This window comes from Desulfovibrio desulfuricans, assembly GCF_004801255.1.
GTDB lineage: Bacteria > Desulfobacterota > Desulfovibrionia > Desulfovibrionales > Desulfovibrionaceae > Desulfovibrio > Desulfovibrio desulfuricans_C.
Genome location: NZ_CP036295.1, coordinates 1,190,001 through 1,247,671 on the forward strand (window position 1 = coordinate 1,190,001; position 57,671 = coordinate 1,247,671).

A 57,671-nucleotide genomic window follows, 5' to 3' on the forward strand; every position below is an offset into this window, starting at 1 on the left:
TTCTAAGTTTAGGATGTGCAAACCGTACCGCAAACCAACTCAGGTGGGTGGGATGAATAATCCAAGGCGCTCGAGAGAACTCTGGCCAAGGAACTCGGCAAAATAACCCCGTACCTTCGGAAGAAGGGGTGCTCCTCCGGGTGAAGTTAATTCACTTAACGAGCCTGAGGGAGCCGCAGAGAAATGGTGGTGGCGACTGTTTACTAAAAACATAGGTCTGTGCGAAGTCCTAAAGACGACGTATACGGACTGACGCCTGCCCGGTGCCGGAAGGTTAAAAGGAGAGGTCAGCGCAAGCAAAGCTTCGAATTGAAGCCCCGGTAAACGGCGGCCGTAACTATAACGGTCCTAAGGTAGCGAAATTCCTTGTCGGGTAAGTTCCGACCTGCACGAATGGCGTAACGATCTCCACACTGTCTCGGCCAGAGACTCGGTGAAATTGAAGTCGCGGTGAAAATGCCGTGTACCCGCAGAAAGACGGAAAGACCCTGTGCACCTTTACTATAGCTTGACATTGGGATTTGGAACTGCATGTGTAGGATAGGTGGGAGACTGTGAACTCTGTACGCTAGTATGGGGGGAGTCATTGTTGAAATACCACCCTTGTTTTTTCAGGTCCCTAACCCTCTACCGTTATCCGGTGAGGGAACAGTGTCTGGTGGGTAGTTTGACTGGGGCGGTCGCCTCCTAAAGAGTAACGGAGGCATGCAAAGGTTCCCTCAGGCTGATTGGAAACCAGCCGTCGAGTGCAAACGCATAAGGGAGCTTGACTGCAAGAGAGACATCTCGAGCAGGTACGAAAGTAGGTGTTAGTGATCCGGTGGTCCCGAATGGAAGGGCCATCGCTCATTGGATAAAAGGTACGCCGGGGATAACAGGCTGATCGCATCCAAGAGTTCACATCGACGATGCGGTTTGGCACCTCGATGTCGGCTCATCACATCCTGGGGCTGAAGCAGGTCCCAAGGGTACGGCTGTTCGCCGTTTAAAGTGGTACGCGAGCTGGGTTTAAAACGTCGTGAGACAGTTTGGTCCCTATCTTCTGTGGGCGCTGGAGAATTGAAAGGGCCTGTCCCTAGTACGAGAGGACCGGGATGGACGCACCCCTGGTGGACCTGTTGTCGTGCCAACGGCACAGCAGGGTAGCTATGTGCGGAAGGGATAACCGCTGAAAGCATCTAAGCGGGAAGCCTGCCTTAAGATTAGTTCTCCCTGGAGCAATCCCTAAAGGGCCGAGGTAGACTACCTCGTTGATAGGCTGGAGGTGGAAGCGCCGCGAGGCGTGCAGCTGACCAGTACTAATAGCCCGTGAGGCTTGTTTTTGAAAAAAACTCCTTCCGTCCCTGTCAATTAATATTTTTGACAAATTTCGTTGATAGCCATGGAGGAGAGGGTACACCCGATCCCATTCCGAACTCGGAAGTTAAGCTCTCCATCGCCGATGATACTGCATAACGTCATGTGGGAAAGTAGGCCGCTGTCAACGATTGCTCCAAAGCCCCTTGCTGCTGCTAGCGCAAGGGGCTTTGTGTTTTGCTGCGCTTCCCCTTGCCCTGCTTCGCCTCCTCCGGCCCCCACATACGCCCCGCAGCCGCTGCCTGTAGTTTGACCAGGCCAGCAGTACCTGCAACGCCCTGCCGTGTTCCGTCGTCGCTTCCTTCCTGCATCCCTTCCTTCCCCATACCTTTGCACCACTTCCTTTTGCACCACTTCCTTCTTTTCTGAACCACCGCATCCCTTAGGCCTGCTCCCATTTGAAATCCCTTGCCTACAGTTTTGGGTGAGCCCGTCAGGCGCATTTACGCAAACCCGCCTTTTTTGGTCTGGCGGCGTCAAAAGCATTTTTTTAATGCTCACGTACTTGAGTACGCTGCGCTTAAAAAAATGCTTTTTCCTTGCCAGATCAGAAAAATACGTATTTTGCAAATTCACCTAACACCAACCATCGCCTCGCTCCGCTCCGGCGAGTCAAAGGAATTCTACCCCACAACCTGCTTCTGGTGTCGGGATGTAAAAGGCAAATGCAAGTATCATCATAGTTAATGCCGCTGACTTCGTGCACAGCTTAAGGGCAGTCTTGAGTGCCGCAAATGTTGTGCTCCGCGTAAGGCGTCCCAAATTCCGCCAACCGGCGAACGATCACGCCCGAAGGGCGGCAACCCGCCCAGCTCCGGCGAGTCAAAGGAAGGTTACCCCCCCCAAAACCTGCTTCTGGTGACGGGCTGCGAAAGGCAAATGGAAGTAACATCGTAGTCAGTTCTTCTGACTTCGTGCACAGCTCAAGGGCTGTCTTGAGTGCCGCAATGCCGTGCGCCGCGCAGGCGTCCCAAACTTCGCCAACCGGCGAACCATCACGCCCGAAGGGCGGCAACCCTCCGCTCCGGCGAGTCAAAGGAAAGCTACCCCCACAACCTGCTTCTGGTGCCCGGCGGCTAAAGGCAAATGCAAGTATCGTCGTAGTTAACTCTTCTGTGTACCTCAAAGGCAGACGAGAGCGCGGATACAATCTGCAAGTTTTATGGAACGCCAAGAAAAGACAGCTGATAAACAGCGCGAATTGTTTTTTGAACACTGTCGATCTGTCTGGTACCAAAGTTCAATAATTACTGCGGGCCGTGGCCGTTGGCTGAAGCGGAATAACATTCAAAGCGGCAGCGGACTTTGGCATTTACGCGGCGCGGAGGGAGATCACCTGAGCGAGCGCAGCGAGGGAAGGAAGCTCCCGCAGCTAAAGCCGCGTGCCCTCGCTAGCCCAAGGGAGCTGAAAACTTTTCCTGGGGGTGCTTCGGGGGGGGATGCAAGGGGGGCCGCGAAGGGGGCGAAGCCCCATAACCGGCCCCACCTTGCCGTGCGCCGCGCAGGCGTCCCAAACTTCGCCGACCGCCGAGCCATCACGTCCGGAGGGCGGTAATACTCCCAGTGCAGGCTGATCACTCGGGAGAAAAATTCTTCACCCTTGGTTTCTGGTGAACCCGTCAGGCGTATTTACGCAAACCCGCCTTTTTTGGTCTGGCGGCGTCAAAAGCATTTTTTTAATGCTCACGTACTTGAGTACGCTGCGCTTAAAAAAATGCTTTTTCCTTGCCAGACCAGAAAAATACGTATTTTGCAAATTCCCCTAACACCAACCATCGCCTCGCTCCGCTCCGGCGAGTCAAAGGAAGGCTACTCCCCAACCTGCTTCTGGTGCCGGGCTGCGAAACGCAAATGGAAGTAACATCGTAGTCAGTTCTTCTGACTTCGTGCACAGCTTAAGGGCAGTCTTGAGTGCCGCAATGTTGTGCTCCGCGTAAGGCGTCCCAAATTTCGCCAACCGGCGAACGGTCACGCCCGGAGGGCGGCAACCCGCTCCGCTCCGGCGAGTCAAAGGAAGGCTACCCCACAACCTGCTTCTGGTGTCGGGCGGTTAAAGGCAAATGCAAGTAACATCGTAGTCAGTTCATCTGACTTCGTGCACAGCTTAGGGGCCGTCTTGAGTGCCGCAATGCCGTGCGCCGCGCAGGCGTCCCAAACTTCGCCAACCGGCGAACGATCACGCCCGGAGGGCGGCAACCCTCCGCTCCGGCGAGTCAAAGGAAGTCTACCCCACAACCTGCTTCTGGTGCCGGGCTGCGAAAGGCAAATAAAAGTAACATCGTAGGCAGTTCATCTGACTTCGTGCACATCTTAAGGGCAGCCTTGAGTGCCGCAATGTTGTGCGCCGCGCAGGCCTCCCCAACTTTGCCGACCGGCGAGCCATCACGCCCGGAGGGCGGCAACCCGCCCAGCTTCTGCGAGTCAAAGGAAGGCTACTCAACACCTGCTTCTGGTGCCGGGCTGTTGAAGAAAAATGCAAGAATCGTCGTAGTTAACTCTTCTGTGCAACTCAAAGGCAAACGAGAGCGCGGATACAATCCGCAAGTTTTACGGAACGCCAAGAAAAGGCAGCTGATAAACAGCGCGAGTTGTTTTTGAACACGAGTGGAGCTGGTCTAGCTCCAGACTTTCAATCATTGCTGCGGACAGTGATTGTTGGCTGAAGCGGAATAACATTCAAAGCGGCAGCGGACTTTGGCATTTACGCGGCGCGGAGGGAGATCACCTGAGCGAGCGCAGCGAGGGAAGGAAGCTCCCGCAGCTAATGCCGCGTGCCCTCGCTAGCCATGGGAGCTGAAAACTTTTCCTGGGGGTGCTTCGGGGGGGATGCAAGGGGGGCCGCGAAGGGGGCGAAGCCCCATAACCGGCCCCACCTTGCCGTGCGCCGCGCAGGCGTCCCCAACTTCGCCAACCGGCGAACGATCACGCCCGAAGGGCGGCAACCCCCCCAGCTCCGGCGAGTCAAAGGAAGGTTACCCCCCCCCCAACCTGCTTCTGGTGACGGGCTGCGAAAGGCAAATGGAAGTAACAACGTAGTCAGTTCATCTGACTTCGTGCACAGCTCAAGGGCAGCCTTGAGTGCCGCAATGCCGTGCGCCGCGCAGGCGTACCAACTTCGCCAACCGGCGAGCCATCACGCCCGAAGGGCGGCAACCCGCTCCGCTCCGGCGAGTCAAAGGAAGGCTACTCCGCAACCTGCTTCTGGTGTCGGGATGTAAAAGGCAAATGCAAGTATCATCATAGTTGATGCCGCTGACTTCGTGCACAGATCAAGGGCAGCCTTGAGTGCCGCAATGCCGTGCGCCGCGCAGGCGTACCAACTTCGCCAACCGGCGAGCCATCACGCCCGGAGGGCGGCAACCCGCCCAGCTTCTGCGAGTCAGTTGTTCACCCGCCCTTAAATCGGTAAAGCTGGAGTTACCAGACAACAGCAAACCGAGTGAGGAAGCGGGTGAACAACCTATTGGAACACTGCAACCAGGCTTATGCTTTGAAAACATGATGGGGGTCATCCCATAGCAGTTCTGGGGCTTTTTGCACTCATGGTAATCTACTGTCGAAGGTCAGCGGGGCGTCTGGTCGGCAGCTCGCCCGTTAAAGCTGCGCACAAAGTCCAGGCAGTCCCTGCCCGGTAGAGGCTTGCTGAAGTAATAGCCTTGAAACGTCTGGTAGCCGATCTCGGTAAAAATGCGCAGCTGCCGCTCGTCTTCCACGCCCTCGACCACGGTTGTTATATGCAGGCTACGGCTCAGGTCGAGAATGCTGCGTACGATCTGCTCCTGCACATTGCTGTTGAGGCTCTCGGTCAGCGAGCGGTCCACCTTGACTGTGGTGACGGGGAACGCCCTGAGATAACGCAGCGACGTGTGCCCCATGCCAAAATCGTCAATGGCCAGACGCACGCCCAATACTCTCAGGCGGGTGAGCAGGTCCAGCGTATGGGTGTCGGGCTCAAGAATGGACGATTCCGTAATTTCAAGTTCGAGCTGGGTTGGCTTGAGCCCCTGGCTGTGCAGCGTCTCCAGCACCATTTTGGCAAATCCGGCGTTGCGCAGCTGGCGAGGGGTAATGTTGACGGCAATGACCAGGTCGTGGGGCACGGCGGCACTCCAGGCCGCCCTCTGCTTGCAGGCCTCGCTCAGAATAAACTGACCGAGCCTGTCAATGCGGTTCATATCCTCTGCAAGCGCAATGGTAATGGGCGGCGCTATGGGGCCGTACACGGGGTGGTCCCAGCGCAGCAGGGCTTCTACGCCAACAACTCGCCCGGAGGCATGGTTGCACTGGGGTTGAAACACCAGGTACATCTGGTTTTCTTTGGCATTGAGCGCGCGATCGAGGTCATGGGCCAGCGTGTGCGCCAGCCGTCCCACCTCGCCGGGCAGGGTAAGGCATTTGTGCGTGTCGGGCGAGCCAGATTCGCAGCGGCTGGCCACCTTCAGCAGGGTTTGCATCACCTGCTTGCCGTGTTTTTCACGTACCGCATCCGAGAGGGTGACAAAGGGCAGATAAATCAAAAAACCCAGCATGAGGTTGATGATCTGCACAACCGTGCCGCTGAGGCTGCCGACGGCCGCATATCCGCTGAACAGCGGGGGTGTTGTCCAGGCGACGCCGACGCTGGTATGCGGCAGAAAGCCCAGAACCGTTGCCGCATATGCCACAATGGTCTGCACTGCGGGCACCAGCAAAAAAGGGATGGCAAACGCGGGGTTGAGCACCAGCGGAATGCCAAAAATAAGCGGCTCGTTAACGTTGCACAGGGCGGGCACAAGGGCCAGAAGACAAAGTTTTTTTATGCCTCTGTCCCGGCAGCGCACAAAAACCGCAAGGCAAAGGGCCATGGTAGACCCTGACCCGCCCAGGCGTGTAAACGTATCAAAAAAAACTTTTGTGAAAATATACGGCGGCGGAGTGGCGAGCATGGTGGCCTTGGCATTGGCAAGGCCCGCCGGGGTGAGAATATTTACATCTACCGAGTTGAGTACATTGGGCCCGTGAGCGCCAAAAAACCAGAGCACCTGCGAGGCTGTGCTGTACAGCAGGCCAAATCCCAAGCCGTCCCCGCTGTGCAAAAAGGGCAGGGCCAGCAGTCTGCTTGTCACAAGCTGCAGGTCGGTTATGCCGTAGAACGTCAGGAGCAGTCGTATGAGCGCAAACAAAAGAATGGTGATCACGGCTGCAGGCATTATCATGACCACATCGCGTACCACGGGGTCGTAGCCCGCAACTTCTTCCGGCAGGTGAAATCTGCGGTAGCTGGCAAGCCGCACAAAAACCGAGCTGCTGGACATGGATACGACCATGGCCAGCAGCAGCCCCCGATCCATGGAAAAGCTGATAGCCCACGAGCCTGTTTGCTCCGGGGCAACGATGACAAAAAAGCACGACAGTACCACAATCGAACCCAACATGGGGCTGATGGCAGGGGCGGACGGGCTGATCATGCTGGCGCGCATGGCGTTTGCTCCGCCAAGGGCGCAGACCAGCGCGAGGGCAGCTATGTCAAATGTCGCGGATATCAGATTGTCGCAGGCGCGCACGCCCACTGGCCCAAGCAGGGCGTCAACGGCCCTTTGCGCTTCCTCGGAGGGCAGATTGCGCAGCAGTACGGTGAAAGAGCCGATCATGATGAGCGGCAAGACTATGAACAGCCCCCTCCGGATGGAGAGAAAAGCCGGGCGTCCGCTCAGATCGTCTAGCAGGCACAAAAGTGAATGAGCCAACGTGTTGCCGTTCATATGTTGTTTGCCGAGCGCGTCAGCTCCTGGGGGCGTTTGTCATGTACTGGCAGTTTGCGGCTGCGGCAATATTTGCTTCTGGTTTAGTCAAAAGTGCGCACAGACAATAATATATTGGCTGGGGAGTCGCGTCAGCCTGCCCATCTGGATGCAACATTGCTGTATTTTTTTAAATTCCACGTTTGCAGGACACATATTAGCGCCCTATGTAATATCAGGAGCTAAAACAATCAAGCTTTCAGGCAGGTATGACGCATAAATGTTAAGTTTTTTGCGATAGCGCCAACGATGTTTGCGGGTATTTACTGGATGTAAGGGGCAACGCGTCTGGTAATATGTTATTGCTGCAAGAGATTGCAGTTAATTTAGCAGTTGTTTATTAAAAATATTTAATTCAAAAATTAATTTTTGTGGTCATATTTAGCTATGTATATTTCAAAAAAATCTATATTCAAGATGATTTTGTTGTTTAGCTGTGTTATTTATTTTTTATAATTGGGTGTTTTATCGAGGATAAAGATGATGCTCACAAGAAAAACAGTGCCAAAAACCATGAATTGTGCGCCAAAAATCCAAAAGACTAAAGGCACGGTAAAGTAGAACGCCCTCATGCCCATGGAAAAATGGTTCGCCCCCATATTGAGGTACTTTTCTGCCATGTAACCAAGGTGGGCATTGTCCTCGTGCCCGGTCTCCGCGCCAAGCATAAAGCCGACATGCGTGTAGAGCCTGAGTGAAGAGGCAAAGCAAAAAAAAGCCAGAAAAAAATTCAGCAGCAGGGCCAGAACCTTAAAGGCAAACATGCTGGGCTCGACCGAGCCGAAAAAATTCAGGGAGTGCCATGTGTGACGGACGTTTTCGCCATTGCCGGTGAGCGAGAGCACCCCCACGGCCAGCAGAACGCTTGTGGACGCCATAAATGTCGAGGCCATGGTAGCGTTGCGCAAGGTCTGCACGGCGAGTATGCCGTTTTTGGTTTCAAGTACGGATGTTACCCATTGAACCCTTGCGGTGCGCGATATGCCGTGAATTGTATAGCCCGGGTCAATGCCCTCGCGCCAGTGTATATAAAGATTGTAGGCGGAATACAGCCCTACAGAGGTGCAAAAGCACAGCAGGTCAAACGTGTACATGGGCCTCCTTGCGCGCAGATGGTCAAGGCAGCTGCGGCTTATTGATATATACTCCTGCAAATGTCATGGAGGCAACCGTCTTGCATGCGGCAGCGCCGGCAGGCGGGATGCGTACTCTGCCGCCTTGCTGCCTGGCTGGTTTGTTCAGCCCGTGATTTCCTTAAGGTCGCGCCTGTCGACTGCAATGTGCTCATCCAGGGCGACGCGGCACCGGCAAAGCCCTGGTGTCCCTTGCCCTGCACCATCGAGCCCGCGCCGCAACCAGCCCTTTGTTACCTTCAACTGCGGCGGCTTTACTGAAGAGCTCATCAGCAGCGAACTTTTTGGCTACGAAAAAGGCGCGTTTACCGGCGCAACAACCGGCAAGGTGGGGCTGCTTGAGGCCGCCAACGGGGGCACGGTCTTTTTGGACGAAGTGGGCGAAATGCCGCCTGGCCATGCAGGTACGGCTGCTGCACGTGCTGCAGAAAAGACGCATCCTGTGGGTAGGCGGCACCCGCCCCGTGGATCTGGATATCCGCATTATCGCGGCCACAAACCGCGATCTGAAGTGCGAGGTGGAAAAGGGCAATTTTCGCGAAGACCTGTTTTTTCGGCTCAATGTGGTCAGCACCACCTTGCCGCGTCTGGCGGAGCGGCGAGAAGACATACCGCTGCTGGTGCGGCATTTTATCGAAAAATACCGGCTGGCTTTTCGCAAACAGGTCTTTGACGTGGATGATCAGGCCCTGGCGGCGATTATGGGGTACAGCTTTCCCGGCAATGTGCGCGAGCTAGAAAGTATCGTCGAGCGGGCCGTGGCGCTTACCGAGGGCCAAACCATAAGCCTTGCCGATCTGCCAGAAGACATCCGGCGGCTGGAATTCGACACCCTTGAGGGCGACGGATTGCCCACGCTGGCCGAGATGGAGCGCCGTTATGTGCTAAAATACTTTAAAAAACTGGCGACAACAAAAAACTTGCCGCAGAGGTTTTGGGCATGCCCCGCACAACCCTGTGGCGCAAACTCAAGGAATACGGCGTGGAGTAACGAGCCGTGCGCCGTTGCCCCCGCACGTTGGCCTGTGCGCGGCCTGGCCATAGTGAGGCACTGGCCGCGCACATGTGCAGGGTCTTGATTTAAAAGCTGAAAGACTCCGGTGGGTTGCCGCTAAAATCAAACATAAACGCCGTGCCGTGGTCAACGCTGAAAACGGTAAAGTCCGGGTTTTCAGCCGAGCCGTAGATGGAGCGTACAAGGCCGTTGTTTTCAATAATACGCTGCTTGACGTGCATATCGTCGTCCAGATTGGCCGTGCCCTTGACGCGCAGGGTCACCATCGTGGGCGATACGCACGAAAACTCCAGCCGGGGGTCTGCCTGCAGCTGGGCAAAAGTCTGTTTGCTGCGCGCGGTGCAGAACCACAGACGGCCTTTTTCCTCAAACTGAAACTGAAAGGGCCGCACTCGGGCCGCGCCAGCGTCAGAAGTGGCGATAAATACGGTGGTGTTGGCCGAGAGAAAGTCGATGACCTTTTTCATGGTGTCTCCTGTTTTTATTCTATGTCGAACTATTTAGGTGTAAAAACATGCGCACGACGCGCTGCCTCCCGTTTACTGCACGGCATCCATATGATGCCGTGGCAAAACAGAAAAAACAAACCTGAAGCCTTGTCAGGATATGGCCGTAAGGCTGATGTTGCGCAGCACTTTTTCCAGCCCGCGCACAAGCGTTTCTCTCTCGGCCTGCGGCATGTCGCCCCATACGGCGGCCAGCAGGGTTTGCGAAATGGCTTCAAAATCCGGCTGGGCGGCCTGAGCCTTGGCCGAAAGTGAAACCAGGGTCACCCGCGAATCGTGCGGCGAAGGGGTTTTGAACACGTAGCCTGCCTGTTCCAGCTTGTTGACCAGTGTGGTTACGGTGTTTTTTTGCTTGCCGATGGCCTCGGCCAGCGCGCTCATGTGCAAGGGGCCCCGAGCCGCCAGGGCATGCAGAATAGCCCCGTGCGACGGGGCCAGACCGCTGTGCCCGCGCTTTTCAAGCTCGGCGACGATCAGGCTGTTGGCCTGCGTGCGTAGGCGGCTGACAAGGGAGACAATGTGGTTTGTTTCCATGCGTGCAAATTACTTCGACGTAGAACTAATGTCAACAGCAAAACTGCCCCTCTGTCTGCCCAGGCCGCCAGTGTATGCCGCCAGTGTATGCCGTCTGGGCAGGCCGCCAGTGTATGCCGTCTGGGCCAGGCCGCTGCATAGCCCTTGAGCACCGGGCATCTGCGCGGCCCGTTACGCAGCCCGCACCACAGGCCGCGGACCAAACAGGATGGGCGGCTTTTTGCGGGTTGGCGCATGCAAAAACCCCGGCATTACTCAGGGCAATGCCGGGGCGTATCCATCAGTGTATCGCGGGCCGCGCTCGCAAGGCGCGTGGCGTTATTTGCCTGACTGGAGCTTGAGACCAGCTTCAAAATGGTTGAGTTTCATGGCGCGGCGAACCTTTTCGAGGGTTTTTGCGGCCTTGGCATAAGCCTTGTCCGTACCGGCCTTGAGCACGTCGATGACAAAGGGGATGTCCTGCTCGTACTGCTGGCGGCGGGTGCGGATGGGGGCAAGAATCTGCTGCATGATCTCGTTGAGAAACTTTTTGACCGGCACGTCGCCAAGACCGCCGCGCTGGTAATGGGCCTTCATTTCGTCCAGATTGGGGTAGGGCGAATTGAACTTGGCAAAGTCGTCGGGCTTGGCAAAGGCGTCCAGATAGGTGAACACCGTGTTGCCCTCGATCTTGCCGGGGTCGGAGGCCTTGAGATGGCCGGGATCGGTGAACATGCTGAAGATCTTGTCGTGCACTTCTTTTTCTGAATCGCTCAGATAGATGCAGTTGCCGATGGATTTGCTCATCTTGGCCTTGCCGTCAATGCCGGGCAGGCGCAGGCAGGCGGAGTTCTGCTCCAGCAGAATCTGCGGCTCCACCAGGGTGTCGCCGTAGGTGCTGTTGAACTTGCGCACAATTTCAACGGTCTGCTCAAGCATGGGCTTCTGGTCTTCGCCCACGGGCACGGTGGTGGCTTCAAAGGCCGTAATGTCCGCCGCCTGGCTGATGGGGTAGGTAAAAAAGCCCACGGGGATGCTCTGTTCAAAATTTTTCTGGGCAATCTCGGCCTTGACCGTAGGGTTGCGCTGCAGACGCGACACGGTGACAAGGTTCATGTAGTGGAAGCTCAGCTCGTAGAGTTGCGGCAGCTGCGACTGAATGAAGATGGAAGACTTGGCGGGATCAATGCCGCAGGCAAGATAGTCGAGCGCCACTTCAAGAATGTTGTTGCGCACTTTTTCCGGATTATCGGCATTGTCGGTCAACGCCTGCGCGTCGGCCAGCATGATGAAAATTTCATCAAAATTGCCGGAATCCTGCAGCAGAACGCGCTGCCTGAGCGAGCCGGCGAAGTGTCCGATGTGCAGCTTTCCCGTGGGGCGGTCCCCGGTCAGAATGATCTTGCTCATAATGTTCTGCGCATGCCCCTGACGCGTGACGTCAGGAATGCAGCCTCCATTCGTGATTTTTTTGCGGTGTCTTGCGGGGTTGCCCGCACAGCGCGCCCTGGCAGCGGCAGTTGCTATTGGGCAGGGCGTAGGCGTTCCCGTATACACCAAGGATGCCCAGGCCACAAGGGGCGGCGCGCAAAGGCTGAATACACGGGATGGCTTGTGTTTTTATTCACTTGCGAGCTGTGCGCCTCCGGCGTATGTTTTGGCTGTGGGCGGCAGTGTGCCGCCTGCGCGGGATAAAATTATTAAAGTGTGCTATTTTAGTTTGTTATGCGCTTTGTGCGTGCTGTTCATGTAAAGGGAGTGCAACTATGAAAAAGATGCTTTTTGCCGCAGGGCTGTGCTCGCTGATGTTTGCCGCAACCGCCTTTGCGGGTGAACCCCAGCTCTACACCAAGGAAACGCTCAAAACCTGGAACCGCGACAATGTGGCCGGGGGCCAGGGCACGCTGTACGGCCAGTTTGGCTTTACCCGCAACGACGCTTCCAAGGATATGGTTATCAAGGAAATCGGCTGGATGACCCTGCAGCCCGGCGCTTCCATCGGCATGCACAAGCATGAAAACAACGAGGACGCCTATATCATCGTTTCCGGCGAGGGCGTGTTTACCGACAGCGCGGGCAAGGAAACCCCGGTAAAAGGCGGCGACATCACCATCGCCCGCCCCGGCGACACCCACGCCCTGAAAAACAGCGGCAAGGAACCGCTGGTATTTCTTGATGTGATCGGTCAGCGCTAACACCGCGTATTTTTTCTACACAGCAAGACCCCGGCCATATGGCCGGGGTCTTGCTGTTATGGACAAAAATTTTTGTCAGTGGTGCGGGGGGATCCACAGGGGGACAGGCAAAACTTCGTAGGGCGCATAGCCAAGGCCCGGCTCTGCCGTGCGCAAGCCGTGCGTTACTCGCCAGTCTTGTCCGTGGTCAGCAACAAGACCGCGCCGAGCACCAGCGCCCCGCCAAGCCAGCCAGCTGCGCTGAAGCTTTCGTTCCAGAAAAGCCAGACCCACAGCGTGCCGAGCACAGGCTCAAGATGGCAGGTTACGGCCGCCCGCACCAGGCTGATGCGTTTAAGCCCCAGCCCGTAACAGATGTAGGCCAGATAACAGGTGAGCAGCCCCAGCGCAAACAGCCAGCCCCAGGTGGAGGGGGCGTGGTTGACCGTTACGGGGCCGCCGAGGCCAAGGGCAGCCACGCCCCCCAGCAGCATGAAGCCGTAAATGCTGGCTGTGGAATATCGGCTCTGCCACCAGCGGTAAAAGGGGTAGTGCGTGGCATAGCACAGGCCTGCGAGCAGGCCGCAGGCAATGCCCGTCAGCGATGCCTGACCCGGCAGGCTGCCGCCCGAAAAGCACACAAGCGCCGTGCCGCAAAGGGCAATGCCCACTGCCAGCGCCTTGCGTTTTGTTATGCGCTCGCCAAACATGCAGCGTGAAAAAACAGCCACCCACACTGGCGCAGTGTACAGCAAAACCACGGCGGTGGCGCCGCCGCTAAGCTTGATGGCCATCTGCATGGCCCCAAAAAAGACCCCGATGCCCCACGCGCCAAACAGCATAAAAATCAGGATATGCTTCAGCCTGATGCACAGCCCGCCGGTTACGGCGGCGTGCGCCAGAAAAAAGGCGCAGCCGATGGCCGCCCGCCAGAATGCGGTTTCGAGCGGCAACACGCCAGCAAACTGGCAAATTTTTGAAACAGCTCCCAGCAGCGACCACAGCAGGGCCGCAAGCAATATCCACAAATAGCCGTTCAGCATGGTTTGACGCATGGCAGTGATAAAAAGGGGTTACGCAAGGCCCAGAGCTGTGCACACAAGTTCCGCGATGCACGTCTGGTCCTGCGGCAGGGGGGTATTGTTCCAGCCGTCGCCAGCCAGCCATAGGGGCACGCGCCGGGCGGCCTCGCTGACATCGTTGTGGCTGCCGTCGTCATCCATGCCGTGGTCGCTTGTCACCAGCACCGCATAGCCTGCCGTCAGCCATTCGGGCAGCCAGCGGGCCAGCAGGCCGTCGGCCCTGCGGGCGGCGTCGCGGTATTCGCGGCTGTTCGCGCCGTAAAGATGCCCGGCATTGTCTATGCCCATGCTGTGCACCAGCAGCAGGTGCGGGTCATGCCGCCGTCGCAGGCTGACGGCATCGTGAAACAGCTCGTCGTCCGGGTAGGCGTCGGTACGGTAAAACAGGCCGTGGGCGATGGGCAGGGCGGGGTTGTCGGTATGGCGGTCGCGGCCCGGTTCAAAGGGGGCCGCGTTGCACAGCTCGCTCATCCAGTGGTAGGCTGCGGCGGCCGTGGTAAGCCCCGCGTCGTGCGCCCGGCTGAAAATGGTGGGCGCGGGGCAGGGGCGGCTGTCGTCATTGTGGGTAATGCCGCTCTGCGCGGGGCGCAGGCCGCTGAGCAGCGTAACGTAAATGGGGCGCGAGAGGGGCGGCAGCTCGCCTGTCAGCTCTGTATAGCGGGCTTTGCCCGCCCCCTCGATCGACTGCATGTAGCTCATGCAGCGCCTGGCGGTGGCGGCGGCCAGACCGTCGAGCAGCACAAAGACCACGCGCGCCATCACCAGTCTCCTTTGCCAGCGGGGCGCGAGCCAAAATCAAGGCTTGCGGCCTGGGTGCGCAGCTGGGCGGCCGTGACGCCCCTGACCGCATAATTGCGCGCCAACCATGACAAAAAAGCGTAAATTTTATTGTACAGGGCATCGGCGGCCCGCTGGTCGGGGATATTGGGCGAGCCGCCGGGCAACATCTCGGACGAATGCCAGAACAGACTCAAAACCTTGCCGCCGCGCGCCATGTGCAGGCGGGTGGCCGCCCGCATGACAGCCGCATTGTGCCATACGGGGTTAGGACTCAATGCCCCCAAAAAGTGAAAGCTGTCGGCCCAGCCCGCGCCCTGGGCGCAGCCGTGCCACAGGCGGGCCAACGTGCGCGAAAGCGGTATCTGCGTCACGGGCGACTCCAGCAGACCGGGGGCGTCGTCAAGCCAGTACGGGTCGGAGGGCGCCAAAAAGTGGTCCGGTCCGTCCTTAAAGGCCCGCAAAGGGCACACGGAGCTGTCAAAGGTGATGCCTTCCTCGGCCAGCAGGGGGCGCACGCTATCTTTGAGGTCCCATCGCCCCATGCGAAAACTCGTCAGCGGCGCACCCTGAAAGTCGCGCCCTGCGTCAAGCAGCGTGCGCAGCCGTTGGCGCAGCAGCTGGCGGGGCAGGCGGTCGGTGCGGGTAGGGGGGCCGTGTTTTATTGCCTGTTCGGGGGCTTCGTCGCCTTCAAGCGGAGGGGTGCTCCAATGGTGCAGGTGCGCGGCAATTTCCGCATTGCAGTGGTCGCGCATCCATGCCAGATGCGAGCAGGCCTCCGCATTGGTAAAAACCGTGTGCGCGCAGAACAGCGTCAGCGGAAACCCCAGATCGCTGGTAAGCGGGGCAAGCCTGCGCAGCAGGGCCACATTGCGCACGCCGCAGCCTGTCGCTGCGTAATTGCCGGAAAAAAGGCCCTCTTCTTCCACATCAAGGCTTACAATCACGCGCAGGACGGGCTCGCTGTCGCGACTGGACGTATCGTCAATGTCGTAGGTCATGCGGCGAGCATAAGCCCAAGCTGGGCTCATGGCAATGCGGCGAATTATATTGCCCCTGTCTCGGGCTGGCTAGCTTGGCGTTACTTGGTAATTGTTTTTTAATTTTATTGTGTTATGTCGTGCGTGCTGGTGCGGCCTTGCAAAACCGGCTGGAATGCATACAATAATGCCCGTGGGACAAGGCGTCATGTCGCGCCCCCTGTAAGGCATAGGACTGGTAAGGAACAGCATGACCAACCCCCTGCGCGTCCTCTTTTTAATGGAGGATCTTTGCTTTGGCGGCACACAGCGCCAGACTCTCGAGCTGGCACGCCGCCTGGACCGCAACCGCTTTACGCCGGTAATGCTTACTCTTACCGGCCCTACCGATCTGGACAAGGCCGCACGGGACGCGGGCATAGAGCTGCACCACATGGGGCGGGGTCGCCGTGTTTCGCCTCTGTTTTTTGCGGCGCTGTGCTGGAGGCTGCGCGCCTTGCACCCGCATGTCATTGTGCCCTGCACGGCGTTGCCCAACATCTGGGGGCGCATATGGGGCAGGCTGGCCTGGCCTGGGGCTGGCGGCAACGCGCCGCTGGTGGTGGGAACCTGCCGCGGCGGCGGCGGCCCCAAGCGGCAGCATGAGCGCTGGCTGTGGCGGCTGACAGACCACATGATTTGCAATTCTGAAGCGCTGCGCGAAATTTTGCAGGGCTTTGGCGTGCCTCAGGGGCGGCTGAGCTATATTCCCAACGGGGTGGATACAGACTTTTTCGCCCCGGCAGCTGACGCGCCTTCGGCGCGCGCGCCCGAAATTTTGTGCGTGGCGCGGCTTGCTGGCGACAAGGATCACCTGACCCTGCTGCGGGCTTTTGAATATGTACTGCAGCGCCATCCCGACGCCCGGTTGCGCATCGTGGGCGACGGGCCGGAAGAAGCCAACCTGCGCGCGTGGGTGGGCTCCAACCCCGCTGGCGGCAATGTGGATTTTATCGCAGGTGGCCTCGACATGCGCGGGCACTACGCCCATGCGCGGGTTTTTGCCCTTTCGTCAGTGCGCGAGGGGCAGCCCAATGTCATTCTTGAGGCCATGGCCTGCGGCCTGCCCGTGTGCGCCACCTCGGTGGGGGGCATCCCCCGGCTTGTGCGCGACGGCGAGAACGGTTTTCTTTCGCCAGCAGGCGACGCTGCCCGGCTGGCGGAGAACTGCTGCCGCCTGCTGGCTGACGGGGCGTTGTGCGACGCCATGGGGCAGGCGGGCCGCGCCCGCGTTGAGCAAGACTTTTCCTTCACGGCCATGGTGGATGCGCATCAGGGCGTTTTTGCCGCCGCGCGCCGCCCGTAAGGCCGCAACTTGTCACAATGCGTTTGACCCTCTGGCTGAACGCGGCAGGAATACATGTGAACATAGATAGTGGATCGTTGCGTGCGCTTTTGCGGCCCCTGGCCCGGCGCAGGTATCTGAACATAGCAGCTTTGTGCTTTGCTGCGTGGTGCGTCGGCATGGGCGTGGCAGGTCAGCAAGCCCGCGCTGCAAGCGTTGCCGACACTGCGCCCGCCAAAGAGCAGACCCCCGCCAACGGGCAGAAGGCCGCCCCGCAGTCCATCCCCCAGACAGTCCCCCAGACCGCGCAGGGCGCTGATGCATCTGCTGCGTCTGCTGCATCTGCGACGCAGGAGCAGCCCGACAGCGGCAACCCTGTGGAAGTGCGCGAACTGTGGACAGGCTCTCTCTATTCCTCAACCTACCGTGTGGGCGTCTGTTTTTCCGCCCAGGGCAAGGTTCGCGGCGTGGTGCATCTGCGCCTGTACAACGGCAAGGTTGACGTGTACCACATAGATGGAACGGTGCTGAATAACGAGATCGAAGCACACCATTCTTCCGGTCACAAATTCAAGGGCCGTCTTGTGTCGGCTGATGCAGTCGAGGGCGTAATTAGCCTGAAAAACGGCATGAATGTGCGGCTTGAAGGCAAGCGCACCCACGACGCGCCGCTTGCACCCGAAGACTGCGCGCCGTTGCCCCAGTAAATTTGCGCCGCAAGGGCGCTGTCCGGCAGTCCTTGATGACCTGCCTGATGCCTCACGCAACTATTGGCCGTCAGCGCATCGGATGATCCGGCTGCCGTCCTTTTAAACAGAAAGTCAAAGGAGTGCCTATGTTCTGGATATGGTTTTTACTGGCCACCTCCCAATGCGCTCTGTTGTATATTTTGGCCCGCAGGGGCGAGAGCATGCCCCGCCGCATTGAGCAGGAAGCCGAGGCCAACCGGGCCGTGCCCGAAGACCAGTGGCCCTCTGTGGGGCTGATAGTGCCCGTGGCGGGGCGCGACCCGCGCATGGAAGGCGCGTTGCGCAGCCTGCTGAATCAGGATTACCCCCGTTTTGTGCCCGTGCTGGTGACCGCTGAAGAAAATGAACCAGCCGCCGAGCTTGTTGCCATGCTCAAGCAGGAATATCCCGCCTTGCGGCATGTGGTGGCGGGTACCGCCACCGGCTGCGGTCAAAAAAACCATAACAGCCTCCAGGGCGTGGCCGCTCTGGGAGACGAGGTGGACGTGTACGCGTTCTGCGACAGCACCCACATGGCCGATCCCGACTTTTTGCGGCATCTGGCCGCGCCCATGGCCAGGGGCGAAGCCTCGTTCAGCACCGGCTACCATGTGGTGGAGCCGCGCGACAATCAGCCCGTAACGCTGGCCTATGCGCTGTGCGTCATGCTCATGCGGTATTTGCAGGCCATGTCGGCCTTTACCCAGCTGTGGGGCGGCGCCATGGCCATGACCCGCGCGGCCTATACTAAATATGCTGTTGCCCAGCTGTGGGTCGAAAACGTGGTGGACGACTGCTCGCTGAGCGCCCTTTTGCAGGTGCGCGGAGCAAAAGTGCGGCTTTGCCCCGGCGCGCTGCTGCATACCGATGCCGTCAACCATTCACTGCCCGTATGGCGGGCATGGATGGACAGGCAGGTGCTTTTTCTCAAGTTTTGCATGCCGGGCCAATGGAAGCTGCTGGGCCTCATGTGCGTGATGATGGCTCTGCCCATGGTTTGCGCTGCGCTGGCTTTTTTGGGCTGGGTTGTCAATGTGGGCAGCGGCGCGGGCGTGCTGCTGGGGATATTCTGGCTGGCGGCTATGGTCAGCGCCCTGCATTTGTGGCGCGGCCTGCTCGCCAAGCCTGTGCCCCTGTGGCGCTGGTTCTGGGCATTTGTTGATGCCGTGCGCATGTTTACCTTTGTGTACTGGCAAAGCCTCAAGGCCTGGACCATCGTATGGCACGGCATACGCTATGAGGTTGGCCGGGGTGGCGTCGTGCTGCGCTCCGAGCGCAGCTAGCGGCTTTTTGACAGGCAGGCGCTGTTTTGCAAATGCCGCCCGTGGCAAGGGCAGAAATATAGGTTTTGACATGCACCATGTGTGGCGTGTACTATCTTTTGCCCTTTTGCCATGGGTGGTGTAAAACAGCGCCTCTGCTGTTTTGTACATAACCGGGCAGCAGGATACGGCAATGGCGCTGCGCATGTGGCGCGGCATGAGCCAGGGCTTTTTTTACTGTTTTTTGTCAGAGTAGTGATTGCATCATGATCGCAATGTCAGACCTTATTCGCGTCAGCCTCAGGCAGGTTGTGCGCCAGCGCGGCTTCGGGGTGATGCTTTCCATCGCCCTGGGCATCACGGCGTTTATCGTCCTGGCGGTGCTTGGCCGCGAGATCCGCTACAAGGTGGGGCAGGACATGGTGCTTATGGGCGGCGTAAACGTCATCCAGGTATACATGGACGATTCGCAGTACCCGGGCCAGCCTGACCGCGAGTTTTACCCCGAAACCATCGACGCCCTCTCGCAGTTGCGCGGTGTAAGCCTTGTGAGCCGAAACCTGCGCGACAACAAGGTGTTTACCATTCGCGGCACGGGCGAACGTACCCTTGCCGTGGATTTTATCGGCATCGACCAGTATTTTGCCGAGGTGTACTCCATTGACATGGTGGCCGGGCGCGGCATCGAGCCGGCCGACGTGGACGCTCACAGGCGCGTGTGCCTGCTGGGCAGGGACGCAGCCCGAAACCTGTTTGGCGGTTCTGAAGAATCCATAGGCAAGCTGCTGTTTCTGGAGCAGGACGTCTTTGAGGTTGTGGGCGTTGTCAGCGGCGTAATGCTTGGCAGCTGGAGCCAGGGCGGATTTTTGCCTTACACCACCATGGCCGACCGCAACTGGGGCCGAGGCAAGGTGCGGCGGCTGTTTATACGCGCCATTGGCTGGGAAGACGTGCCCCCGCTTGTAAAAGTAATACCGCAGGTGGTGCGCGAGCATCAGTCGGCGCCTTATATTGTCGTGCAAACCCAGGAAGACCAGCTTACACGCATCAAGACAACCTTTATGTGGGTTGAGGTATTGCTGTGGCTTGGTATTGCCGCATCGCTCATGCTGGGCGGGTTTGGCATCTGGTACGGCACGTTTGCGGCGGTCAGGGCCAGAACGCGCGAAGTGGGCCTTAAAAAAGCCATGGGCGGCTCGGATGTGGACATCCTGGCGCAGTTTTTGGCCGAGGCCCTTTGCAAATCAGTTGCTGGCGGCATGCTGGGCATATTGATTGGCTGCACCCTGGTCGAGATAGGCTCCCTTTCGTTGGGGACGGGCGTATCGTACCCGCTGCTGTTTGCCAGCAGCATCGGCAGTATTGTTTTTTCCGCCGTTATCGGCATTGCAGGCGGTCTGTACCCTGCCGTTCAGGCCAGCCGTATGGACGTGGTAACCGCCCTGCGATTTGAATAGCACACAATGCGCGGGCTCCCCGCGTTGTTGCGGCCCTGCCGCGCATGGACAAGGTGGATCATGGCACCCGTTATAGTCGCCAAGGATTTATACAAATGCTACGCCGGTTTTTCGCCGGTGTTGCGCGGCGTAAACATTGAGGTTCTTCCCGGCGAGATGGTGGCCATCATGGGGCCTTCGGGCTGCGGCAAGTCCACCATGCTGCACGTGCTGGGGATGCTGCACGCGCCCGATGCCGGGTCGCTCGAAATTCTCGGCAAGGACGTGCTGACGCTCGACCGCGAGCAGACGGCCAGCTTCCGCCGCGGCACCATGGGCTTTGTCATGCAGTCAAGCAACCTTTTTGACCACTCCACAGTGTTTGAAAATGTTGAATTTCCACTGATATTCGAAAAGGTTCCACCAGAAGAACGCTGGGAGCGGGTCATCCGCGCCCTTGAACTGGTGCGGCTTTCGGCGCGCGTGCATTACCGCAGCAACCGTCTGTCGGGCGGCGAGCAGCAGCGTGTGGCCATTGCCCGCGCCATGGTCAACAACCCGCGCATCCTGCTGGCTGACGAACCCACGGGCGCGCTGGACGCCAAGACCAGCCGTCTGATCATGGACAACTTTCGCTCGCTCTGCCACACCGGCGGCGTGTCGATGGTTATGGTCACGCACGACCCCAAGATGGCCGAATTCTGCGACAGCATCTACACGCTTGAAGACGGCATTTTGCACTGCCGCAAGCGCGACGTGCCGGAGATGCCCACCACCGTTTCGCACAACCTGCTTCAGGGCGTTGTACCCGTGGTGCGCGGCGCAATGGTTGCCGAGTGCTTTCCCGAAGCTTCGGGCCAATGCCTTATGGACGAGGCGCACCGCATGCACGCGGCAGGCCTGCTTACCCGCATTTACGCCATCCGCGACAACGGCCTGCTGGGCAACCCCGATGGATACGCCCTGCCTTTGGCCGTGCGCCGCATCGGCACGCTGCGCGTACTGACCGCCTGTCTTGTCATGCTGCGTCTCATGCGCGGGGCCTCGTCCCAGCTGTGGGCGCTTTGGCGCAAACTGCCGGGCCGTGGGCGCTGGGGCAGCCGCTGGTGGGATCATTTGCGCGCCTTTTGCGCCGGGGCCATGCTTGCGCGCTGGGGGCAGGAAGAAAACATCGAATTTTTGTACGCCGCAGGGGCTCATGGCCCCGCCACGGCCAGCTGGGTAGCCTCGCGCATTCTGCATGTGCCGTACGCCTTTGGCGTGCGCGCGCAGGACATTGCCGAGCCTGGCCTTAACTGGGCCGCCAAGGGCGCGGACGCCGTGTTTGTGCGCTGCGACACAGAGGCCACGCGCGATGCCATGCTGCAGCTGTTGCCCGAGCTGAAAGACAAACTCATGGTGCTGCGCGACCCGCTTACGCTTACGCCGCCCGACGAGCCGGAGGAGCAGATGCCCGCCCCCAAAGGCGACGGCCAGGATGGGGTGGAAGACGCAGCGGATCTCAACCTGCTGGCCGTGGGCACCATTGCGCGGCGCAAGGGCTATGACCTGCTGCTCAGGGCCTGCCGTCTGCTGGCGGACAGAAAAGTGAATTTTTCGTTGACCATCGTGGGACAGGGACCGGAAAAACTGCGCCTGCGCTGGCTTGCCTGGCGGCTTGGCCTGCGTGGACGCGTGCAGTTTACCGGGCAGGTTCCTCACGAAAATATGGCGGACATGTACAACCGGGCTGATGTCTTTGTGGCTCCTGGCCGCAAAACCGCAGGCGGCGAAGCCGACGGCGTGCCTTCTGCTCTGGTGGAAGCGCTTGCCTTTGGTCTGGCTGTGGTCGCCAGCGATCTGCCCGGCCATGCCGAGGCCGTGAAAGACGGCGGCAATGGGCGTATTGTGCCACAGGATAACGTGGGAGCCCTGGCTGATGTTCTGGAATCCCTTGCCTCCCGCCCCGATGAACGCAAACGCCTGGGCGACGCGGCGCGCAAGTCCGTGTTTGCGCTTGCCGATGCCGACCGTACCGAGGCCCGGCTGAGCGAACTGATCAAAAAGGCCTGCGGTAAAGCCTGATCCCGCCGGGAGAGCGCCATGAATTTTGACGGAGTGCGCGTATTGGTTGTGGGCGATGTGATGCTTGACCATTACATTGCCGGGCAGGTCAAAAGGATTTCGCCCGAGGCTCCAGTGCCTGTCGTTTCTGTGGCAAAGCGCTGGTCTGTGCCTGGCGGCGCGGCCAACGTGGCGCGCAATCTGGCCCGGCTGGGCGTGGATGTGGCCGTGGCCGGGGTAGTGGGGCAGGATGCCGCAGCAGAAGAACTGCGGGCGGCTCTTGCAGCAGAGGGCATTGGCGACGGCCTGGCTGCTTCCGCCTTCCGGCGCACCACCTGCAAAACGCGTGTGCTGGCGCAGGGGCAGCAACTGCTGCGGCTTGACGAAGAAATAAGCGCCCCCCTGGCCGCCGACGAAGCCGAGGCGCTGGAAAGTCGGGTGCTCTCCCTCCTGCAGGGGCGTCAGGCGGTAATACTGTCTGACTACGCCAAGGGCGTACTGCTTGAAACGGCCAACGGCAGCAATTTGTGCCGTGTTGTCATTGAGGCTGCGCGCAGTTTGGGCATTGCCGTGCTGGTCGACCCCAAGGGCAGCGACTGGCGGCGTTACGCCGGTGCGCACTGCGTAACCCCCAATGCCGGTGAATTTGACGTGGCCTGCGGACTTGAGGTGAACGCAAAGCTTGACCGGTCAAAGCGCGAATCTCTCGCTGCCGAGCTGCGGGCCCGATTTGGCATCGAGCGGCTGCTTGTTACGCGCGGCCCCAAGGGCATGGCTCTTTTCTGCCCCGGCGAATCGCCGGTTTACTGCCGCGCCGCCGTGCGCGAAGTGGCCGACGTTTCCGGCGCTGGCGATACTGCCATTGCCACCCTTGCCGCCTGCGTGGGCAAGGGGTTGCCCTGGGCCGAAAGCATGCACCTTGCCAATGCTGCGGCGGGGGTGGCCGTGGGTAAAATGGGTACGGCCCCTGTGTCGCTTGCCGAACTCAATGAGGCTCTGCGCGAGCAGAGCGACAACCCAAAGCTGTTCAGCCTGCCAAACCTTGTGGAAAAAATTGAAGAATGGCGCAGAAAGGGCGAAACCGTCGTTTTTACCAACGGCTGCTTTGACCTGCTGCATCCGGGGCATATTTCGCTTATCCGGCAAAGCGCAGCCCAGGGCGACCGCCTTGTGGTGGGCCTCAACAGCGATGCCTCGGTGCGACGCCTCAAGGGCCCCACGCGCCCCATCCAGAACGAAAACAGCCGGGCGCTGCTGCTGGCGGCCCTGTCGGACGTTGACGCCATTGTGCTGTTTGGCGAAGACACCCCCCTTGAACTCATTACGGCCCTGCGCCCCGATGTGCTGGTAAAAGGCAGCGACTACAGCCTTGATGCGGTTGTGGGCGCGGATGTCGTGCAGCAGGGTGGCGGCAGGGTTTACCTTGCCCGTCTGGTCGACGGATGCAGCACCACGGGCATAGTGCGCAAAATAGACGACCAGCAGCGGGGATTGTCATAACCCGGAGATGCCTGGCGACGTTCAATGCAACGCATATTCGCAGCCGATATAGGTGGAACCAACGCAAGGTTTGCCCTGTTCAGCGAGTATGAGGGCAACCTCACGCTCAAGCTTGCGGTGTGGGCAAAGTCGGCTGAGCTGACCACTGCCGAAGACATGCTGCAAGCCATGCAGCAACTTTTGCAGACCCCTTTTGCCGCTGGCGACAGACTTGCCGTCGCCCTGGCCGGGCCAACGCGCGGGCTGCAGGGCAGGCTCACCAACGGCGGGCTGCGGGTCGACCTGAGCGGGGCCGGGCAGAGGTACGGTCTGTCTGGCTGCTTGCTGGTCAACGATTTTGCCGCGCAGGCCTTTGCCACGCTGACGTCCTCCGGCACTGCCGCCAGACGGCTGCGCGGCGTCCCCCCTCTCCCCGCAGACGCTTGCACTGCAACACGAGCCGTGCTTGGCGCGGGCACGGGCCTTGGCGCGGCTTCGCTCATCCGTTGCGGAGGCCCGGACGGCAGGTGGATGGCTGTTCCCTCCGAAGCCGGGCACGCGGCCTTTCCCTTTGTGGGGGCAGAGGAGCAGGCTTACCAGGCCTTTTTGCGCCGCGAGCTTGGGCACGAATACCCTACTGTGGAAAACGTGCTCTGCGGCGAGGGGCTCTCCCTGCTGCACTATTATCTTTCGGGCCAGTTTTTTTATCCTCCTGCGGTCGGGGCCGAGGCCCTCGCGTGCGAATCCCCCACACTTCACTGGTACGCCCGTTTTATCGGGCGCTTTTGCCGTCAGTGGGCGCTGAGCACCTTGTGCCGTGGCGGCCTGTGGATTGCCGGGGGCATCATTGCCAAAAATCCGCTGTGCGTAACGCACCAGGGTTTTGCGCATGAGCTTGAGCTGGCTGTCGGCGCCAGCGATCTGGTGGCGGGCGTCCCCATATACCTTGTCGCGGATGCAAACAGCGGGCTGTGGGGCGCGGCGCGTGCCGCAGTGGAATATGGGTGCGGGCAAACAAACCCTGCGTGAACTAATGGCTGCGGCGGGGCAGAGGGCATTGTTGCAATTTGCCCGCGCATCTTGACGCCTTTTTGAAAGTTATTTATGTACCCGCTCTGCGACAGATGAGTCTTTGCGCGCTCTGTGCGCGCATGTGGCGCGGGTCTGCGGCTTTTTTTAGCGCCGCACGGCTTGTTGATCCACTTTTTTTTTCTGAATCGTATCCATATTCCCGATAATATGGTCAATCATTGCAGGCTTTTTTTTACCGCGAGCAAGTCTTAGTCTTTTGGTTGAGTTTGGGCTTGACAGAAATCCGCGATAACAGTAATTTTTAGCAACACTGGAGGCTCGTATGGCCCAAACACAAACACGAATGACCCGGCAGCGTGCAGTTATTCTGGAAGAACTGCGCAAGCTCAAGAGCCATCCGACGGCGGACGAACTGTACAGCATCGTACGGGAGCGCCTGCCCCGGATCAGCTTGGGAACCGTATATCGCAATCTGGATTTTCTGGCGGACAGCGGCGAGATTCGCCGTCTTGAGGCAGCGGGTTCGACCAAACGGTTTGACGGCGATATCTCGCACCATCAGCATGTGCGCTGCGTATACTGCGGGCGCATTGGCGATGTGGAAGACGTAAAGCAGGCTCCCCCTGTCGAGGGCATGCACGCCATGGGCTTTGCGCGCATACTCAGCTCGCGGGTGGAGTACGACGGGGTTTGCGAAATCTGCGCCAACTCGCTGGAAATAACCCAGTAGATCTGAAAATGTTTTGCGGCGTGCGCTCCGTTTGCTTGAGACATTTCACCATTCGTATTATCAATAAAGCATCTTGAACCTGTTATATAACCAAGGAGCTTGCGTCATGGCTGAAAACAGGGAAAGCCGCAAGGCCAAAGTCATCGAAGTGCTCAACAAGGCACGTGCCATGGAGCTGTTTGCCATCCATCAGTATATGAACCAGCATTACAACCTGGACGATATGGATTACGGCGAGCTGGCTGCCAACATGAAGCTCATTGCCATTGACGAAATGCGTCATGCCGAAAACTTTGCCGAACGCATCAAGGAGCTGGGCGGCGAGCCCACCACGCAAAAAGACGGCAAGATCGTTACCGGGCAGGAAGTTTCCGCTATTTACGGGGCCGATGCCAATCAGGAAGAAATCACCATTGAGGCTTACAGCGGTTTTCTTGCCATCTGCAAGGAAGCGGGCGACATCGTTTCCTCGCGCCTCTTTGAGCGTATTATTGATGAAGAGCAGGCCCACCTAACCTATTACGACAACATTGACGGCCACATCAAAAAGCTGGGCGATACTTACCTTGCCAAGATAGCGGGTACGCCCTCCACCACTGGGCCCGCCACTAAGGGCTTTGTAACCGCTACCCCTGCAGCGGGCTAGGTGGAGCGGACGATGGCCGACCCCAAGGATATGTGGCGCTGCCAGATGGTCAATTGCGGTTATGTTTACGACCCCGACCGGGGAGACAAACGCCACAAGATACCGGCTGGCACACGATTTGAAGACTTGCCTGAAGACTGGTGCTGCCCGGTGTGCGGCGCAACAAAAAAGAGCTTTCGTCCCTTGAGCGATGAAAGCTAGGGGCTGCATGCGCAATTAAGCTCCCTTTAGTGTATCCTTAATGGGCCCGTTTTCCCTGCTTGCTTTGCGGCAAAGGGAAAATGGGCCTTTTTGCGGCCGTAGACAGGCCCAAAAAGCAAATATACGCGCCTGCCAATGGATTGCCCGCCTGCGTGACGCCTGCGTGAAGCGTGGGGCAACCGTCTGCAGGCGTCATTTTTATGGGGTGTTGTCTTGGTTGTGTATAAATGCACAGGCGCATGTTCATGGTGTGTTTTTTTGCACAGTCAAGGATTGAAAATTATACATAATACGCTGTTATCATTTAAATCTAGCGCACTGCTCAACTTGATGCAATATTGCAACAGGTTGCAATTTGATTCTAACTATCGAGAATAACTAGCATTACTTATAATATAAGGTAATTATTTTAGCGTGTTAGAAATGTTAAAATATTTTGTTCACCCCATGGGGGGGGACAAATGCTGGGCAGCCCTACCGCACAACGGTGAGGCTGGTGCGGCATTTTGCTGGTATTTATGGTCTGGTTGTTGGAAAAAATATTTAATACGCTGATATCTTTATTATTTTTTATTGATATTAGCAGCTGATTACTTTAATCGGACTGTTTTTGCACTCAATTTCACAATAGGCACGCTTTTTGCCTTTAGGGATGCACAGCCGCAAGGCGCAATTTTTATTCCTAAAGGTACGCATTATGAAAATCATAGATTTCCGTTTTCGTCCCAGCACCCCCGACGCCGTCAAGGGCATGCTTGCAAACAAGGTGTTCGGCGGCATGTTTGAGTTCTTTAACTACGCGGACAGAGCCAAGCCGGAGCCCATTGAAAAGATCGTTGCCGACATGGACAAAAGGGGCGTCGTCAAGGGCGTCGTAACCGGGCGTGATGCCGAAACAACGTACGGTCTTGGCTCCGCCAACCCCGGCATACTCGAGCTCATGCGCCTGTACCCCGACAAATTTATCGGGTTTGCCGGTCTTGACCCCCACAAGGGCATGGACGCCACCGCCGAGCTTACCCGCATGGTGAGCCTTGGCATGCGGGGCGCGGCCATTGATCCTTACCTTGCGCGCATTCCCGCAAGCCACGCCAGGTTTTACCCCATCTACGCCAAATGCTGCGAGCTCGACGTGCCCATCGTCATCACGACTGGCCCGGCCACGCTGGTTGACGGCGCTGTGATGGACGACGCGCACCCCCGGCACATCGACCGCGTCGCCGCCGACTTTCCCAAGCTCAAGATTGTCATCAGCCACGGCTGCTACCCCTGGGTGAGCGAGGCCATCATGACCGTGCACCGCAACCGCAACGTGTTTATCGACCTTGCGGAATATGAGGAGCAGCCTTTTTCAGAGGGCTACATCAAGGCCGCCAACAGCCTTATCGGCGACAAGGTGCTTTTTGCCAGCGCCGCGCCCTTTATGGATTTTCAGGAGCAGATCGACCTTTACAAGCGCCTGCCCTTTACGCCGCAAACACTTCAAAACGTCATGTACAACAACGCGGCCCGGCTGCTCAACATCAAATAATCGTACAGGGGCGGGTGCGCCGTACGCGCCTGCCCGGCCGAGCTAAACCGGGAGCGGATGATCGGCTTCGCCTCCCGGCAAAAGATATCCGAAGTGGCAAATTGGGAATGTTCCCCCCCCAGGACGTAGCGCTTTGCCGTAAACGTCAGTAAGTACATTCAGGCGAAAGGATCAAAAGGAAAACCATGCATAGCGAACAAATGACTCACGACCAGAAAAAAAATCTGCGCCGCGTTGTGGCCTCGTCCATCATCGGGGCAGTCATCGAATGGTATGACTTCTTTTTGTATGGCGTTGTGGCCGGGCTTTTTTTCAACAAGCTGTATTTTCCTGATTTTGACGCACGCATAGGTACCATGCTTGCCTTTGCCACGTTTGCGGTGGGTTTTGTGGCGCGGCCGTTGGGCGGCGTGATTTTTGGCCACTTTGGCGACAAGCTCGGCCGTAAAAAAATGCTCATTCTGACTCTGGAAATCATGGGCATCGCCACTGTCTGCATTGGTCTTATCCCCACCTATCACGCCATAGGCATCTGGGCTCCCATTCTGCTTATCCTGTGCCGCCTTGCCCAGGGCATCGGCCTTGGCGGCGAGTGGGGCGGCGCTGTGCTCATGTCTTACGAATCCGCCCCCGCCGACAGGCGCGCCTTTTACGCCAGCCTGCCGCAGATCGGCATGTCGCTGGGCCTGCTGCTTGCGTCGGGCATTGTGGGCTTTTTTTCCGTCACGCTTACGGACGAGGCCTTTCTTAACTGGGGCTGGCGCGTAGCCTTTTTGCTGTCTGCCGTGCTGCTTGCCGTGGGCGGCTACATGCGCAGCACTGTGCAGGAAACCAAGGATTTTTCCGAAGCCAGGCAGCAGATGCCCGAAGCCAAGTTCCCCCTGCTGGACGCCTTCAAGCGTTACCCCAAGATGATGCTGGCCTGCATGGGCGCGCGGTTTATCGACGGCGTGTCCTTTAACGTCTTTGGCGTGTATTCGCTGACCTACCTTACGCAGCAGCACGGCATCGGCCGCTCGGCCGCGCTTACCGCCGTGATGATTTCGTCGCTTGTCATGTCCTGCTTTATCCCCTTCTGGGGCCATATGGCCGACCGGCACGGCAAGGCCAAAATTTACGGCGTGTGCGCTGTACTGCTTGGTATTTCGAGCTTTCCGGCCTTTTGGGTGCTGCATAATTTTTCCGGCAACTATCTGTGCGTCGTGCTGGCTCTTGCACTGCCTTTCGGCATTCTGCACGCGGCCGTGTTTGGCACCATGTCCAGCGTGTTTTCTGAAAGCTTCGACGCCTCGGTGCGCTACTCGGGCATTTCATTTGTGTATCAGTTCACCGCCATCTTTGCTTCCGGCATGACCCCCATGGTCGCCACCATGCTTACCGGCATGGCCGACGGCGCGCCGTGGTATCTCTGCGGGTATCTGGCCGGCATAGGCCTGCTCAGCGCCCTTTCCACCCTGTGGCTGAGCCGCATGGCCCGTGCCCGTCGCAACGCGCAGGCTACGCAAAAAATCGTTGCCCAAGCCCCTCAAACTGTGATGGCCGAAGCCACCAGCGCCGAAGGGTTCTAGATGAAGCACGCTGCCGGCTTTTGCCAGCCGGCGGCGCCTTTCATTTTGCTCCCATGCCCGGCAAACCGGGCGTGGGAGCGCACTTGCGCCCTGGGAGATAATGCATGTACAATCCCCACATGCTAGCCGACTATGTAGAACAACTTTGCGATACCTTCCGCGACGCCATATGCGTTACCGACAAGGAAGGCATCGTTACGCTTGTCAATAAGCGCCACGCCGAGCTTACGGGGATCGCCCGCGAAAAGATGATAGGCAGCCGTATTCAGGATATGGTGCAGAACGGCATTTTTGACGTGGTGCTCAATCCGCGCATTGTGGAGACCGGGCAAAAGGTTTCGAGCGTGCAAAACCTGTACAACGGGCGCACGCTGTTGCTTGACGGGCATCCGGTAAAGGATGCGACGGGTCAGGTGGCCTACGTTGTCACTGTTATCCGCGATATAACAGCCCTTACCGAGCTGCGCGAAGAAATCACCGCGCAGCGCGAACTGCTTGAAACATTCCAGAACCTCAGCAGCGAAGGGGTGACGGGCAACCAGTACCCGCGTGTGGTGCAAAGCCCTGTCATGCAGCGTCTGTACGCCGAGGCCTCGGCCATTGCCGAAACGGACGCCACGGTTCTGCTGCTGGGCGAAACCGGCGTGGGCAAGGACGTCGTGGCGCGGCACATCCACCACAACAGCATGCGGTCCGACGCCCCCTTTATCAAGGTAGACTGCGGCAGCATACCCGAAAACCTGATTGAAACAGAGCTGTTCGGCTACGTGCCGGGCAGCTTTTCCGGGGCCAGCAAAAATGGCAAGGCGGGGCTCGTGGAAGCGGCCTCGTCGGGCACGCTGTTTCTTGACGAAATAGGTGAGCTGCCCATGACCATGCAGTCGCGCCTCTTGCGGGTGCTGCAGGACTGGGAAGTGCTGCGCGTGGGGGCCACTGTGCCCAAAAAGGTTGACGTGCGCGTTATTGCCGCCACCAACAAGGAGCTGGAACGCGAGGTCGCCAGGGGCGCGTTTAGGTCTGACCTCTATTACCGGCTCAAGGTCGCGGTGCTCAACATACCCCCCCTGCGCTCGCGACGCGTGGATATTCTGCCGCTGGCGCAGAGCTTTTTGACCTTTTACGGCAAAAAATACCGCAAAGCCGTCAGCCTGTCCGAAGACGCCAAGCAGGTGCTGCAAAACCACACCTGGCCCGGCAATGTGCGCGAGCTGGAAAACCTCGTCCAGGGCCTGGTGGTCACCTGCAAGCACGGGCTTGTGGGCGTGCGCGATCTGGCGGGCATCCGCCCGCTGCCGCCGTGCGAATCGTCCGATGGGCAGTACGCCTTGCCCTCCATTGAAGGGCGGTCGCTCAAAAGTATCATGAAGGAAGTGGAAACAGCGGTTATCGAAAAAGGCATGCAGCGTTATGGCTCCATCAGCGAGCTTTCGCGCCAGTTTCAGATGGATCGCAGCACCATTTTCCGTAAGGTCAAGGAAATCGAGGCCATAAAGCGCAGCTAGCGGCAAGGCCCGGCATGCGCGGCCAGCAAGGCCCACGGCCCAGCCTCGCAGGGACCGGCGAGCCTTGCTGGCCTGGCTGTTTTTTTGTTGATGCGCGCCATGGGCGCGCATCATTATCTGGTGGGAGCATTGGTATGAAGGGTCTGCAGCTTGCCCGCGAATTTTATGAAACTTGCCTTCCGCAGTTACGCGCAGAGCTTGCGGACATCATGGATGTGGCGGCGGTGGGCCTGGTGGGCGAAGGGTCGGAGTGCTTTGGCTGCGACGATGGGCAGTCGCAGGACCACGACTTTGGCGCTGCATTTTGCCTTTGGCTGCCCCGTGAGGTTCTGCGGGCGGAGCAGCCGCGCATAGAGGCGGCCATCGCCCGGCTGCCGCGCAACATCAAGGGCTACGAAAGCAGGCTTGCGCCGCAGCGCAGGCAAGGGCGCGTGGGGCCGTTGGCCATTGAAGATTTTTACGCGTTTTTTACCGGGCTTTCGCATGCCCCGGCGACCTGGCAGCAGTGGCTGACCATACCCGAGCATCAGCTTGCGGCCTGCACCAATGGCGAGGTTTTTGAAGACCACGGCGGCCAGTTTACCCGCTGGCGCGAGACGTTGCTGGCCTGTTACCCCCGTGACGTGCTGCTTAAAAAAATGGCCGCCCGCTGCATGATCATGGCGCAGACAGGGCAGTATAACCTGCCCCGCAGCCTCAAGCGCGACGACCCCGTGGCCGCCATGCTGGCTGTGGCGCGTTTTGCCGAGGCGGCGCTTTCCTTTGTGTTTTTGTGCAACCGCAGGTACATGCCGTTTTACAAATGGGCGGCCAGACTGGCTGGCGATCTGCCGGTGCTTGGCCCGCAGGTGGTGCGGACGCTGCGCCTGCTAGCGCTGACCCCCAAGCAGGCCGGGCATGAAGCGCAGATAGTCGCGGCGGTGGAGGACTTTTGCGCGCAGGTCGCGGAGCATCTGCGCTCGACGGGCCTGAGCGCTGCCTCGGAAAACTGGCTTTGGGAGCACGGGCCGCAGATCATGCGGCATGTAGAAGAAACAGCCCTGCTGCGCATGGACATGCTGCAAGGCTGAAAGGAGCTGCCGTATGGCATCGCAACGCCAATGGCTCGACGAATTGCGCTCCGCGCTTGACCTGATGAAGCGGGGCGAGCCGCAAAGCTGCATTGACGCTCTTGAAAAGCTCGCCGCGCGTTACCCCGATGACGCCCTGTGCCGAGCTCTGGTTCTGGACGGCATGGGCCGGGCGCATTTTGCCCTGCAACGGCCCGATGCCGCGGTAAAGGCGCTTGAAGACAGCGTGGAGCTGCTGCGCTCCACCCTTGGGGCAACGGCTCCCATGACCCTGGGCGCTGTGCAGAATCTTGCCCATGCCTTGCTGGGCATTGGAAAAATTGATGAAAGCCTTGCGCTGGGGCGCGAAGCGCTGCACCTGACTGTGGAGGTTTGCGGGCCGGATTCGCCGCAGGTTGCTGAGGCGCAGCTGCGGCTTTCTGCCGCGTACTACCGCAAGCGTGATTTTGACCGGGCCGAGTCGCTTATGCGCAAGGCAAAGGAAATATGGGAAAAGCAGGGCTTTTGCGTGCCCCAGCTGGGCGTGTGCCTGAATAATCTTGGCCGCATCTGCGAAGAGCGCGGCCAGCTCAGCGAGGGCATCGCCTTGCATCGGCAGGCGGTAGCCCTGCGGCGCGAGCTGCTGGGCGAGCACGAAGAAACGGCCTTTTCGCTGGGCAATCTCGGGGTCGCCCTGGCCAGCGACGGTCAGTGGACCGAAGCCGCCGCAACCCTGCAGGCCTCGGTGGAGATGTACGGTCGCCTTGGTCTGGGCGGCGGCGATGATGCGCGGGGCTACAAAAAGAATCTTGATGTCTGCCTGCAGGCCATGGCGGCCAAGCCACCAACGGCCTAGGCGCAAGGAGACAGGTCATGCAGGAACACGCGGGCCGCGAGGCCGTGCTGGCAGAGATTGTTGACCGCGAACTGGCCATGTTTTTGACCACCAACAACGAGGGCGGCGTGTCCGTATGCCAGACCCGGCCCGACACGTTTCGCGCCATGCGCCTTATGGCTCATGCCGCCCACGAAGACGCTGTACTCGTGTCGTACCTTGACGATCTGCGTCAGGCAGAGGCCGACAGCCGCAATTTTATGGTCGAAAAATACGCCCGCATGGACGATCGCCTGCCGCCTCTGAGCACAAGCCCCCTGCTGGACGAAATTGCCGATGCGGAAGAGGCCTTTTTGCATGATGCGCAGCGCCGGTATCCGCATGTCATAAAAAGCAACGGGCAGGGCATGTTTCGCCGGTATTTGCGCTGCGAGCTTGAGACGCTCTCGCCCCGTACGCTTGAGCTCTATGCGGCGCAGATTCGCCGCGCCAGAGAACAGGGACGCAACCTTGCGGCGGAGCGGCACGATTATCTGATGCGCATGCTGGGCAAGGGGAGCATTGACGCATGCGAGGCGGCGGCAGCGGCCAGTTGACGCATTAACGACAGCATACGCCGGATGGGCGTTGCCCGGAGCTGCACAGCAAAAATGCAGGTCCCGTCAGGTGGAGGTGCAGCCCGCAGGGAGCGCTCCATTTGACGGGACCTTGCATGTGCGTGCGGCGGCTCGCCTCTGATGTCGCAGCCCTTGTCCGGTCCTTTGAATCCTGCGCCTGCGGCTGTTCCCACGCGGTGGAAGGATCAACCCCCTCTTTGCGGCAGGCCCTCCGTCGGTAGCTGCGCCGCGCGGCTGTGAGCGTCGTCTATCTTGGGCTGGGGGTGTTTGTGGGCGCGTATTCGCTGTACGGGTTCAGCATAAGCCGCATGCCCGCAGCCAGAGCCAGCATGTATATAAATCTTATCCCCGTGTTTACGCTTGCGTTCAGCATGCTCATCCTTGGCGAGCGCCTTGCGCCTGTACAGTGCGTGGCTTCCGCCCTGGTGCTGGGTGGCGTTATGATAAGCCAGCATCGCTGACGCTCCGTCAGGCGGGGGCACCGCAAAACAGCAGAGGCCGCCCGAAAAAAGGCGGCCTCTGCAATATGGACTGGGTGGGGCGGTCGTTAGGCTGCCGAGCCCTGGTTTTTCATTTCCTGGATAAGCTGCTTCAGCACCTGCGCCTGCTGCAGCAATTCGGCGACGGCCTCGTTGGCGTGGCCCATAGCCTGCGCTGTTTGGGCAGAGATGGTAGCCACCTGCTCGACCGAGTGGTTGATCTCTTCGCTGGCTGCGGACTGCTGCTCGCTGGCCGTGGCAATGGAACGCACCTGGTCATTGACCTGGTCGACAAAGGCCAGAATCTGCGTGAGCGATTCACCCGAGCGGGCAGAAAGTGTAGTGGCGTGTTCAATGGCTGTGGCCATGCTTTCCACGCTTTCAATGTTTTTTCGCGTGCCGTTCTGTATTTCTGTAATGGCCTTGCCCACTTCCTGGGTGGCGGTCATGGTCTTTTCGGCCAGTTTGCGCACTTCGTCGGCCACAACAGCAAATCCGCGACCGGCTTCGCCCGCGCGGGCCGCTTCAATGGCGGCGTTAAGAGCCAGCAGATTGGTCTGGTCGGCGATATCGGCGATTACGTCGAGCACCTGCCCAATCCCCTCTGCCTGCTTGCCCAGTACGGACATGTCTTCTTTTATGCCCAGCGACTGCTTTTGAACGGATTCTATGCCCATGACGGCTTCATGGACAACCTGCGACCCTTCCGCAGCCTGCGACTTGGTGTGGCTCGAAGCATTGGCCGCCTCCTGCGCATTTCTTGCCACTTCAAGCACTGTGGCATTCATTTCTTCCATGGCGGTGGCGGTTTCGTGCACACGGTTGGACTGCTCGTCAGCGCCGCGACTTGACTGGACAATTTGCGCTGAAAGCGATTCGGTAGCGGAAGAAACAATTTCCACAACCCGTTCAAGCTGCGTAGCCGCGTGGAACATGCCTTCGGCCTTGGCGCGTTCCGCCTTTTTGGTGGCCTCGTCGGCCAACATTTTGGCCTCTTGCGCAGACTGCGCCTCCTGCTCGGCCTGACGGGATTTACTTTCGGCTATGGCAATTTCTTCTTTCAGCTTGTCAACCATTTTTATAATGACGCCGTACACGCCGCCGTCGCCCTTAAGTGGCTTGAAATGCACATTCAGGTTGCCCGATGCGATTTCGCTGGCGACAACATGCAGGTAGCCGGGGTCTTCGCCCAGCTGTTTCAGCACGCCCTTAATTATCAGTATTGAGATAATTGAGGCGGCTGAAATTGAAAAGATTATCAGGAAGATAGTCAGAATTTTGCCATTATTGTAGGCTGCTTCTGCATCGAGGGCCGACTTTTCGCTACCTTTGTTGTTGACATCAATAATTGTAGACAGATAGGTCAATGCGCTAAAGTAGTTGTCGCGAGCCCCACCAAGGACTTTTGCTGTCGCTTCCTCTTCTTTATTCTGCTTTGCCAGCTCCACTACAAGCTTGTGGTTTTCGATGTATTTGTTCCAGGCGTCCAGAAATTTTGGAAAGGCGGCCTTTTCTTCCGGCTCAGATATCAGCGGCTCGTACTGCTTGATCTTGTTCTTTATGTTAGCTTCTGTTTTGTGCAGTCTTCCTTCGTACTCGCTCTTGAGTGCGGGATCGGACGCCAAAATGTAAACAAGCTCGTTGCGTCTGTATTCATTGACAAAGCCGTTGAGTTCACCAACAATCTTTATTGTTGGAAGCCAGTTTTTTGAAAGATCCTGTGTGTCTTTGTTTATGTTTGACATTCCAAAAATCGCAAGAATGCCAATTATTGCAGAAAACGAGGCAAGAATTGTTGATAAAGTAATCAGTTTTGCTGACAACTTCATTGTGTATCTCCAGTGTTAAAAAATATTTACTCTTACTTGCTTGCACAAAATATATTTTGCATTTTTTTTTATTGCATATCTACTTTGTTGCCTGCAGTATAGTTCGAACTGATTAACGTCCAGAAAGCACAAAACATTATGGTACTCAATGTAGTTACCCAATTGGCATAGCCGATATTGTTATTTAACTAGCTGATTTAAAATAACTTTTTTTATAATAAATAAATTGCAGTAAAATTGCATAGGTAACTACCAATTGTATTGTTTGTAATATAAATTCTATCTTCATATAAAATTATATATTAGCTAGCAGCCTGACTTTTTCTGTACAGCGCGACATTATCAGTAAAGCTTTGCAGTGCGCCTGCCTTTGCAGCAACCTCTAGCAGCGAAAACGCATGGAGCAAAGGGGGCTTGGCCCTGACCTGCGCATCGCTGTGAAATGTGATGATCTTGCTGCAATGGCGTGTTGCGCGCGTGCCTGCAAGGCAACCCGCACCAATAAGAACAGCCCCGAAAACGGCAATTTTTCGGGGCTGTTGTTCGGGGGACCGGAATGGCTAATCTCAGCTGGCCACGGCCTGCGCATATTCCTCGGCTGTGATGCAGCCTCCTTCATCCGGTGCTGTGAGCGTTACCTTTATCAGCCAGCCCTGGGAGTAGGGATCGCTGTTGAGCAGTTCTGGCGCATCGGCGAGGGCTTCGTTTATGGCCGTAACCTGGCCGGAAACCGGCATAATGGCCTCGCTGGTGACTTTGACGGATTCAATGGACGCGCAGGATTCCCCCTGCCTGAAGCTAGCGCCCACAGCGGGAAGATCCACAAAGATCACGCCGCCCAGCTGATCCTGTGCAAAGTCTGTAACGCCTATCAGGCAGCTGCCGTCAGGCTGGTCCTGCGCCCACAAATGATCCGCATGGTATTTTCTGTCGTGAGGAAAATTCACGATCGTCTCCTTTTTATTGCCTGGTTACGGAAGCGTCACGCCGGTTTTGGGAGCTGTAATGGCCATGGGTACGATTTCATCCAGCGTGGGGTGTGCAAACATCACCTCGTGCAGATTCTGCGCTGTATAGCCGTCCCTGATGAGCAGCAGGGCCACCATGACAAGGTGCGATACACCAGCCCCTACAGCGGCGATACCCGCGATGCGCCCTTCGCTCCAGACCACCTTGACGAATCCGGCGGTGCCTCCGCTGGCCTGGGCAATGGGGTTGAGCGACAGGGGAGCCTGCGAAACCTCAACGCTTTTGCCTTCGCGCAACAGGGCTTCTGCCGTCTGGCCCACGCGCATGACCTCGGTTGCGCCATAGACGCATGAGGGTACAGGGCCAGACTGGTACTCGTGCCGGCAATTGCCGAGGATGCGGTTGGCCACGTACACAGCCTGATGCTCCGCAGCGTGCGCCAGCAGTACAAGGCCGTTGACGTCGCCTATGGCGTAAACATTGGGGGCAGCCTGCAAGCACCCGTCAGTCTCCACATAACCGCGCCTGTTGAGGCTGCAGCCCAGCTGCTCGGCGCTGAGCCCGGCGGTGTTGGGCGTGCGGCCCACAGCCACCAGCGCCTTGGCGGCCGTAATGACCGTGCCGTCGTCCAGGGTGAGCTGCGCCTGCCCGTCGTTGGTGCGCAAATCCTTGGCCCGTGCGCCCTCGTGGCAGGTTATGCCGCCTTTTTGCAGCGCCCGGCGCAGTTCCGCCGCGATATCAGCGTCTTCAAGGGGGGCAACGTGAGGCGCAGCCTCCACAATGGCGACCTTGCTGCCCATGGCCGAAAAAAAGTCGCCCAGTTCAAGGCCGATGGCCCCGGCCCCCACAATGACGAGGCTTTCGGGCACAGACTGGATACGCAGCAGGTCGGTGCTGTCCAGCACGCAGGCATGGTCTGGCGTCAGACCGGGAAAGGACGCGGACGACGAGCCGCAGGACAGGATGATGTGCTGCGCGGTCAGGTCGGTATGGCCGGTATCGGCATGCACGCGGATTGCGCCTGCGGCCAGGGCCTCGCCGCGTCCTTCAAAAACCGTCACGCCCAGGCTGCCAAGGTTTTTGCCAAGCGTTTGGCTTGTCCCCTTGGTAAAGCGGCTCACGCGCGTTTGCAGGGCCGTAAAATCAACGGTTATGTCGCCTTTTGCCACGCGGGTTCGCTGCTGGGCATGCAGGAGGGCCAGCGGGGCCACCGCGCCCAGCAGCATCTTGGTGGGGATGCAGCCGCAGTTGAGGCATGTGCCGCCGAGGTGGGTTTTTTCCACCAGGGCAACGCTTTTGCCCGCCCGCGCAAGAATCTGCGCAGCCGTTGTTCCGCCGGGGCCGCCGCCCACAATGATAATATCGAATGCTTGCATATTGCGCCCCCTATTTAACGATGTCTGCCTTGAACAGATGCTGCCGCGAGGCAGAGCGGTAGACGAGCAGGTTCTGGTCGGGCAGGGGGGCAAGGCCGTGCATGTCCCACACCATATCAGCCGTGACGGGGGTAATGCCGTAGGGCAGCGTGGGCTTGCCGCAGGCCTCGGCCACCATTTGGGCCGCTGCCGCCGCATCGTCCCTTGTGGGCCAGGCCCAGGCGTCGCCATTGGGCAGCGGCATGGCCAGAAAGCGCACCGTGCCGTCGGCGGTTGCCTGTACCAGGGCCAGTGTTTTTGACAGGTCTTCCTTGCTTGGCGCACCGCCAAAAACTTTTGCGCTTGCTTCTGCGCCGCCCACAACATTGCAGATAACGTGCACGTCTTTGATCTTGAGCAGGTTTGCCAGCAGGTCTGCCTTGCGGCCGTCGGTTTGCAGCCATACCTGCAACCCGCCAGCGGTCAGCCTGTTTACAAGAATTTCAAAGTTGTCTTCCTGCCCGTCGGGACACTGCGAGGGATAGAGCCCCGCAATTTTGCCGTGCAGCATGTCGCTGCGGGTAACGCAGGTCTCGAGCGTATGGCCCGAAAGCAGATAGGCGATGATTTCGCCCGAGCCCTGCTTGATGACCTGTCCGTCGGCAAACAGCGGAAACTCCACACCTTCCGGGTTGCGATAAATGGCCTTGCGGTTTGTGCGGTAGAAGGTGTTGAAATCCTGCGCGTCGGCCTTGAAATCTATGGTGTCGTACGCCAGCCCGCGTTCGGCAAGAAAGGCTTTGACAATCTTGCAGCGGATGCAGTCCGGCGCAGTGTAAAGGGTTATGCCCATGATAAATCCTCCTGATTCGACAAAGCTGCAAACGTCGATGTTGGTATTGTCTTGATATCCCAGCTGGCTAGGCAATGTCTTCGAGCGACTTGCCGCCAGTGCGGGCACCCCACACGCCAACGATAATGGCGGGGATGATGCACAGCAGGCTGAAAATATAAAACACTCCGTCAAAACTGTATGCTGCATAGACAACAGGAATGAGAGGTTGTGAAAAGGCAACGGCCAGACGCCCGACGGACGAGTGAAAGCCGGTGGCGGTGTTGCGCAGGTGCGTGGGGTACGACTCCGCAGTGTAGGAAAAAACGGTGAAACCCATGCCCATGACAAAGGCCGTAAGTATCGCGCCTATAAGGACCACAACCCAGTACTGGCTCACATTGCCAAAGATGGGGGCCAGTACCGCCATCATGGCCAGCATGACGACAATGGGAATCTTGCGCCCGCCCATGTCGGTAAACGAGCTGGAGGCAAACAGCCCGAGCGGCACGCCGATGGAAATAAGCGTGGTGGCCATGAGGGTATCTTCAAGAGGGAACCCGTGCGCCTTGAGCAGGGTGGCCGTCCAGTTGGTGACCACAAAGGTGGCGGGGTTGGTGCACACAACCAGCAAAAAAATGACAAGCGTGCGCCTGAGGTACTTGGGGCTGCACATGCCGAGCAGTACTTCCCTGATCGGGGGCTTGCCGGTCAGGCACTTGCTGGCGGCTGCGGCAAGGTCGATGTCTTTGCCGGTAATGTCCTTCATGACGGCTTCGGCCTCGGCGATGCGGCCGCGCGCAACCAGCCAGCGGGGGGATTCGTCCAGGTAGCGCCAGGCAACGATCAGGGCAATGTAGCCTATGCCGCCCATATAAAAAATGTAGCGCCAGGCTTCCTCATGCAGGGGAATGATCAGCCGGCAAAGCAGGCCTACGACCGGCACGGCGCAAAAACCAACGCCGGCGACCATGTTTTGCCATTTGCCGCGGCTCTCGGCCGGGGCCATCTCTGCAATATAGGCCTGCGAACATACCATGAGGCAAAACACGCCAAAGCCCGTCAGCGCGCGCGACGCTACAAATACGTGGAAGCTGTCAGTAAGGCCGTTGATGATGGACGCTGTGGAAAACAGGGTGATCGCAATAAGAAAGGTTTTGCGCCTGCCAATAATGTCTGAGATGAACCCGCCGACAAAACCGCCGCAGGTCATGGCCGTAAAGTACCAAAAGGTAACCGTGCCGAGGTCCTTCATGGTCAGGCCCCAGTTGTGCATCAACGCGGGGGCGATAAAGCCGAAGTTCCAGTTGTCCATCTGCTCGCAAAAGTATGCGATCATGATGATAAAGAACACAGCCTTATGACGTCCTGTAACAGCAAGGCCGTCAAAGTAGTTATTGCTGATGCGCGGCGAATCCTGCATTGCGCCTCTCCTTTTCATTGTCTGCCACTTCGCATGTTTTGTGAAAAAAATCATCCACTGCCGATCCTGGTTCAAAAACCTAGAGCAGCGGGATTATTGGCGACGTTGTTACGGCAACATTTTAGAGATATTTATTTCACATTTGTAATAAATATTAATTAAATTATGCAATTATATTAATTGTTGGAAAGCCTTACCTGGATTGTGAAAAAATAGACTTTTTTCAAAAAATGTTGTTCCGGCAACGGTGCAAGCCTGTGGAAAAAGCCACTACAGAGCATTGTTGGATAAAGGTTCTGTTTGGTTGCACCAACTTGCACAGGAGGAATGATGAAAGCTGTCCGTGACAACATGCTGGGATTGTTGCTTGCCGGAGGCTTGCTGCTTGCGCCGCAAACAGCCGACGCCATTGATTTCAAGGTAAAGGGGGCCTTTGACATCAGTTTTGAAACATCCAACGTGCTTCCACGCGGCGTAAAAGGAAGCGACACCTTTGGGGCCATGGAGCGCCTGCGCACGCAGATAGACGCCATAGCCAGCGAAAACGTGTCGGGCAGCCTCATGTTTACGGTGGGCACCGGCACCATGAACTGGGGACGTTCTGCCGACGGCGCGTCCCTGGGGGCGGACAGCACAAAAAACCTTGGCGTGCGCCATGCCTATATTGACTGGATCGTGCCCAAAACGGACGTAAAAGTGCGCATGGGCATGCAGCCGCAGCTTTTGCCCGGTTACGTCACTGACTGGAGCGCGGTGTACGGGCAGTATTCCACCGGCGTGACCGTCAGTTCGCCTCTGGCGACCAGCGGCGAGTACAAGTTTGGGCTTTCCGGTTTTTGGGCACGGCCCTATAATGACAATTCAGAAATTACGCAAAACGGCCAGACGCAAAAAAACTACCTTGATAACCTCGACCTGTTTGCACTGACCTTGCCTATCACCGGCAACGGCATGAAAATTACTCCCTGGGGTATGTATGGCCTTATTGGTCAAAACAGCCTGCGGGGCATCAACACCAATACCGACCAGCGCGAGCCAGCCATCTATGCTCCGCGTGGCGGGCTCATGCCCGTGCTTGGCAGCGGCGGCAACTACTTTAGCACCTTTGAAAAAAAGTACCGTAACGCCAACAATACCTGGGGCAACGGTTTTTGGGCCGGGCTGACCACTGATTTCACGACTATCGAACCATTTGATATCGCTGCAGAGTTTACCTATGGCCGCGTGGATATGGGCGAGCTTAAAGACTACACCCAGTTCAGCTCAAGCGGGCAGGCAAAGACGTTTGACCTGGTGCGTCAGGGCTGGTACGCGGCCCTGCGCGTTGACTACAAGTGCACCTGGGGCACGCCCGGCGTGACCGCCTGGTACGGCAGCGGCGACGACAGCAACCCCTACAACGGTTCAGAGCGTCTGCCCCAGTTCAACACCCCCTGGCCGGTCACGCCCCTGGGCTTTGGCGGCGGTTTTTTTGACCTCAATACCTGGAAAGTGCTGGGCCACAACCCCGGCGGTCTGGCAGGCGTTGTGGGTACCATCAAGGACGTCAGCTTTATCAATGACCTGACCCATACCTTCAAGCTGGCGTATTTTCAGGGCACCAACAGTGCGGAGATGCCCCGCAAAGCCAATATGACAAGCTATCCCAGCCGGGCGGACGGCCCCATGGCCTACCTCACGACCACCGACCACGCGTGGGAGGGCAGTGTTTCCAATACCTACAAGATTTACGACAACCTGCAGATGAATGTGGAAGCCGCCTATGTGAACCTGCATCTGGACGGCGGCACCTGGCATGGTGTGGAAGACTCGCAGTATCGCGACAACTGGCGGGTTTCGTTGACCTTCCGTTACTCGTTCTGATTTTTGCGGCCAGTGGCCGATATGGCGGGAGGGTGCGCTCTCCCGCCTTTTTTTTATGGGCAGATTTGGTGCCGCCAGGTAAAAAATGTCCCTTGCAGACGGCGCAGCCCTGCCGCTTTGCGAGGCTTTTTTACGGCAGATTAACGGGGGGCGATGGTTGGGGCAATGCTTTGCGCTGGGGCTGTTGCAGGCCCTTGCCGCATAGCGCCGCTCCAGCGGTATATCCATTACGCGCAGAGCAGTTGCCCAAAAAACAGGGACCCCGCCCGAAGGCGAGGCCCCTGCAGGAAGGCGGGTATGGACCTGGGGGGTTATTCCGTCGCGGCCACGCAGTGGCCTGCGCCGCTGTAGTAACCAATGGTGCCTTCAACCTTTACCTCAGACATGGGGCCAAAGGGGGCCGCGCCGGGCACGCGGAAGGTTTTGACTTCCAGGGGCTCAATGGCTTTTTCTTCGGGCACGACGGCCTGCGGCACCCACGAGTAGGGCAGGCGGTAGGCGCGGTACACCCAGTTCATGGGCAGGCTGATGTGCCCCTTGTACGGGCAGATGTATTCCCACACTATTTCGTGCTCTGCGGTCACTTCAAACACGCGGCCGTCTGAGCCCTCGCAGATGAGCGTGTTGCCGTTGGGCAAACGCTGGGCCGAGCTGATAAAGGGGCTGTAAAAACGGCTGGCGTCGAGGGGCACGAGAAAGCCTGCTTCGTGCGGGGTGTACTGCCAGACGATCTTGCGGGCCACGGGGTCTATTTCGAGCACGCGCGAGTAGTCGCGCTGCGCGGCCTTGACGCCCTTGGGCGCACCGGGGTTGGTGCTGCCGTAACCGGCCCAGCCGCCGTTGTCGTATACCAGTATGTTGCCCTCGCCGGGCAGCCCCTTGGGGATCATGTGCGCGTGGTGCTGGCCGATGATCCAGCCTATGGCCTTGTCCTCGGGGCTGCGGTCGTAGTCGGGGCCCAGCTGCCAGACGATCTTGCCGGTCTTTTTGTCGAGGATGAGGATGATGTTGGTTTCGCGGCCGTCAATGATGATGTTGTCAGGGTGAAAGCGGGCGTCGCCCGCCTCAAACCACTTGTTGGGACCAAGGGTGGACATGGAGTTGACGTGCATCCAGTCGCCGACGCCGGGGGCGTCTTCGATCAGCGTGCCGCCGCGATAGTTTGGGTCGCGGCACATGGCGTTGAGCGCCGCCTCGCCAAAGCCCATTTCATGGGCGTGGTCAGAGCAGTTCCACTCCCACACGATGTCGCCGTTCCAGGTCACTTCGTAGATGACGTCGTCAACCAGCGTTTTGTCGCTGATATAGGGCTGCACGGTGTTTTTGTGGCAGAGAACAAGGGTGTTGCCCGAATCGATCTTGGGCTCCTGACCAGGGGCGTAATACCCGGTGGAGCTGCCCTCCCGCTGAAAGTCGTGGTGCTGGCGAGCCATCCACTGGCTCTTTTGGCCCGGATCTTCCACAAATTCGGCCCGGTCAAACTTCCATACGATTTTTCCGTCCCAGTCTATCTGCACGAGGTCGAGCTGGTCCTGAAGGCCGTGCTTGGGGTGGCGGGTGCCGGTGCTGCCCATGAGCATGCCGCCGGGAAACATCTTGTTGGGAAAGCCGTGAACGTCCTTCCACATGCGTATTTCATGCCCGTTCATGCCAAGCAGCAACGCACCGTTGTCCGGCGCCTGAATAATGGTGAATCCGCTCCAGGCTTTTTCCGGATTATAGACGGTTACGCCTGTGGGATAAATGGTCGGGTGTCCCATGACAACCTCCTCGGGTTGGCTGAATGTGCTTACATTGAACCGTTGAAGGCTTCCAGGCAAGCAGTGCAACGACACGTCTCGCCGCTGGTGAAAGTCTCAAGGTGGCTGGGCAACGGCCTATGGCCGCTTGACCGTGCTGGAAGGGATGCTGCCACAAGATAAATGGTCGAAACGTTGTCCTTGCAACATAATTCACAAAAAGGGTACGGTAGGGTTCAAAACAGAATATGGAGCGCTGTTCAGGCATGGGCTCACATCTGCCCGGCGTGGCCGGGTGTGTACTGTTTGCCAAGGGGGACTGGCGTGTCATTTGCGGAATTGCTCAGACAGAACGAGTGCTGGCGAAGCGTGGCGCTGACAAAGCCGCGTTTGTTTCGTAAGGGCCACAAGTTTTACGACACGCAGCCAGAGATGTACTTTCTGGTTAGCGGCAGGGTTCGCCTCATGGCCCTGGCCCCTGACGGAAGTGAAAAAACTCTCTGGTATCTTGGCGACGGTTCATGCTTTAACGAGACCCCCATGTTTATGGATGGCGGCAAAAGCATGCCCTTCGCCCAGAGCGAAGTGCAGTTTTTTCACGACTGCGCCGAAGACTGTTATATTTGCTCGTTCAGCAGGGAGGAAGTGCACCGCCTGGGCATGGAACAGCCTAGGCTCATTTTAAACCTCTGCAAAAGCTATAGCGTCAAGGTTACGTTGCTGTCAAAAAATGTCGTTTCGCTGAGCATGGAATCGCAACTCACGCGTATATGCAAGTTTTTGGCCTCGCGTATTATACCAGGCTCAACCCCTTTGCGGGCAAGGCGCGATATCTCTTATCGCGATATGGCCGATCTGTTGGGCATGCACCGCATCACGCTGTACAAGGTCATGCGGCAGGCCCAGACAAGGGGGCTGTTCTCGTTTGACAAGAGCAGCGACGAGGTTTTTATCCTCAGGCCGGAAGAATTTTATAAAGAAGCGCACATGTAGGCGCTGCAAAAATGCAATAGTGCTCGTTTGCGGTCAGGATCGGCGACGGCGCCCCGATGTTGGAGGCATAAAGCCGCTAAGCGCAGCCCCGCATCTGCGGCGCAAGACAATCTGCGCCGTGCACAGGCAGGGAAGGGCAGCACAGCATGAGGCAGGATAGTTCGCATAAGCCGTGGTTTGCAGCCCCCAAATGAGGTTGAGGCGTTGCGTGCGGCTAGCTGTTCGGTTTGATTTTGCTCCAGACGTGCTGCAGCATACGCTTAATTTCAGCGGGAAATATCGCTGCCATTATGCCTAAGACAGCTACAATAACACCAATGGCAGTAAGTTTGTCCCCCCGGCTCCAGGCGTCGCCCAGCTGCTGCATAGCATCGCTTGCCGGACTGGACGCCATTTTTTCCGCTGCAGCCTGTTCCGTTTTCATGCCAGCCAGCCCATATGCGATTGCGGCGTCACGAAAATGTATACGGGCCTCATTTTTTCTGCCCAACGTAAGCTCCAGATACCCCAACCCCATGAGCGCGTTGGCCTCGCCCAATCTGGCACCCTCGGATTTGTATAATGCCAGCGTATTATCGTAGGCAAAGCGCGCCTCATCGTAGCGGCCAAGTTTCAGCTCCAAATTCCCCAACCCTCTGAGCGCGTTGGCCTCGCCCAATTTGTCGTCCACGCCTCTAAATAACGTTATGGCATTGTTGTAGGCTGAGCGCGCCTCATCGTAGCGGCCAAGGTTTTGTTCCAAATCTCCCAAACCACTGAGCGCGTTGGCCTCGCCCAACTTGTCGTCCACGCCTCTAAATAACGTTATGGCGCTGTTGTAGGCAGAACGTGCCTCATCGTAGCGGCCAAGTTTCAGCTCCAAATCTCCCAACCCTGTGAGCGCGTTGGCCTCGCCCAATTTGTTGTCCACGCCTCTAAATAATGTTATGGCCCTGTTGTATGCAGAGCGCGCCTCATCGTAGCGTCCAAGGTTTTGTTCCAAATCTCCCAACCCACGGAGGGCGTTGGCCTCGCCCAATTTGTGGTCCACGCTTTTACATAACGTTATGGCATTGTTGTATGCCTTGCGCGCCTCATCGTAGCGGCCAAGTTTCAGCTCCAAATCTCCCAATCCTCTAAGCGCGTTGGCCTCGCCCAATTTGTGGTCCACGCCTTTATATAACGTTATGGTACTGTTGTATGCTTTGCGCGCCTCATCGTAGCGTCCAAGGTTTTGTTCCAAATCTCCCAACCCTCTGAGCGCGTTGGCCTCGCCCAATTTGTCGTCCACGCCTTTATATAACGTTATTGCCCTGTTGTATGCAGCGCGCGCCTCATCGTTGCGGCCAAGTTTATACTCCAATTGGCCTAATCCTGTGAGCGCGTTGGCCTCGCCCAATTTGTCGTCCACGCTTTTATATAATGTAATTGCACTGTTGTATGCCTTGCGCGCCTCATCGTTGCGGCCAAGGTTTTGTTCCAAATCTCCCAATCCTCTGAGCGCGTTGGCCTCGCCCAGTTTGTGGTCCACGCCTTTATATAACGTTGTGGCATTGTTGTATGCCTTGCGCGCCTCATCGTTGCGGGCAAGGTTTTGTTCCAAATTTCCCAACCCTATGAGCGCGTTGGCCTCGCCCAATTTGTGGTCCACGCTTTTATATAATGTTATGGCATTGTTGTATGCCTTGCGCGCTTCATCGCAGCGGCCAAGGCTTTGTTCCAAATTTCCCAATCCTCTGAGCGCGTTGGCCTCGCCCAGTTTGTTGTCCACGCTTTTATATAATGTAATGGCACTGTTGTATGCCTTGCGCGCCTCATCGTTGCGGCCAAGTTTCAGCTCTAAATCTCCCAGTCCTCTGAGCGCGTTGGCCTCGCCAAGTTGATTTTCAAGGGTTTTATACAGCGTCAGGGCGTTGTTGTATGCTTTGCGCGCCTCGTCGTTGCGGCCAAGCATTCGCTCCAGGTTGCCAACTCTGGTTAGGGCGTTGGCCTCGCCCAGTTGGTTTTTCTCAGCCCTATAGATTTGCAGGGCCTTGCTGTAGGCGGAGCGGGCCTCGTCGTTGCGGTCAGCAAAGTAGGCCTCCACGCCTGTTTTTAGCAGGTTGTCCGCCTCATCCGACGGCGAGGTGCTTGCCCCAAGGGCCGTAAGCGAAAAACTCAGCAGGGCCAGGATAAGAACCATCAGGCGTACAAACATTTTTTCTCCATAAATAACAATATACATAGGTAGTTTGGTTAGATAAACACAATCAGGTTGCGGTGTCCACAAGTTGCGACGCATGCATGGAGAACGAAATAATATAAAAAAGGTAAGAAATGCAGTCGCTGCATATGCATGACTGTTATGGAGATTGGGTCATTGCGGCATGTACAGCTTTTGCCATCCAGGTATGGAGGCAAAACACCATGCTGTGGACAATTGGGAAACGGTAAAGCGTGCGGCTCCCTGCCGTCCATCTATGCGGGGCTGCAACAGCGTAGTGTTGCGGCGTGGCAGCCGACAACATGCATGTGCGCAGTCATGGCACGGTATATGTTCTGCGCTGACGCCCCGCATGGCCGTAAGCGGGTATAAACCAGGCATGCTGACAGCGGTGGCGCAATAGGGTATCGTACCGTCGGGAAAAAACATGCGTAATCATCTGACCCGCCAACAACTTGAAGGCCTGACCCTGTGCTGGGAACAGTGGGAGGCCGAGGCCACGACCCGCACCCAAAAAAACATGCGGGCGCGTCTGCATCTGATCTTTTTGCTGATGCGCTACGGCGGCTTGCGTCTGGGCGAGGTGCTCGCCCTTGAGCCGCGCTCATCCATAGACGCCATCACAGGCATGCTGCGTGTTTCTGGCTCCAACGCGCGCGAAATACTGCTGCCTGTCAGCGCCATGCGCAATATCCGCCGCATCCTCAGCCTGCCGCAGGCGGAGGAGCCTGACTTTTTGCAGTTTGACCAAAGCTTTTTGCGCAAAAAGTTCTACACTGTCGGCAGTGTCATAGATCTGCCCCCGGCCTGCGTGGGGCCGCGCGCCATACGCTACTCGCGCGGGCTTGAACTGCTTGAACTGCATGTGCCCATGCCGCTTGTGCTCAAATTTTTGGGGCAGCAGGATGCGGATCAGCTGCTTGCCTTTTTGAATTTTTCTGACGGCGAGGCGCGCAAACTGCTCACCCAGACCCTCGCAAAGGGCAGCCCCGGAACTGCCCACGGCGGCGAGGCCGACGACGGCACCAATCTTTTTTGGGGTATTGTTACCCGTATATTTACCGGCATGCGCAAGGTATATGTGGAGATAACCACTTTTTCAGATTTCAGGCTGGCGGTGGCTTGCACCCCTGAAGAAGCCGCCCTGCATGAAGTGCATGAAAATCAGGTGTTAAGCGTGCGGGTTGACCCCGAGCGCATAGTGTTGAGCCCTGAGAAATCCTCCCTCAGTCTTGCCAACTGCGTCAAAGGCGTGGTGGAAAGCCTGCACTCAGACATGGTGGAAACCTTTGTCTGTGTTGGTTTGCCAGACGGCACAACCCTGCGGGCCACGGTGGACACCTGCACGCTGCCCAACACGCATCTGCGCGACGGCAAAAAGGTTTATGCACATTTTGCATTGAGCGCCGTTCGGCTGGTGGCCGACTAGCATTGTCGGCGGGCAGCAAAAAGCGGTTTGCGCGCCCTGATTTGCACCTTCTTTTGCAATCTTTTATGTCCCGCTTTTTCATGGTATCGTGATGATCATCTCGCTGACGAGCCTGGTTGTTTGCGATTACCTTTTGCAAAAGGAGTCTTATTCATGTTCCGTTTTTCCCGTTTTTTGCTCCTGGCCTGCGCCGCGGGCTACATGGTTTGCGCCGCGCCCGTGCTGGCCGCTGATACCCTTATGATGGCCACAACCACGAGTACGCAGGATTCCGGCCTGCTTGAATATCTCGAACCTGCCTTCAAGCAGGAGACAGGAATCGAACTCAAGTGGGTAGCGGTGGGGACCGGCAAGGCCCTTGAAATCGCCAAAAATTGCGACGCCGACGTGCTGCTGGTGCATGCGCCTTCGGCTGAGCTTGAATTTGTTAAGGCCGGACATGGCGTGGACCGCCGTCAGGTCATGTACAACGACTTTGTGATAGTTGGCCCTGCGGCCGACCCGGCTGGCGTGAAAGGGCAGCCCACCGCCGGGGCGCTCAAGCGTATTCTGGATACCGGGGCTGGCTTTGTGAGCCGTGGCGACCAGTCCGGCACGCACAAGGCGGAGCAGAAGCTGTGGCAGCAGAGCAACATTACACCCGACAAGAACCCCAAGTATTTTTCTGCCGGGCAGGGCATGATCTCTACCCTGAACATGGCCGCCGAAAAACAGGCTTATGCCCTGACGGACCGTGGAACCTGGATCACCTTTGCCGACAAGATGGGCGACAAAAACCCGCTGGCTATTGTGGTTGAGGGCGACAAGGCGCTGTTTAACCAGTACAGCGTCATTACGGTCAACCCCGCCCAGTGCCCCAAGGTCAACCCCGCTCTGGCCAAAAAATTTGAAGACTGGTGGGTAGCGCCAGCTACCCAGCAAAAGATTGCTGGCTACGCCCTCAAGGGCAAGCAGCTTTTCTTTCCCAATGCCGACAAGTAGCTTACCCCGGTAGGGCAGGCATGTAATGCTCATTCGCCCGGGGCTGGCGTTGTGCCCGGCTCCGGGCGAATGTTATTTTGATCAGCAATGAGCAGCCGCAATGGATTATCTTATCAACGGGTTCAGCAACGCCTTTTATCTGCTCACGCACATGGATGCGGCCACGCTTTCGGCCATTTATGCAACCATTGCGTCTACCTGCTATGCCATGGCGGCGGCTTTGCTGCTGGGCGTTCCGCTGGGGTTTCTGCTCGGGCATTGCTCCTTTCCCGGTAAAAGGGCGGTCAGGCTTGTTTCAGACACCTTGCTGGCCTTTCCCACGGTGCTCATAGGCCTGCTGGTCTATGCCTTTATTACCGCCCGGGGTCCTCTTGGCGAATACGGCCTGTTGTTTACCCTGCCGGGCATGGCAATCGGGCAGGCGGTGCTTGCGCTGCCTATTGTGGTTTCGTGGACAGCCCAGGCCCTTGAAGACCTCGACCCCCGTTGCCGCGAAACCCTGCTCACGCTGGGGGCCAACGGCAGACAGCTTGCCATGTACGCGTTGTGGGAGTGCCGTTACGCCGTGGGCATGGTGTGCGTTACCGCTTTTGGGCGCGTTATTACAGAGGTGGGCGTGGCCATGATGCTGGGGGGAAACATCCGTTACGCCACCCGTACCATGACAACGGCCATTGCCCTTGAGACAAGCAAGGGCGATTTTGCCCAGGGCATTGCCCTTGGCCTTGTGCTGCTGCTCATGGCCTTTATGGTCAATCTGGCGCTGGCTTTTTTCAAGCGCAGGGGGCGTGCGTGAGCGCCAACCTGTACGAAGCCCGCAACCTTGTGCAGCGCTACAACGGGCGGGAAGCTCTCAATGTGCCGTACCTTGCCATTGAGCAGGGCGAAGCCGTATTCCTCACCGGGCCCAACGGCTGCGGCAAATCAACCTTGCTGCGCCTCTTGGCCTTTCTGGAACGCCCGGCTGCAGGCGTACTGCGCTACGCTGGCGGGGCAGACGGGCGCAAGGAGGCAACCCTGCTCCTGCAGGATCCTTACCTGCTGCACATGAGTGTTTTCAACAATGTGGTGCTTGGGTTGAAGTTTCGCAACCAGACGGCAAACCTGCGGCAAACCTTTGAATGCAGCATGCAGGCCGCAGGCTTTGACGAACCCTGGAAGTTTGCAGATCGCGGGCCCTACGAACTCTCTGGCGGCGAACGCCAGAGGGTTGCTCTGGCATCGCGCCTTGCCCTGCGCCCCAGGGTGCTGCTGCTTGATGAACCAACAGCCAATGTGGATGCGGCAAGCGCCCGCGCTCTGGCCCAGGCCGTAAAAAACTGCACGGCAGACGGCATAACTGTTGTCTGCTCCACACACGATCCTGCCTTGTTGCGTGCCATTGATATTCGCGAGATCAGGCTTGGCTCGTCGTGGGACGCGGAGCCCGCCCCGTGTCTTTGCCCCTCATACCCGCGCCGGTAGCGGCATTGCGCCGGTCTGTACGATTATATTCAGTTTTTTAATATTGTTACCAGCAAATTCCCTTTTTTTGTCTTGCTTTTATTCTCGTGCGGGAGAAAAGCGAGACATTTTTTTTGTCTGCTTGCACTTTTTTCTTTCACAGAGGTATCAAAGGATAAACACAAACAGGCGTAGCCACGCCTTTGCAAGGAGGCTCCATGTTCCGTTTTTTGCGCGTCAATATGGCGACCAAGACCTGTGTTTTTGAAGAAATCCCTCAGGAATACGCTGGCCTTGGCGGCCGCGCGTTGACCTCCACCATTGTGGCCCGCGAGGTTCCGCCCACCTGCACCCCCATCGGCCCGCATAACAAGCTTGTTTTTGCTCCCGGCCTGCTGGGCGCGACCAACAGCCCCAACGCCAACCGTATTTCAGTGGGCTGTAAAAGCCCGCTTACCGAAGGCATCAAGGAATCCAACGCGGGCGGTCAGCCCGGCGGCCATCTGGCCCGTCTGGGCATTCTGGCCGTTATTGTGGAAGACATGGCAAAGGAAGGCGAGTGGTGGCAACTTGAAGTAAGCAAGGACCACGCCAGGCTGATTCCCGCTGAAGTGGCCGGGCTCAACAACTTTGACGCCGTTGCCAAACTTGTGGAAAAATACGGCAAAGACTGCAGCTATATCACCATTGGCCGTGCGGGCGAGTTCAAGCTCACTGCGGCCTCCATCGCCTGCACCGACCGCGAGCTGCGCCCCATGCGTCATGCCGGGCGCGGCGGCGTTGGCGCTGTCATGGGTTCCAAGGGCCTCAAGGCCATCATTGTGAACCCCGAGGGCGGCAAGAGCCAGCCCCTGATGGACGAAAAAGCCTTTCGCGAGGCTTCCAAACGCTTTGCAACGGCTCTTTCGGAGCATCCCATTACAAGCAAGGGCCTTGCCGAATACGGCACAGCCGTGCTGGTCAACATTCTGCACGAAGCGGGCGGCCTGCCCACGGCCAACTTTACCGTGGGCCAGTTTGACAAGCACGAGTCCATTTCGGGCGAGCTTATGAACAAGCTCACCAAGGAACGCGGCGGCGAGGGCATTGTGGCCCACGGCTGCATGAGCGGCTGCATGATCCGCTGCAGCGGTATTTTGCCGGACAAAAAGGGCAAGTTCCAGAGCAAGTGGCCTGAATACGAAACCCTGTGGTGCTTTGGCCCGCACTCCGGCATCAGCGACCTGGACGCCATCTCCAAGTACGACTACATGTGCGACGATATCGGCGTGGACACTATCGACGTCGGCGTTGCTGTGGGCGTTGCCATGGCTGGCGGGGGCATACCTTACGGCGATACCAAGGCCGTGCTTGAGGTCATGAACGGCATCAGCGAGGGCACGCCCATCGGTCGCGTCATCGGCTGCGGCGCGGCGACCGCGGGCCGGGTGTTTGGCGTACGGCGCGTGCCTACTGTCAAGGGCCAGAGCCTGCCCGCGTACGATCCCCGCGCGGTCAAGGGCCAGGGCGTTACCTACGCCACCACCCCCATGGGCGCCGACCACACGGCCGGTTACGCCGTTACGTCCAACATCCTCAACTGCGGCGGCACGGTTGATCCGCTCAAGAAGGAAGGCCAGATCGAGCTTTCGCGCAACCTGCAGGTCGCTACCGCGTCTGTGGATTCCGTGGGGCTGTGCCTGTTTACGGCCTTTGCCATCCTTGACGTGCCGGACGCGTTGCCCGCCATCGTGGACATGCTCAACGCCAAGTTTGGCTGGCAGCTCACCGGCGACGACGTGGTAACGCTGGGCCAGCGCATTCTGTCGACAGAAATCGACTTCAACCGCCGCGCGGGCATTACCCAGGCTGCGGACGTGCTGCCCGAGTTCTTTACTGACGAAAAGCTGCCCCCGCACAACACCACCTTTGACATCACCCACGAAGAACTCAAAACAGTGTTCAACTGGATTGAGGAAAAGAAGTAGGGTTCAGTATTGGCCGCCGCTCCGCCTGGAGCGGGGCGGCGGCCGCGAATTTCGTTTTACGGCGGCGCGAGGTGCGCGCCCCGGCTGGCTTGACTGCTTTTGGGCAGAGCGGGCATAATTGGACAAGACCTGGCAAGGTCAAGGAGAGTCCATGAAACTGACCGTTAAGTTGAGCACCACCCTGCGGGACTGTGTGCCAGGCTACGTGCCGGAAACAGGCTTGCAGGTGGAAATGCCGGAAGGAAGCACCGTGGCCCAGCTGGCGCAACGCCTGGGGTTGCCGCCGCAGGACATCAAAATTGTCATGGTCAACGGACGCCAGCATAAGGTGGACGATCCCATGCGCGACGGTGACCGTATTGCCTATTTTCCGGCGGTCGGAGGAGGCTAGGCCCGTTGACCATGACAACACCAGATCCGCACGATTTTTTCCATCCATACATCCGGGCGACCTATCTGACGGAGACCGCCGCTTGCGGCCAGCGCGAAACGCTGTTTGTAAGCCTTGAGGGCCAGCGGCTTTGGGCTGCCCGTAACGGCATGACCCTGCGTGCCGCCATGGTTCATCTGCTTGGCTGCAACATCTGGCCCGAACGCTTTCGCCGTAATTTCGGGCTTTTTTCTGCGCAGGATATGGCCCAACTGCTGCAAAGCCGTGTGCTGGTGCTGGGCTGCGGGGGGCTGGGAGGTCATGTGGCCGAGCTGTTGGCCCGCTCTGGCGTGGGGTGCATACGGCTGGTGGATAACGACGTCTTTGACGAGAGCAATCTCAACCGGCAGCGATTTTGTTCCGAGCGTGTTCTGGGCCAGCCCAAGGCCCGTGTGGTTCGGGATGCCCTGGTTGATATTGCCAGCCATGTAGAGGTCGAAGCCCTGGAGTTCGCAGCCGACGAGGGCAATCTTTCCGTCCTGGTGGCGGGTATGGATGTTGCCCTGGACTGCCTGGACAACATCTCTGCCAAGGCTGCGCTGGAAAGGGCGGCTCTGGCTGCGGGTGAGATTTTTATCCACGGCTCTGTGCTGCGCAACGAGGGTTTTTGTTACGCCAGCGCGGGCCCGAAGGCGCGGCTTGATGAGCTTTACCCCCAGGGACAAAGTGAGCACGAGCTTGACCGATCCCGACGCGAGGGCGTTGGGGCGCTGGCTCCTGCCTCGGTGGCCTGCCTGATGGTAAGGCTTTGCCTGCGTGCACTATTGCGCTGCACCGCCAGCACCCCACTGTTTCACCTCGACCTTTCCGTGCCGGAGCTGGAGAGGTTTGACTGGGCGGACAGGGCCTGACCTCGCAGGCTATTTGCCCGCATACTCCCAGATAATCTGTCCCGTCTTTTTTGTACCGTAGCCGCCCATGCCTTCAACCGTGCGGCGAAAGGCCTCGCCGCGTATAACGTCCAGCAGCGCCTGCACGGCATCTGTATCAAAAAAACGGCGGGGAATGACCAGATCGTATTCCTCAACACCAATGGGCATGAAGGGCAGCCCCAGCGCATTGGCCGCAGCCCGTACAGCAAGACCGGCATCCACCCGGCCCGAAAGCACCGCCGCGGCCACGTTCATGTGGGTATATTCCTCATCGCGGTAGCCGCTGATGCGCGCAGGCGCAATGTCAAGGCAGCTCAGGCGGTAGTCGAGCAGCACGCGGGTTCCGCTGCCGCGCTGGCGGTTGATAAAACGCACGCCAGGTCTGGCAAGATCTTCAATGGTTTTGATCTCAAGGGGATTGCCCGGCGCGGTCAATATGCCCTGCTCCCTGTCCACAAGGCGCAGCAGCACCATGGGTTCGACCAGGTTATCCTCGATGGCCTTGCGGTTATAAACGCCGCTCGCAGGGTCGAGCAGGTGGCTGCCCGCCAGGTGGCACTGCCCGTGCTTGAGGGCCATCAGCCCGCCCAGCGAACCCACATGGGCCGAGGTAAGGCGAAATTGCGGGTGCGCCTTGCGCAGCATGCTGTCCAGCAGGTCAAGCGTGTTGTCGTGACTGCCGATGGCCAGCAACGCGCCCGCAAGGGCCGTGGCCGGGCGCAGCAGCTCAACGGTAACGGGCTCGCCTGCATTGCAGCCCTCGCTGTCGCGCGGGATACGTATAATGCCGTCGGCGCGGCTGAGGCTGGTTATGGTGCCTGCGCCGCGCGGCAGCGGCACGGCCACGACCGTATCGCCCACGCAGCCCAGCTTGACCCGCAGCCTTTCCTCCATGCCGGGGCGCGAGGGCAGGGGATTGCAGGGCACGGCGGTTATTTTTTGCCGCTCGCTGACGCAGCGCTTTTGCCACAGGGCCAGCAGGGGCAGCACAAATTCCTCCATGGATATGCCGGCCGATACCGGGTACCCCGGCACTCCCACCACCGGCTTGCCGTCAACCACCGCCAGCACTGTCGGTTTGCCCGGCATAACCGAAATGCCGTGCGTGACGACCGTGCCCATCCCCTCAAGCACATGGGCCGTAAAGTCGTGACTGCCCGCCGATGACCCGGCATTGAGAATAACCATGTCAGCGGTGGTAATGGCGCTGGCTATGGCGGCGCGGATGGCCTCAGGATCGTCGGGAACCACCGGCAGGGTAGAGGCTTCGCCGCCCGCCTCTGCGATCATGGCCGAAAAAATCAGCGAGTTGAATTCGGGCAGCACGCGGCCTGCGCGCAGGTCTTCATCGCGGGCGTCGGCCAGGGGCACAATTTCCGAGCCGCTGGGGATAATGGAAACGCGGGGCCGCCGGAACACGGGCACTTCAAGCGCGCCGCCCGCCGCCAGAGCGCCAAGGTCGTAAGGGCCTATGCAGGTGCCGGGGGGCAGGATGATCTCTGTGGCCACCATGTCCTCGCCCATTTTGCGCACATGCTGCCAGGGAAAGGCGGCCTTTTCGATAACGGCCCACTGCGCCTCGCCGTGTGCCGCCTGCGCTGTCTCGGTGTTGACGTTTTCCATCATGACTACGGCATTGCAACCCACGGGCAGAGGATGCCCCGTGTTGATCCAGTAAGCCTGTTCGCCGATCTTGAGCCGCAGCGGTGTGCGGGCCGAGGCGGTGAAGGTGTCCTCGGCCTGCACGGCAATGCCGTCCATGGCCGCGCCGTGAAATGCCGGCGACGAGCGCAGGGCCGCCACAGGTCTGCTGAGTACGCGTCGCAGGGCCTGCGCCAGCGGGACGCGCTCTTCCCCCAGGGCAAAGGCGCTGGCGTCAAGGCACGCATACCAGTTGGCGCGTGCCTGTTCCGGGGACAGCAAAGTAAGATATGTATTGCGCTTCACGTTGTATCTCCCTGCTAATGGCTCATTGCGGCCTTTTTAGCGAAAAAGTTCCACAAGGACGGTATCCCCCGCGTCGTAGCCTTCGCGGTTCTCCGGGCAGACCATAAGACCGTCGGCTGCGGCGATGCCTGATATAAGGCCCGATGCGCCCATGATGGGCTCGGCCTCGTACAGCGGCTGCAGGGCCGTGCCTGCCTGCGGGCGTACGCTTTGCTGGCAGGGCAGGGGGCGCAGCCTGACGCGCAGATAGTCGCGTCGGCCCTGGGCCGAGGCAACGGAACGCGTCAGCACTGCCGGAACCTGCGGCGGTTTTGTATCGCCCGCGCAGCCCTGCAGGTGCTCCAGCAGGGGCGTGAGAAAAACCCGGGCGCAGACAAGCGCGCTTGCGACGTGACCGGGCAGGCCTACCAGACAGACATGGCGACCGCCCAGATTGGCCCTGGCCAGAATAAAGGGCTTGCCGGGGCTGATGGCCACCCCATGCACAAGCAGCTCGGATTGGGGAAGGGATTCAAAAATTTCCACGGTGTGGTCGCGCATGCCAGCGGAGGAACCGCCGGAAACCACAACTACGTCGTGCTGTTTCGCAAGATCTGCGACGGCCGTTTTAAGCCTTTGGGCATCATCGTTGACGATGCCTGCGCGCAGGGCTTTTGCCCCGGCCTCGCGGCACAGGGCGGCAATGCTGTGGGCGTTGATGTCGCGTATTTTGCCCGGCGGCGGTGTTTCGCAACTGGGCACGATTTCGTCGCCAGTGGAGAGCACGGCAACCAGCGGGTTGCGGCGTACCACCACATCCACAACGCCAAAAGCGGCCAGCAGGCCGATGTCCTGCGGACGCAGACGCCGTCCTGCCTGCAACAGGCTGGTTCCGGCCTCGGCATCGTCGTTGTGAAAAATCACGTTGTCGCCAGGGGCCTGGCTGCGGATAATTTCAACAAGGTTGCCCCCGGCTGGGCGGGAGTATTCGACCATGACAACGCAGTCCGCCCCACGGGGCAGCATGCCCCCGGTAAGAATGCGCGCGGTCTGCCCCTCCGCAAGGCTCGCGTCCGGCACTTCGCCCATGCGGCAGTCGGCCACGCATTCGACCAGCGCGGGGTTGCCCTCCTGCGCGCCAAAAACGTCGCGTGCGCGGCAGGCAAAACCGTCAACGGTCGAGCGGTCAAAACCGGGCAGGTCTTCCGTTGCCGAAAAGCCGAAGGCAAGACAACGCCCAAGGGCATCATCCAGAGGGATGCGCTCTTCATCCAGAAGGGGAACGGCCCGAATATGTTCAAGTACGGACTCTACTGATTGCAGCGTCAAAAAAGGCTTCACCCGGCCCTCCGGTTGATGTGCGCGACGGTACTAAACTGCGTGATATTGGCCCAAACCAGAGCAAAGGGCAACATGATTGCGCAATGTTTGCTGCTGGATGGCTGCAAGCACACGCTGCGCTGCCGTATGCTGCGCAGGGCGGTATTTGTGCGGCGAGGTCTAGGTGCGTCAGCAGACCTGGGGGTATCAGGTCTGCTGACGCTATGCGCCAAAGCGTCAGGCAGGGCTGGAAGGTTCTGCCTGCGCATCCGGCGCTGGTTCAGTGATTTTAAACAACAGCACATAACAGGCGGGTAAAAACAGCAGTGTCAGCACGGTT

At 58.5% G+C, this 57,671-nt stretch carries 45 protein-coding genes, 2 rRNA genes and 2 pseudogenes (2 of these 49 cut by a window edge); 31 read left to right on the forward strand and 18 right to left on the reverse strand.

Features of this window, described 5'->3' with window-relative positions:
• Both DDIC_RS05005 and rrf read left to right on the forward strand, forming a co-directional pair.
• Window positions 1-1,323: ribosomal RNA gene (locus DDIC_RS05005) — 23S ribosomal RNA — on the forward strand; it begins 1,611 nt to the left of the window's first position.
• Window positions 1,324-1,371: 48 nt separating this feature from the next.
• Window positions 1,372-1,486: ribosomal RNA gene (rrf, locus tag DDIC_RS05010) — 5S ribosomal RNA — on the forward strand.
• A 3,433-nt stretch (window positions 1,487-4,919) separates the two neighbouring features.
• Here the strand turns inward: rrf and DDIC_RS05015 are convergent.
• Entirely contained in the window at window positions 4,920-7,097 is a 2,178-nt protein-coding gene (locus DDIC_RS05015; protein ID WP_136399424.1) for an EAL domain-containing protein, read from the reverse strand.
• Between the two features lie 482 nt (window positions 7,098-7,579).
• On the reverse strand, window positions 7,580-8,230 hold the full coding sequence (locus tag DDIC_RS05020; protein WP_136399425.1) for a DUF599 domain-containing protein: 651 nt from the start codon (window positions 8,228-8,230) through the stop codon (window positions 7,580-7,582).
• On the opposite strand from DDIC_RS05020, the pseudogene DDIC_RS14080 reads away from it, so the two are divergent.
• Together DDIC_RS14080 and DDIC_RS14135 are read left to right on the forward strand one after the other, a co-directional pair.
• Window positions 8,229-8,603: pseudogene (locus DDIC_RS14080) on the forward strand (sigma 54-interacting transcriptional regulator); the annotation flags it as partial. The gene DDIC_RS05020 and the pseudogene DDIC_RS14080 overlap by 2 nt on opposite strands.
• Window positions 8,488-9,348: pseudogene (locus DDIC_RS14135) on the forward strand (sigma 54-interacting transcriptional regulator); the annotation flags it as partial. The pseudogenes DDIC_RS14080 and DDIC_RS14135, both read left to right, overlap by 116 nt.
• A 1-nt stretch (window position 9,349) precedes the next feature.
• Here DDIC_RS14135 and DDIC_RS05030 read toward each other — a convergent pair.
• The 3 genes from DDIC_RS05030 to trpS form a co-directional block, all read right to left on the reverse strand.
• On the reverse strand, window positions 9,350-9,751 hold the full coding sequence (locus DDIC_RS05030; RefSeq protein ID WP_136399426.1) for a pyridoxamine 5'-phosphate oxidase family protein: 402 nt from the start codon (window positions 9,749-9,751) through the stop codon (window positions 9,350-9,352).
• Window positions 9,752-9,883: 132 nt separating this feature from the next.
• Entirely contained in the window at window positions 9,884-10,324 is a 441-nt protein-coding gene (locus DDIC_RS05035; protein ID WP_136399427.1) for a MarR family winged helix-turn-helix transcriptional regulator, read from the reverse strand.
• Between the two features lie 318 nt (window positions 10,325-10,642).
• Complete coding sequence (gene trpS, locus DDIC_RS05040) at window positions 10,643-11,713, reverse strand: tryptophan--tRNA ligase (RefSeq protein ID WP_136399428.1); 1,071 nt, start codon at window positions 11,711-11,713, stop codon at window positions 10,643-10,645.
• A 356-nt stretch (window positions 11,714-12,069) separates the two neighbouring features.
• Here trpS and DDIC_RS05045 point away from each other — a divergent pair, with 356 nt between their 5' ends.
• Window positions 12,070-12,498, forward strand: a complete 429-nt coding sequence (locus tag DDIC_RS05045) for a cupin domain-containing protein (protein WP_136399429.1) — start codon at window positions 12,070-12,072, stop codon at window positions 12,496-12,498.
• Between the two features lie 164 nt (window positions 12,499-12,662).
• Here the strand turns inward: DDIC_RS05045 and DDIC_RS05050 are convergent, their stop codons facing one another.
• Genes DDIC_RS05050 through DDIC_RS05060 form a run of 3 tightly spaced genes read right to left on the reverse strand, consistent with a single transcriptional unit; the run spans window position 12,663 to window position 15,337 of the window.
• The gene (locus tag DDIC_RS05050; protein ID WP_247647558.1) at window positions 12,663-13,520 is read right to left on the reverse strand and encodes a DMT family transporter; all 858 of its coding nucleotides are present in this window, start codon (window positions 13,518-13,520) and stop codon (window positions 12,663-12,665) included.
• A 30-nt stretch (window positions 13,521-13,550) separates the two neighbouring features.
• The gene (locus DDIC_RS05055) at window positions 13,551-14,318 is read right to left on the reverse strand and encodes an alkaline phosphatase family protein (protein WP_136399431.1); all 768 of its coding nucleotides are present in this window, start codon (window positions 14,316-14,318) and stop codon (window positions 13,551-13,553) included.
• The gene (locus DDIC_RS05060) at window positions 14,318-15,337 is read right to left on the reverse strand and encodes a hypothetical protein (RefSeq protein ID WP_136399432.1); all 1,020 of its coding nucleotides are present in this window, start codon (window positions 15,335-15,337) and stop codon (window positions 14,318-14,320) included. Before DDIC_RS05060 ends, DDIC_RS05055 begins: the two co-directional genes overlap by 1 nt.
• A gap of 229 nt (window positions 15,338-15,566) precedes the next feature.
• On the opposite strand from DDIC_RS05060, the gene DDIC_RS05065 reads away from it, so the two are divergent.
• From DDIC_RS05065 to DDIC_RS05145, 17 genes are all read left to right on the forward strand, one after another.
• Window positions 15,567-16,661, forward strand: coding sequence for a glycosyltransferase (locus DDIC_RS05065; protein WP_136399433.1), 1,095 nt, complete (start codon window positions 15,567-15,569; stop codon window positions 16,659-16,661).
• Between the two features lie 56 nt (window positions 16,662-16,717).
• Window positions 16,718-17,347 carry a hypothetical protein gene (locus DDIC_RS05070; RefSeq protein WP_247647559.1) on the forward strand — a complete coding sequence of 210 codons (630 nt, stop codon included), beginning with the start codon at window positions 16,718-16,720 and terminating at the stop codon, window positions 17,345-17,347.
• 128 nt (window positions 17,348-17,475) lie between these two features.
• A complete protein-coding gene (locus DDIC_RS05075) occupies window positions 17,476-18,651 on the forward strand; it encodes a glycosyltransferase family 2 protein (RefSeq protein WP_136399434.1) in 1,176 nt (391 codons plus the stop codon).
• A 245-nt stretch (window positions 18,652-18,896) separates the two neighbouring features.
• Window positions 18,897-20,087 carry an ABC transporter permease gene (locus tag DDIC_RS05080; protein WP_136399435.1) on the forward strand — a complete coding sequence of 397 codons (1,191 nt, stop codon included), beginning with the start codon at window positions 18,897-18,899 and terminating at the stop codon, window positions 20,085-20,087.
• 60 nt (window positions 20,088-20,147) lie between these two features.
• Window positions 20,148-22,130 (forward strand): glycosyltransferase, encoded by a 1,983-nt coding sequence (locus tag DDIC_RS05085; protein ID WP_136399436.1) that lies wholly within the window; start codon window positions 20,148-20,150, stop codon window positions 22,128-22,130.
• A gap of 18 nt (window positions 22,131-22,148) precedes the next feature.
• Window positions 22,149-23,609, forward strand: coding sequence for a D-glycero-beta-D-manno-heptose-7-phosphate kinase (gene rfaE1 / locus DDIC_RS05090; RefSeq protein ID WP_136399437.1), 1,461 nt, complete (start codon window positions 22,149-22,151; stop codon window positions 23,607-23,609).
• A gap of 24 nt (window positions 23,610-23,633) precedes the next feature.
• Window positions 23,634-24,617: a glucokinase gene (locus DDIC_RS05095; protein WP_136399438.1), complete on the forward strand. Its 984-nt coding sequence runs from the start codon at window positions 23,634-23,636 to the stop codon at window positions 24,615-24,617.
• Window positions 24,618-24,942: 325 nt separating this feature from the next.
• The gene (locus DDIC_RS05100; RefSeq protein ID WP_136399439.1) at window positions 24,943-25,350 is read left to right on the forward strand and encodes a Fur family transcriptional regulator; all 408 of its coding nucleotides are present in this window, start codon (window positions 24,943-24,945) and stop codon (window positions 25,348-25,350) included.
• Window positions 25,351-25,456: 106 nt separating this feature from the next.
• Window positions 25,457-25,996, forward strand: a complete 540-nt coding sequence (locus DDIC_RS05105) for a bacterioferritin (RefSeq protein WP_136399440.1) — start codon at window positions 25,457-25,459, stop codon at window positions 25,994-25,996.
• Window positions 25,997-26,008: 12 nt separating this feature from the next.
• Window positions 26,009-26,197, forward strand: a complete 189-nt coding sequence (locus DDIC_RS05110) for a rubredoxin (RefSeq protein WP_136399441.1) — start codon at window positions 26,009-26,011, stop codon at window positions 26,195-26,197.
• 697 nt (window positions 26,198-26,894) lie between these two features.
• Entirely contained in the window at window positions 26,895-27,728 is an 834-nt protein-coding gene (locus DDIC_RS05115; RefSeq protein ID WP_136399442.1) for an amidohydrolase family protein, read from the forward strand.
• A 185-nt stretch (window positions 27,729-27,913) separates the two neighbouring features.
• Entirely contained in the window at window positions 27,914-29,296 is a 1,383-nt protein-coding gene (locus tag DDIC_RS05120) for an MFS transporter (protein ID WP_247647560.1), read from the forward strand.
• Between the two features lie 104 nt (window positions 29,297-29,400).
• Complete coding sequence (locus DDIC_RS05125) at window positions 29,401-30,798, forward strand: sigma-54 interaction domain-containing protein (protein ID WP_247647561.1); 1,398 nt, start codon at window positions 29,401-29,403, stop codon at window positions 30,796-30,798.
• 134 nt (window positions 30,799-30,932) lie between these two features.
• Window positions 30,933-31,868, forward strand: a complete 936-nt coding sequence (locus DDIC_RS05130; protein ID WP_136399443.1) for a DUF4037 domain-containing protein — start codon at window positions 30,933-30,935, stop codon at window positions 31,866-31,868.
• A 13-nt stretch (window positions 31,869-31,881) separates the two neighbouring features.
• Entirely contained in the window at window positions 31,882-32,703 is an 822-nt protein-coding gene (locus DDIC_RS05135) for a tetratricopeptide repeat protein (protein ID WP_136399444.1), read from the forward strand.
• A gap of 17 nt (window positions 32,704-32,720) precedes the next feature.
• On the forward strand, window positions 32,721-33,278 hold the full coding sequence (locus DDIC_RS05140; RefSeq protein ID WP_136399445.1) for a DUF4125 family protein: 558 nt from the start codon (window positions 32,721-32,723) through the stop codon (window positions 33,276-33,278).
• A 257-nt stretch (window positions 33,279-33,535) separates the two neighbouring features.
• Window positions 33,536-33,760, forward strand: a complete 225-nt coding sequence (locus tag DDIC_RS05145) for a DMT family transporter (protein WP_168732471.1) — start codon at window positions 33,536-33,538, stop codon at window positions 33,758-33,760.
• A gap of 86 nt (window positions 33,761-33,846) precedes the next feature.
• Here the strand turns inward: DDIC_RS05145 and DDIC_RS05150 are convergent, their stop codons facing one another.
• The 5 genes from DDIC_RS05150 to DDIC_RS05170 form a co-directional block, all read right to left on the reverse strand.
• A complete protein-coding gene (locus DDIC_RS05150) occupies window positions 33,847-35,607 on the reverse strand; it encodes a methyl-accepting chemotaxis protein (RefSeq protein ID WP_136399447.1) in 1,761 nt (586 codons plus the stop codon).
• A gap of 566 nt (window positions 35,608-36,173) precedes the next feature.
• On the reverse strand, window positions 36,174-36,554 hold the full coding sequence (gene gcvH / locus DDIC_RS05155) for a glycine cleavage system protein GcvH (RefSeq protein ID WP_136399448.1): 381 nt from the start codon (window positions 36,552-36,554) through the stop codon (window positions 36,174-36,176).
• 24 nt (window positions 36,555-36,578) lie between these two features.
• Window positions 36,579-37,952, reverse strand: a complete 1,374-nt coding sequence (locus DDIC_RS05160) for a dihydrolipoyl dehydrogenase family protein (protein ID WP_136399449.1) — start codon at window positions 37,950-37,952, stop codon at window positions 36,579-36,581.
• Window positions 37,953-37,962: 10 nt separating this feature from the next.
• Window positions 37,963-38,784 carry a glutaredoxin family protein gene (locus tag DDIC_RS05165; RefSeq protein ID WP_136399450.1) on the reverse strand — a complete coding sequence of 274 codons (822 nt, stop codon included), beginning with the start codon at window positions 38,782-38,784 and terminating at the stop codon, window positions 37,963-37,965.
• A 67-nt stretch (window positions 38,785-38,851) separates the two neighbouring features.
• Window positions 38,852-40,186, reverse strand: a complete 1,335-nt coding sequence (locus DDIC_RS05170; RefSeq protein WP_136399451.1) for an MFS transporter — start codon at window positions 40,184-40,186, stop codon at window positions 38,852-38,854.
• 330 nt (window positions 40,187-40,516) lie between these two features.
• On the opposite strand from DDIC_RS05170, the gene DDIC_RS05175 reads away from it, so the two are divergent.
• Window positions 40,517-42,049, forward strand: coding sequence for an outer membrane homotrimeric porin (locus DDIC_RS05175; RefSeq protein ID WP_136399452.1), 1,533 nt, complete (start codon window positions 40,517-40,519; stop codon window positions 42,047-42,049).
• A gap of 311 nt (window positions 42,050-42,360) precedes the next feature.
• Here DDIC_RS05175 and DDIC_RS05180 read toward each other — a convergent pair whose 3' ends face one another.
• Window positions 42,361-43,809: an aryl-sulfate sulfotransferase gene (locus DDIC_RS05180; protein WP_136399453.1), complete on the reverse strand. Its 1,449-nt coding sequence runs from the start codon at window positions 43,807-43,809 to the stop codon at window positions 42,361-42,363.
• A gap of 303 nt (window positions 43,810-44,112) precedes the next feature.
• Between DDIC_RS05180 and DDIC_RS05185 the strand changes: the two genes are divergently transcribed.
• On the forward strand, window positions 44,113-44,781 hold the full coding sequence (locus DDIC_RS05185) for a Crp/Fnr family transcriptional regulator (RefSeq protein WP_168732472.1): 669 nt from the start codon (window positions 44,113-44,115) through the stop codon (window positions 44,779-44,781).
• Window positions 44,782-44,995: 214 nt separating this feature from the next.
• Here DDIC_RS05185 and DDIC_RS05190 read toward each other — a convergent pair whose 3' ends face one another.
• Complete coding sequence (locus DDIC_RS05190; protein ID WP_211088897.1) at window positions 44,996-46,984, reverse strand: tetratricopeptide repeat protein; 1,989 nt, start codon at window positions 46,982-46,984, stop codon at window positions 44,996-44,998.
• A 406-nt stretch (window positions 46,985-47,390) separates the two neighbouring features.
• Between DDIC_RS05190 and DDIC_RS05195 the strand changes: the two genes are divergently transcribed.
• From DDIC_RS05195 to DDIC_RS05225, 7 genes are all read left to right on the forward strand, one after another.
• On the forward strand, window positions 47,391-48,392 hold the full coding sequence (locus DDIC_RS05195; RefSeq protein WP_136399456.1) for a transporter: 1,002 nt from the start codon (window positions 47,391-47,393) through the stop codon (window positions 48,390-48,392).
• A 153-nt stretch (window positions 48,393-48,545) separates the two neighbouring features.
• Window positions 48,546-49,373: a substrate-binding domain-containing protein gene (locus tag DDIC_RS05200; protein WP_136399457.1), complete on the forward strand. Its 828-nt coding sequence runs from the start codon at window positions 48,546-48,548 to the stop codon at window positions 49,371-49,373.
• A 100-nt stretch (window positions 49,374-49,473) separates the two neighbouring features.
• Window positions 49,474-50,169 (forward strand): ABC transporter permease, encoded by a 696-nt coding sequence (locus DDIC_RS05205; RefSeq protein WP_136399458.1) that lies wholly within the window; start codon window positions 49,474-49,476, stop codon window positions 50,167-50,169.
• On the forward strand, window positions 50,166-50,837 hold the full coding sequence (locus tag DDIC_RS05210) for an ABC transporter ATP-binding protein (protein ID WP_136399459.1): 672 nt from the start codon (window positions 50,166-50,168) through the stop codon (window positions 50,835-50,837). Before DDIC_RS05205 ends, DDIC_RS05210 begins: the two co-directional genes overlap by 4 nt.
• 197 nt (window positions 50,838-51,034) lie before the next feature.
• On the forward strand, window positions 51,035-52,783 hold the full coding sequence (locus DDIC_RS05215) for an aldehyde ferredoxin oxidoreductase C-terminal domain-containing protein (protein ID WP_136399460.1): 1,749 nt from the start codon (window positions 51,035-51,037) through the stop codon (window positions 52,781-52,783).
• A 151-nt stretch (window positions 52,784-52,934) separates the two neighbouring features.
• Window positions 52,935-53,174: a MoaD/ThiS family protein gene (locus DDIC_RS05220; protein WP_136399461.1), complete on the forward strand. Its 240-nt coding sequence runs from the start codon at window positions 52,935-52,937 to the stop codon at window positions 53,172-53,174.
• An 11-nt stretch (window positions 53,175-53,185) separates the two neighbouring features.
• Window positions 53,186-54,064, forward strand: coding sequence for a HesA/MoeB/ThiF family protein (locus tag DDIC_RS05225; protein WP_136399462.1), 879 nt, complete (start codon window positions 53,186-53,188; stop codon window positions 54,062-54,064).
• Between the two features lie 9 nt (window positions 54,065-54,073).
• Here DDIC_RS05225 and DDIC_RS05230 read toward each other — a convergent pair whose 3' ends face one another.
• The 3 genes from DDIC_RS05230 to DDIC_RS05240 all read right to left on the reverse strand — a co-directional run.
• Window positions 54,074-56,032 (reverse strand): molybdopterin biosynthesis protein, encoded by a 1,959-nt coding sequence (locus DDIC_RS05230; protein ID WP_136399463.1) that lies wholly within the window; start codon window positions 56,030-56,032, stop codon window positions 54,074-54,076.
• 36 nt (window positions 56,033-56,068) lie between these two features.
• Window positions 56,069-57,352 (reverse strand): molybdopterin molybdotransferase MoeA, encoded by a 1,284-nt coding sequence (locus DDIC_RS05235; RefSeq protein ID WP_136399464.1) that lies wholly within the window; start codon window positions 57,350-57,352, stop codon window positions 56,069-56,071.
• Between the two features lie 216 nt (window positions 57,353-57,568).
• Window positions 57,569-57,671, reverse strand: the end of a protein-coding gene (locus tag DDIC_RS05240; protein WP_136399465.1) for an efflux RND transporter permease subunit. Its footprint extends 2,969 nt past the window's final position; 103 of the gene's 3,072 nt are visible here — the last part of the coding sequence; the start codon falls outside the window, past its right edge — the gene reads right to left on this strand; it ends in the stop codon at window positions 57,569-57,571.

Coding starts and splice junctions, on each gene's coding strand:
- DDIC_RS05015 (WP_136399424.1), bottom strand. CDS start 7,097: ATGAACGGCAACACGTTGGCTCATTCACTTTTGTGCCTGCTAGACGAT.
- DDIC_RS05020 (WP_136399425.1), bottom strand. CDS start 8,230: ATGTACACGTTTGACCTGCTGTGCTTTTGCACCTCTGTAGGGCTGTAT.
- DDIC_RS05030 (WP_136399426.1), bottom strand. CDS start 9,751: ATGAAAAAGGTCATCGACTTTCTCTCGGCCAACACCACCGTATTTATC.
- DDIC_RS05035 (WP_136399427.1), bottom strand. CDS start 10,324: ATGGAAACAAACCACATTGTCTCCCTTGTCAGCCGCCTACGCACGCAG.
- trpS (WP_136399428.1), bottom strand. CDS start 11,713: ATGAGCAAGATCATTCTGACCGGGGACCGCCCCACGGGAAAGCTGCAC.
- DDIC_RS05045 (WP_136399429.1), top strand. CDS start 12,070: ATGAAAAAGATGCTTTTTGCCGCAGGGCTGTGCTCGCTGATGTTTGCC.
- DDIC_RS05050 (WP_247647558.1), bottom strand. CDS start 13,520: ATGCTGAACGGCTATTTGTGGATATTGCTTGCGGCCCTGCTGTGGTCG.
- DDIC_RS05055 (WP_136399431.1), bottom strand. CDS start 14,318: ATGGCGCGCGTGGTCTTTGTGCTGCTCGACGGTCTGGCCGCCGCCACC.
- DDIC_RS05060 (WP_136399432.1), bottom strand. CDS start 15,337: ATGACCTACGACATTGACGATACGTCCAGTCGCGACAGCGAGCCCGTC.
- DDIC_RS05065 (WP_136399433.1), top strand. CDS start 15,567: ATGACCAACCCCCTGCGCGTCCTCTTTTTAATGGAGGATCTTTGCTTT.
- DDIC_RS05075 (WP_136399434.1), top strand. CDS start 17,476: ATGTTCTGGATATGGTTTTTACTGGCCACCTCCCAATGCGCTCTGTTG.
- DDIC_RS05080 (WP_136399435.1), top strand. CDS start 18,897: ATGATCGCAATGTCAGACCTTATTCGCGTCAGCCTCAGGCAGGTTGTG.
- DDIC_RS05085 (WP_136399436.1), top strand. CDS start 20,148: ATGGCACCCGTTATAGTCGCCAAGGATTTATACAAATGCTACGCCGGT.
- rfaE1 (WP_136399437.1), top strand. CDS start 22,149: ATGAATTTTGACGGAGTGCGCGTATTGGTTGTGGGCGATGTGATGCTT.
- DDIC_RS05095 (WP_136399438.1), top strand. CDS start 23,634: ATGCAACGCATATTCGCAGCCGATATAGGTGGAACCAACGCAAGGTTT.
- DDIC_RS05100 (WP_136399439.1), top strand. CDS start 24,943: ATGGCCCAAACACAAACACGAATGACCCGGCAGCGTGCAGTTATTCTG.
- DDIC_RS05105 (WP_136399440.1), top strand. CDS start 25,457: ATGGCTGAAAACAGGGAAAGCCGCAAGGCCAAAGTCATCGAAGTGCTC.
- DDIC_RS05110 (WP_136399441.1), top strand. CDS start 26,009: ATGGCCGACCCCAAGGATATGTGGCGCTGCCAGATGGTCAATTGCGGT.
- DDIC_RS05115 (WP_136399442.1), top strand. CDS start 26,895: ATGAAAATCATAGATTTCCGTTTTCGTCCCAGCACCCCCGACGCCGTC.
- DDIC_RS05120 (WP_247647560.1), top strand. CDS start 27,914: ATGCATAGCGAACAAATGACTCACGACCAGAAAAAAAATCTGCGCCGC.
- DDIC_RS05125 (WP_247647561.1), top strand. CDS start 29,401: ATGTACAATCCCCACATGCTAGCCGACTATGTAGAACAACTTTGCGAT.
- DDIC_RS05130 (WP_136399443.1), top strand. CDS start 30,933: ATGAAGGGTCTGCAGCTTGCCCGCGAATTTTATGAAACTTGCCTTCCG.
- DDIC_RS05135 (WP_136399444.1), top strand. CDS start 31,882: ATGGCATCGCAACGCCAATGGCTCGACGAATTGCGCTCCGCGCTTGAC.
- DDIC_RS05140 (WP_136399445.1), top strand. CDS start 32,721: ATGCAGGAACACGCGGGCCGCGAGGCCGTGCTGGCAGAGATTGTTGAC.
- DDIC_RS05150 (WP_136399447.1), bottom strand. CDS start 35,607: ATGAAGTTGTCAGCAAAACTGATTACTTTATCAACAATTCTTGCCTCG.
- DDIC_RS05160 (WP_136399449.1), bottom strand. CDS start 37,952: ATGCAAGCATTCGATATTATCATTGTGGGCGGCGGCCCCGGCGGAACA.
- DDIC_RS05165 (WP_136399450.1), bottom strand. CDS start 38,784: ATGGGCATAACCCTTTACACTGCGCCGGACTGCATCCGCTGCAAGATT.
- DDIC_RS05170 (WP_136399451.1), bottom strand. CDS start 40,186: ATGCAGGATTCGCCGCGCATCAGCAATAACTACTTTGACGGCCTTGCT.
- DDIC_RS05175 (WP_136399452.1), top strand. CDS start 40,517: ATGAAAGCTGTCCGTGACAACATGCTGGGATTGTTGCTTGCCGGAGGC.
- DDIC_RS05180 (WP_136399453.1), bottom strand. CDS start 43,809: ATGGGACACCCGACCATTTATCCCACAGGCGTAACCGTCTATAATCCG.
- DDIC_RS05190 (WP_211088897.1), bottom strand. CDS start 46,984: ATGTATATTGTTATTTATGGAGAAAAAATGTTTGTACGCCTGATGGTT.
- DDIC_RS05195 (WP_136399456.1), top strand. CDS start 47,391: ATGCGTAATCATCTGACCCGCCAACAACTTGAAGGCCTGACCCTGTGC.
- DDIC_RS05200 (WP_136399457.1), top strand. CDS start 48,546: ATGTTCCGTTTTTCCCGTTTTTTGCTCCTGGCCTGCGCCGCGGGCTAC.
- DDIC_RS05205 (WP_136399458.1), top strand. CDS start 49,474: ATGGATTATCTTATCAACGGGTTCAGCAACGCCTTTTATCTGCTCACG.
- DDIC_RS05215 (WP_136399460.1), top strand. CDS start 51,035: ATGTTCCGTTTTTTGCGCGTCAATATGGCGACCAAGACCTGTGTTTTT.
- DDIC_RS05220 (WP_136399461.1), top strand. CDS start 52,935: ATGAAACTGACCGTTAAGTTGAGCACCACCCTGCGGGACTGTGTGCCA.
- DDIC_RS05225 (WP_136399462.1), top strand. CDS start 53,186: ATGACAACACCAGATCCGCACGATTTTTTCCATCCATACATCCGGGCG.